54 protein-coding genes (2 of these 54 cut by a window edge) are annotated in these 55,843 nt (G+C 68.7%); 34 read left to right on the forward strand and 20 right to left on the reverse strand.

Annotated features, from left to right (window positions below; genetic code table 11):
* Positions 1–562: the final stretch of a SurA N-terminal domain-containing protein gene (locus tag HZI36_RS17730; protein WP_179403957.1), read on the forward strand. The gene continues 1,373 nt to the left of window position 1, outside the view; 562 of the gene's 1,935 nt are visible here — the last part of the coding sequence; the start codon falls outside the window, past its left edge; its stop codon occupies positions 560–562.
* A gap of 341 nt (positions 563–903) precedes the next feature.
* Here HZI36_RS17730 and HZI36_RS17735 read toward each other — a convergent pair whose 3' ends face one another.
* The 3 genes from HZI36_RS17735 to HZI36_RS17745 form a co-directional block, all read right to left on the reverse strand.
* Complete coding sequence (locus HZI36_RS17735; protein WP_179403958.1) at positions 904–1,488, reverse strand: hypothetical protein; 585 nt, start codon at positions 1,486–1,488, stop codon at positions 904–906.
* 139 nt (positions 1,489–1,627) lie between these two features.
* Positions 1,628–2,353, reverse strand: coding sequence for an RDD family protein (locus tag HZI36_RS17740; protein WP_179403959.1), 726 nt, complete (start codon positions 2,351–2,353; stop codon positions 1,628–1,630).
* A 135-nt stretch (positions 2,354–2,488) separates the two neighbouring features.
* A complete protein-coding gene (locus HZI36_RS17745; protein WP_179403960.1) occupies positions 2,489–3,229 on the reverse strand; it encodes an arylesterase in 741 nt (246 codons plus the stop codon).
* On the opposite strand from HZI36_RS17745, the gene HZI36_RS17750 reads away from it, so the two are divergent.
* Positions 3,228–3,950, forward strand: a complete 723-nt coding sequence (locus HZI36_RS17750; RefSeq protein ID WP_179403961.1) for an ABC transporter ATP-binding protein — start codon at positions 3,228–3,230, stop codon at positions 3,948–3,950. The genes HZI36_RS17745 and HZI36_RS17750 overlap by 2 nt on opposite strands.
* 51 nt (positions 3,951–4,001) lie before the next feature.
* Here HZI36_RS17750 and pgi read toward each other — a convergent pair whose 3' ends face one another.
* From pgi to HZI36_RS17765, 3 genes are all read right to left on the reverse strand, one after another.
* Positions 4,002–5,624, reverse strand: a complete 1,623-nt coding sequence (gene pgi, locus HZI36_RS17755; protein ID WP_179403962.1) for a glucose-6-phosphate isomerase — start codon at positions 5,622–5,624, stop codon at positions 4,002–4,004.
* 189 nt (positions 5,625–5,813) lie between these two features.
* Positions 5,814–7,445: an NAD(P)H-hydrate dehydratase gene (locus tag HZI36_RS17760; protein WP_179403963.1), complete on the reverse strand. Its 1,632-nt coding sequence runs from the start codon at positions 7,443–7,445 to the stop codon at positions 5,814–5,816.
* Positions 7,446–7,491: 46 nt separating this feature from the next.
* Positions 7,492–8,793 carry an FAD-dependent oxidoreductase gene (locus HZI36_RS17765; RefSeq protein ID WP_179403964.1) on the reverse strand — a complete coding sequence of 434 codons (1,302 nt, stop codon included), beginning with the start codon at positions 8,791–8,793 and terminating at the stop codon, positions 7,492–7,494.
* A gap of 230 nt (positions 8,794–9,023) precedes the next feature.
* Here HZI36_RS17765 and purL point away from each other — a divergent pair, with 230 nt between their 5' ends.
* The 5 genes from purL (at position 9,024) to HZI36_RS17790 (ending at position 17,474) form a co-directional block, all read left to right on the forward strand.
* Positions 9,024–13,115, forward strand: a complete 4,092-nt coding sequence (purL, locus tag HZI36_RS17770) for a phosphoribosylformylglycinamidine synthase (protein ID WP_179403965.1) — start codon at positions 9,024–9,026, stop codon at positions 13,113–13,115.
* A 99-nt stretch (positions 13,116–13,214) separates the two neighbouring features.
* Positions 13,215–14,420: an efflux RND transporter periplasmic adaptor subunit gene (locus tag HZI36_RS17775; protein ID WP_179404061.1), complete on the forward strand. Its 1,206-nt coding sequence runs from the start codon at positions 13,215–13,217 to the stop codon at positions 14,418–14,420.
* A 1-nt stretch (position 14,421) separates the two neighbouring features.
* Complete coding sequence (locus HZI36_RS17780) at positions 14,422–15,123, forward strand: ABC transporter ATP-binding protein (protein WP_179403966.1); 702 nt, start codon at positions 14,422–14,424, stop codon at positions 15,121–15,123.
* Between the two features lie 21 nt (positions 15,124–15,144).
* Positions 15,145–16,299: an ABC transporter permease gene (locus tag HZI36_RS17785; protein ID WP_179403967.1), complete on the forward strand. Its 1,155-nt coding sequence runs from the start codon at positions 15,145–15,147 to the stop codon at positions 16,297–16,299.
* Between the two features lie 8 nt (positions 16,300–16,307).
* Positions 16,308–17,474, forward strand: coding sequence for an FtsX-like permease family protein (locus HZI36_RS17790; protein WP_179403968.1), 1,167 nt, complete (start codon positions 16,308–16,310; stop codon positions 17,472–17,474).
* A 35-nt stretch (positions 17,475–17,509) separates the two neighbouring features.
* On the opposite strand, the gene HZI36_RS17795 is transcribed toward HZI36_RS17790, so the two are convergent.
* From HZI36_RS17795 to HZI36_RS17815, 5 genes are all read right to left on the reverse strand, one after another.
* A complete protein-coding gene (locus tag HZI36_RS17795; RefSeq protein WP_179403969.1) occupies positions 17,510–18,292 on the reverse strand; it encodes a peptidylprolyl isomerase in 783 nt (260 codons plus the stop codon).
* Between the two features lie 9 nt (positions 18,293–18,301).
* On the reverse strand, positions 18,302–18,622 hold the full coding sequence (locus tag HZI36_RS17800; protein ID WP_425485251.1) for a BolA family protein: 321 nt from the start codon (positions 18,620–18,622) through the stop codon (positions 18,302–18,304).
* Entirely contained in the window at positions 18,619–19,149 is a 531-nt protein-coding gene (locus HZI36_RS17805; protein ID WP_179403971.1) for a septation protein A, read from the reverse strand. Before HZI36_RS17805 ends, HZI36_RS17800 begins: the two co-directional genes overlap by 4 nt.
* An 88-nt stretch (positions 19,150–19,237) precedes the next feature.
* On the reverse strand, positions 19,238–19,669 hold the full coding sequence (msrB, locus tag HZI36_RS17810; RefSeq protein WP_179403972.1) for a peptide-methionine (R)-S-oxide reductase MsrB: 432 nt from the start codon (positions 19,667–19,669) through the stop codon (positions 19,238–19,240).
* Between the two features lie 34 nt (positions 19,670–19,703).
* Positions 19,704–21,269 (reverse strand): protein adenylyltransferase SelO, encoded by a 1,566-nt coding sequence (locus tag HZI36_RS17815; RefSeq protein WP_179403973.1) that lies wholly within the window; start codon positions 21,267–21,269, stop codon positions 19,704–19,706.
* Positions 21,270–21,413: 144 nt separating this feature from the next.
* Here HZI36_RS17815 and HZI36_RS17820 point away from each other — a divergent pair, with 144 nt between their 5' ends.
* From HZI36_RS17820 to HZI36_RS17860, 9 genes are all read left to right on the forward strand, one after another.
* On the forward strand, positions 21,414–23,051 hold the full coding sequence (locus HZI36_RS17820; protein WP_179403974.1) for a 3-(methylthio)propionyl-CoA ligase: 1,638 nt from the start codon (positions 21,414–21,416) through the stop codon (positions 23,049–23,051).
* 203 nt (positions 23,052–23,254) lie between these two features.
* Positions 23,255–25,339 (forward strand): 3-hydroxyacyl-CoA dehydrogenase NAD-binding domain-containing protein, encoded by a 2,085-nt coding sequence (locus HZI36_RS17825; RefSeq protein ID WP_179404062.1) that lies wholly within the window; start codon positions 23,255–23,257, stop codon positions 25,337–25,339.
* Between the two features lie 65 nt (positions 25,340–25,404).
* Positions 25,405–26,034, forward strand: coding sequence for a bifunctional nicotinamidase/pyrazinamidase (pncA, locus tag HZI36_RS17830; RefSeq protein ID WP_179403975.1), 630 nt, complete (start codon positions 25,405–25,407; stop codon positions 26,032–26,034).
* A 44-nt stretch (positions 26,035–26,078) separates the two neighbouring features.
* Positions 26,079–27,257: an acetyl-CoA C-acyltransferase gene (locus HZI36_RS17835; protein WP_179403976.1), complete on the forward strand. Its 1,179-nt coding sequence runs from the start codon at positions 26,079–26,081 to the stop codon at positions 27,255–27,257.
* Positions 27,258–27,533: 276 nt separating this feature from the next.
* The gene (locus tag HZI36_RS17840) at positions 27,534–28,934 is read left to right on the forward strand and encodes a diguanylate cyclase (RefSeq protein WP_179403977.1); all 1,401 of its coding nucleotides are present in this window, start codon (positions 27,534–27,536) and stop codon (positions 28,932–28,934) included.
* 130 nt (positions 28,935–29,064) lie between these two features.
* Positions 29,065–29,376 (forward strand): Dabb family protein, encoded by a 312-nt coding sequence (locus tag HZI36_RS17845; RefSeq protein ID WP_179403978.1) that lies wholly within the window; start codon positions 29,065–29,067, stop codon positions 29,374–29,376.
* Entirely contained in the window at positions 29,376–29,855 is a 480-nt protein-coding gene (locus HZI36_RS17850) for a PaaI family thioesterase (RefSeq protein ID WP_179403979.1), read from the forward strand. The genes HZI36_RS17845 and HZI36_RS17850 overlap by 1 nt, the downstream gene beginning before the upstream one ends.
* Before the next feature lie 96 nt (positions 29,856–29,951).
* Entirely contained in the window at positions 29,952–30,950 is a 999-nt protein-coding gene (locus tag HZI36_RS17855) for an NADP-dependent oxidoreductase (RefSeq protein ID WP_179403980.1), read from the forward strand.
* A gap of 8 nt (positions 30,951–30,958) precedes the next feature.
* On the forward strand, positions 30,959–31,918 hold the full coding sequence (locus tag HZI36_RS17860; RefSeq protein WP_179403981.1) for an alpha/beta hydrolase: 960 nt from the start codon (positions 30,959–30,961) through the stop codon (positions 31,916–31,918).
* A gap of 45 nt (positions 31,919–31,963) precedes the next feature.
* On the opposite strand, the gene HZI36_RS17865 is transcribed toward HZI36_RS17860, so the two are convergent.
* Positions 31,964–32,809 (reverse strand): NRDE family protein, encoded by an 846-nt coding sequence (locus HZI36_RS17865; protein ID WP_179403982.1) that lies wholly within the window; start codon positions 32,807–32,809, stop codon positions 31,964–31,966.
* Between the two features lie 83 nt (positions 32,810–32,892).
* Positions 32,893–33,930 carry a CAF17-like 4Fe-4S cluster assembly/insertion protein YgfZ gene (gene ygfZ / locus HZI36_RS17870; protein ID WP_179403983.1) on the reverse strand — a complete coding sequence of 346 codons (1,038 nt, stop codon included), beginning with the start codon at positions 33,928–33,930 and terminating at the stop codon, positions 32,893–32,895.
* Positions 33,931–34,008: 78 nt separating this feature from the next.
* Here ygfZ and mltG point away from each other — a divergent pair, with 78 nt between their 5' ends.
* From mltG to HZI36_RS17915, 9 genes are all read left to right on the forward strand, one after another.
* Positions 34,009–35,019, forward strand: a complete 1,011-nt coding sequence (gene mltG / locus HZI36_RS17875) for an endolytic transglycosylase MltG (RefSeq protein WP_179403984.1) — start codon at positions 34,009–34,011, stop codon at positions 35,017–35,019.
* A 1-nt stretch (position 35,020) separates the two neighbouring features.
* Positions 35,021–35,641, forward strand: coding sequence for a dTMP kinase (gene tmk / locus HZI36_RS17880; RefSeq protein ID WP_179403985.1), 621 nt, complete (start codon positions 35,021–35,023; stop codon positions 35,639–35,641).
* 95 nt (positions 35,642–35,736) lie between these two features.
* The gene (locus HZI36_RS17885; RefSeq protein ID WP_179403986.1) at positions 35,737–36,783 is read left to right on the forward strand and encodes a DNA polymerase III subunit delta'; all 1,047 of its coding nucleotides are present in this window, start codon (positions 35,737–35,739) and stop codon (positions 36,781–36,783) included.
* A 31-nt stretch (positions 36,784–36,814) separates the two neighbouring features.
* Complete coding sequence (locus HZI36_RS17890; protein ID WP_179403987.1) at positions 36,815–37,318, forward strand: GNAT family N-acetyltransferase; 504 nt, start codon at positions 36,815–36,817, stop codon at positions 37,316–37,318.
* Positions 37,319–37,383: 65 nt separating this feature from the next.
* Positions 37,384–38,163: a TatD family hydrolase gene (locus HZI36_RS17895; RefSeq protein WP_179403988.1), complete on the forward strand. Its 780-nt coding sequence runs from the start codon at positions 37,384–37,386 to the stop codon at positions 38,161–38,163.
* A gap of 63 nt (positions 38,164–38,226) precedes the next feature.
* Entirely contained in the window at positions 38,227–38,934 is a 708-nt protein-coding gene (locus HZI36_RS17900; RefSeq protein ID WP_179403989.1) for an ankyrin repeat domain-containing protein, read from the forward strand.
* 76 nt (positions 38,935–39,010) lie between these two features.
* Complete coding sequence (locus HZI36_RS17905) at positions 39,011–39,367, forward strand: Rap1a/Tai family immunity protein (RefSeq protein ID WP_179403990.1); 357 nt, start codon at positions 39,011–39,013, stop codon at positions 39,365–39,367.
* Between the two features lie 95 nt (positions 39,368–39,462).
* On the forward strand, positions 39,463–40,647 hold the full coding sequence (locus HZI36_RS17910) for a mechanosensitive ion channel family protein (RefSeq protein WP_179404063.1): 1,185 nt from the start codon (positions 39,463–39,465) through the stop codon (positions 40,645–40,647).
* 233 nt (positions 40,648–40,880) lie between these two features.
* Positions 40,881–41,945 carry a glycosyltransferase family 4 protein gene (locus HZI36_RS17915; protein WP_179403991.1) on the forward strand — a complete coding sequence of 355 codons (1,065 nt, stop codon included), beginning with the start codon at positions 40,881–40,883 and terminating at the stop codon, positions 41,943–41,945.
* 102 nt (positions 41,946–42,047) lie between these two features.
* Here the strand turns inward: HZI36_RS17915 and HZI36_RS17920 are convergent, their stop codons facing one another.
* The 3 genes from HZI36_RS17920 to HZI36_RS17930 form a co-directional block, all read right to left on the reverse strand.
* Positions 42,048–42,638: a BPSL1445 family SYLF domain-containing lipoprotein gene (locus HZI36_RS17920; protein ID WP_179403992.1), complete on the reverse strand. Its 591-nt coding sequence runs from the start codon at positions 42,636–42,638 to the stop codon at positions 42,048–42,050.
* Between the two features lie 137 nt (positions 42,639–42,775).
* Positions 42,776–43,216 carry a hypothetical protein gene (locus HZI36_RS17925; protein WP_179403993.1) on the reverse strand — a complete coding sequence of 147 codons (441 nt, stop codon included), beginning with the start codon at positions 43,214–43,216 and terminating at the stop codon, positions 42,776–42,778.
* A 205-nt stretch (positions 43,217–43,421) separates the two neighbouring features.
* Positions 43,422–43,718: a PsiF family protein gene (locus HZI36_RS17930; RefSeq protein WP_179403994.1), complete on the reverse strand. Its 297-nt coding sequence runs from the start codon at positions 43,716–43,718 to the stop codon at positions 43,422–43,424.
* Between the two features lie 196 nt (positions 43,719–43,914).
* On the opposite strand from HZI36_RS17930, the gene HZI36_RS17935 reads away from it, so the two are divergent.
* A complete protein-coding gene (locus tag HZI36_RS17935; RefSeq protein ID WP_179403995.1) occupies positions 43,915–44,940 on the forward strand; it encodes an asparaginase in 1,026 nt (341 codons plus the stop codon).
* 80 nt (positions 44,941–45,020) lie between these two features.
* On the opposite strand, the gene lysM is transcribed toward HZI36_RS17935, so the two are convergent.
* The 4 genes from lysM to gcl all read right to left on the reverse strand — a co-directional run bounded on the left by lysM (position 45,021) and on the right by gcl (position 49,536).
* Positions 45,021–45,500: a peptidoglycan-binding protein LysM gene (gene lysM, locus HZI36_RS17940; protein WP_179403996.1), complete on the reverse strand. Its 480-nt coding sequence runs from the start codon at positions 45,498–45,500 to the stop codon at positions 45,021–45,023.
* A gap of 450 nt (positions 45,501–45,950) precedes the next feature.
* A complete protein-coding gene (locus tag HZI36_RS17945; protein ID WP_179403997.1) occupies positions 45,951–46,853 on the reverse strand; it encodes a 2-hydroxy-3-oxopropionate reductase in 903 nt (300 codons plus the stop codon).
* Between the two features lie 50 nt (positions 46,854–46,903).
* Positions 46,904–47,713, reverse strand: a complete 810-nt coding sequence (hyi, locus tag HZI36_RS17950) for a hydroxypyruvate isomerase (protein ID WP_179403998.1) — start codon at positions 47,711–47,713, stop codon at positions 46,904–46,906.
* 47 nt (positions 47,714–47,760) lie between these two features.
* Entirely contained in the window at positions 47,761–49,536 is a 1,776-nt protein-coding gene (gcl, locus tag HZI36_RS17955; protein WP_179403999.1) for a glyoxylate carboligase, read from the reverse strand.
* Between the two features lie 144 nt (positions 49,537–49,680).
* Between gcl and HZI36_RS17960 the strand changes: the two genes are divergently transcribed.
* From HZI36_RS17960 to dnaB, 8 genes are all read left to right on the forward strand, one after another.
* On the forward strand, positions 49,681–50,592 hold the full coding sequence (locus tag HZI36_RS17960; protein ID WP_179404000.1) for a LysR family transcriptional regulator: 912 nt from the start codon (positions 49,681–49,683) through the stop codon (positions 50,590–50,592).
* Positions 50,593–50,850: 258 nt separating this feature from the next.
* Positions 50,851–51,492: an RNA polymerase sigma factor gene (locus tag HZI36_RS17965; RefSeq protein WP_425485253.1), complete on the forward strand. Its 642-nt coding sequence runs from the start codon at positions 50,851–50,853 to the stop codon at positions 51,490–51,492.
* Positions 51,482–52,318, forward strand: coding sequence for an anti-sigma factor family protein (locus tag HZI36_RS17970; protein ID WP_179404002.1), 837 nt, complete (start codon positions 51,482–51,484; stop codon positions 52,316–52,318). Before HZI36_RS17965 ends, HZI36_RS17970 begins: the two co-directional genes overlap by 11 nt.
* 198 nt (positions 52,319–52,516) lie before the next feature.
* The gene (gene rpsF, locus HZI36_RS17975) at positions 52,517–52,891 is read left to right on the forward strand and encodes a 30S ribosomal protein S6 (RefSeq protein WP_179404003.1); all 375 of its coding nucleotides are present in this window, start codon (positions 52,517–52,519) and stop codon (positions 52,889–52,891) included.
* A 40-nt stretch (positions 52,892–52,931) separates the two neighbouring features.
* Complete coding sequence (gene priB / locus HZI36_RS17980; RefSeq protein WP_179404004.1) at positions 52,932–53,231, forward strand: primosomal replication protein N; 300 nt, start codon at positions 52,932–52,934, stop codon at positions 53,229–53,231.
* Positions 53,232–53,234: 3 nt separating this feature from the next.
* A complete protein-coding gene (gene rpsR, locus HZI36_RS17985) occupies positions 53,235–53,510 on the forward strand; it encodes a 30S ribosomal protein S18 (RefSeq protein WP_006486248.1) in 276 nt (91 codons plus the stop codon).
* Positions 53,511–53,537: 27 nt separating this feature from the next.
* Positions 53,538–53,990, forward strand: coding sequence for a 50S ribosomal protein L9 (gene rplI / locus HZI36_RS17990; RefSeq protein WP_179404005.1), 453 nt, complete (start codon positions 53,538–53,540; stop codon positions 53,988–53,990).
* 132 nt (positions 53,991–54,122) lie between these two features.
* Positions 54,123–55,843 carry the 5' portion of a replicative DNA helicase gene (dnaB, locus tag HZI36_RS17995; protein ID WP_179404006.1) on the forward strand. 700 nt of this gene lie beyond the right edge of the window, so the window shows 1,721 of its 2,421 coding nt (coding positions 1–1,721); its start codon is at positions 54,123–54,125; its stop codon lies beyond the right edge, outside the window.

The raw sequence follows: 55,843 nt of genomic DNA on the forward strand, positions 1-55,843 counted from the left end.
CGCGGTGTTCGCGGCCGATTCGGTGAAGAACCAGAACAACACGCAGGCGATCGACGTCGGCAACAGCACGCTGATCTCCGCGCACGTGGTCAGCTACAAGCCGGCGGCGGTGCCGCCGCTCGACGCGGTGAAGGACGCGGTGCGGCAGAAGTTCGTCGCCGAGCAGGCGGCGACGCTCGCGAAGCAGGACGGCGCGGCGAAGCTCGCCGAGCTGCAGAAATCGAAAGCGACGACGGGCTTCACGCCGGCCGATACGATCTCGCGCCAACAGTCGCACGGGATTCCGTCCACGGCCGTCAGCGCGATCTACAAGGTCGATCCGAAGACGTTGCCCGCCTACGTCGGCGTCGATCTCGGTGCGGACGGCTACGCGATCTTCCGCGTGAACGCGGTGGTGCCGGGCGCGAGCGTCGATCCGCAGCAGCTCGCCGGCGCGCAGCAGCAGATCGCGCAGGTGGACGCGCAGAGCGAGGGCGAGGCGTATCTCGCCGCGCTGCGCGCGCGCTCGAAGGTCAAGCTCTACGGCTCGACCGCCGACACGCAGCAGGACGGCTCGAACTGAGTCCGCCGCTCGCCTGCGAGGGGAGTTCGCGTCTACCGCTCGGATGCTCTGCCCCGATTCGGCCACTTCGCTGGGGCGATGGCGCGCGCCATACTTCAGGGCGGTCGGCGCAATAAAAGAGCCCGGTCGCGGCAGCGCAAGCGGAGAGCAGACGCAGATGCCGGTTGACTAGGGGGTACCAAGAAGGTACCATTCCCATTGAAAACTACGTACGAGCGGGTGCGAAAAACGTAGCGCCGCCCGGGTAACCGGGTCCCACCTGGAGTGGGAATTCTGCAGAAATGCAGATAGAGAATCCCGCATACGACGGCTGCCTCTGGGCAGCCGTTGGTCTTTATGGCTCAGGGATTGATTGTGCGTCCTGCGTAGGCGGCCTTCAACAACGTGACCAAACGCACTTTCTTGGCGTCTTTCTGTCTGCGTGTCAAGCCTTGGTCCAGTAAATAAGCTGACTGGACGCGCAATATGAGACGCTGTCCTCTGCGCTGGTCCTTTTCCACGTCAAAGAACACCGCATAGATTGATTGTTTCCCGCCCTTTGCTTGCATCTCCCAGGTCAAGAAGTTGCGGCTCTTCACATTCGCCACAATAATGTGCCGCGAAGGCAGCGCAATAACGAGCTCTCGGAGCAACGTCTTCGATAAGTGATAACGGAGCGGGTCAAGGACGCTCTCCTCTCTATCGTCCCGGTAAATTTCAGCCTCCGGGATTTCAGATTGCGGTCTCGTGTCCCAGCGAACGCTGTGAGAGAAGCAATGGCACGAAAAAATGACAACTACCGTGACCTCGAACCCGATGTCGGCTTTGAAGGCGAACGAATCCAGGTGCGTAAGATCCCAATCATCCTCGTTATAACGAATGGGTGCAAACCTATGACGCGAATCTGCGGGTGGGTCAAGCACCTCTAGCTTTAGCGATTCTGCCATGCGATGCGTCAAGAAGGGCTGGAAGTGCAAATCATTGATGTTAGTGGAAAATCCCCGGAATAAGCTAGCTCAGATCGGCGCGCCGGTCCCTAGCAGCTTCAAGGGAGAACTCAGTCATCATGCCGTTGGAGGGGCGCGTCTACGCGTTGCCGATGCGGCTGGCGCCGTCATCGGCGCGGATCGGCAGCAGCGCGCCGTTCGACGACTGTAACGACTTGCCGTGGCCAATGCCGACGGCGTTCCGCTCGAGCGGAACGACGCGGAACGGGTGACGATGCGGGAAGTTCGCCAGCGCGCCGGCGGCGGACAGCACGACGAGGAGCGCCACGGCGATCGCGTAATGGCCGACCGTGCACCGCTCGCGGACGACGCGGAAACCTAGCGCGGCATCCCATGCGGTCGTGCCGCCTCGGCTCAGCGTGAGCGCGCTGATCAGCATCGTCAGTTGCCGGGCGATCGGCACGCCGAACGCGAGACCGCGCGCCCAGAGCGATACGTTTCGTCTCAGGTAGCGCCGGAACGACGGACGCGTGCCGTCCGGCTCGGTCACGCGCACGCCGAGCAACGCCTTGCCGACGCTGTTCCCGCAGGCGGCGCAGACCGCCGCGTCGATGAACAGCACGATCGGCAGCAGGCTGAGCTCGGCGAGTGTCGTCGCGACCAGGCGATTGCCGCCGAAATGGAGCAGGTGAGTGCCGGTCGCGGTATTCAGCACGCCGGCGGCGAGGCCGACGACGAACCCCCACAGCAGCAGGTCGAGCGTGCGCGCGAAGTAGCGCCGCCAGGCCCCCGGCGCGGGAAGCGGCGGGCGGCTGTCGGTCGGGCCGCTGTCCGGCGCGGCATCCGGTGCGTTGTCGTTCCACATGACCGTCGAAAGTGCGGGGGGTGACGACCGATGCTAGCGCAACGGCCGCCCGCGTGCATCCATTGTTGCACCGACCGGTGGGCCGCGCGTCGGCCTGACCCGTGCTTACCCGTGCTTACCCGCGCTTACCCGCGCTTACCCATGTGGCTTGCCGAGCAGCGGCTTCAGCGACGGCCACACGTTGTCGAGCAGCACGCCCTGCGCCTGTTGCGTCGGATGGATCTGGTCGGCTTGGAACATGTCGGGCTTGTCCGCGATGCCGGCGAGCAGGAACGGCACGAGCGGCACGCGCAGATCCTTCGACAGCCGCGTGTAGATCCCGTGGAATTTTTGCGTATAGTCGGGCCCGTAGTTCGGCGGCACGTACATGCCGACGAGCACGACCTGCGCATGCGCGCGGCGCGATGCGTCGACGATGTCGCGCAGGTTGCGCTCGGTCGTCGCGAGCGGCACGCCGCGCAGCGCGTCGTTCGCGCCGAGCTCGACGACGACGATCGCCGGCTTCAGCCGTTGCAGCACCGTCGACAGGCGCGAGCGCCCGCCGCTCGTCGTGTCGCCGCTGACGCTCGCGTTCGCGACGCTATAATCGATCCGCTCCGTCGCGAGCCGTTGCCGCAGCAGCGCGACCCAGCCCGTGTCGCGCGGCAGCCCGTACTCGGCCGACAGGCTGTCGCCGAGCACGACGATGACCGGCTGGCCGGCGGGCATGGGCGCTGCCGCTTGCAGTGCCGCTTGAGCCGATTGCCCCGCGGGCGGCGTCGCGCCGTGCGCGAGCCCGGCCGTCGCGGCCGTCGCGACGGTGAGCGCGCCGCCGAGCAGTGCGGCGAGCAGAGCGGCGGGCGCCGCGCGTCTTTTTCCGTGAAATGTCGTGTCCATGCTGAAAATTACCGATCCGATCATCGAAGTACGAGGCGTGTGCAAGCGTGTCGCGGACGCGGCCGGCGAGCTGACGATCCTCGACGGCATCGACCTGACGGTCCGCGCGGGCAGCAGCCTCGCGATCGTCGGCGCCTCGGGGTCGGGCAAGTCGACGCTGCTCGGGCTGCTTGCCGGGTTGGACAGCGCGACGAGCGGCACGGTTCGTCTGCTCGGCCGCGCGCTCGGCGAGCTCGACGAGGACGAGCGCGCGGCGCTGCGCAACGGCGCGGTCGGCTTCGTGTTCCAGTCGTTCCAGTTGATGCCGCACCTGAGCGCGCTCGAGAACGTGATGCTGCCGCTCGAGCTGCAGGGCGGCGTAAGCACGCGCGACGCGGCCGCGCGCGCCCGCGCGCTGCTCGCGCAGGTCGGGCTCGGCGAGCGGACCGGGCACTATCCGAAGCTGCTGTCCGGCGGCGAGCAGCAGCGCGTCGCGCTCGCGCGCGCGTTCGTCACGCATCCGGCGATCCTGTTCGCCGACGAGCCGACCGGCAGCCTCGACGCGGCGAACGGCCGCGCGGTGATCGACCTGATGTTCGAGCTCAATCGCACGCAGCGCTCGACGCTCGTGCTCGTCACGCACGATCCGGAGCTCGCGCGCCGCTGCGAGACGACGGTCACGCTCGAAGCGGGGCGCCTCGCCGCGTCGCCGCGCATCGCGCGCGGCGGCGGCGGCGCGTAAAGCCAAAGCCCCGATGGGCACCTGCCGGCACCTGCCGGCACCCGCTGGCGCTTATCCCTTGAGCGCGTCGCGCGCGCGCGCGATCAGCGCGGTCGTCGACGAGTCGTGCTTCGCCGGATCGAGCGAGGCGGCGGTGAGATCGGCCTCGACGACCTTGCCGAGAATCTTGCCGAGCTCGACGCCCCACTGATCGAACGGATTGATGTCCCACACCGACGCCTGTACGAGCACCTTGTGCTCGTACAGCGCGATCAGCGCGCCGAGCGTGCGCGGCGTCAGCGCGTCGACGAGCAGCGTCGTCGTCGGCCGGTTGCCCGGGAACGTCAGGTGTGGCGCGAGCGCTTCGTTGTCCGGGCCGGCGATCTTGCGCGCCTCGTCGAGCGTGCGGCCGAGCATCAGCGCCTCGCTCTGCGCGAAGCAGTTCGCGAGCAGCTTCGGATGATGGCTCGCGAGCGGATGCTCGGGCGTCAGCACCGCGATGAAGTCGATCGGCACGATCGTCGGCCCCTGGTGCAGCATCTGGAAGAACGCGTGCTGGCCGTTCGTGCCCGGTTCGCCCCAGGTGACGGCCGACGTCGGATAGTCGACGAACGCGCCGTCGAGCCGCGCGGACTTGCCGTTGCTCTCCATCTCGAGCTGCTGCAGATACGACGGCAGGAAGTGCAGCGCTTCCGAATACGGCGCGACGAGATAGCTCTGCGAGCCGAAGAAATTCCGGTACCAGATGCCGATCAGGCCGAGCAGCACCGGCAGGTTGCGCTCGAGCGGCGCGTCGCGGAAATGGCGGTCCATGTCGTCCGCGCCGGCGAGCAGCGCGTCGAAGTGGTCCGGGCCGACCGCGATCATGATCGACAGGCCGACCGCCGACCACAGCGAGTAGCGGCCGCCGACCCAGTCCCACATCTCGAACACGTTGCTTTCCGCGATGCCGAACTTCACGACCTCGGCCGGGTTCGCGGACACGCCGACGAAATGCTTCGCGAGCGCGTCTTCCGGGCAGCCCTTCGCGACGAACCAGTCGCGCAGCGAGCGCGCGTTCGTCATCGTCTCGAGCGTCGTGAACGTCTTCGACACGATGATCGCGAGCGTCTCCTCCGGATCGACCTGCTCGAGCACGCGCGCGAGATCCGCGCCGTCGACGTTCGACACGAAGTGCGTCGCGACGTCGCGCGTCGCGACGTGGTGCAACGCGTGGACGACCATCTTCGGCCCGAGATCGGAGCCGCCGATCCCGATGTTGATCACATGACGGATCCGCTTGCCGGTGTAGCCGGTCCACACGCCGTCGCGCACCGCGCGCGCGAACGTCGCCATTTTCGCGCGCTCGGCGCGCACCTGCGCGTGGAACGGCGCGTCCGGATCGCTCGCGCGCAGCGCGGTGTGCAGCGCCGGCCGGCGCTCGGTCGGATTCACGATGTCGCCCGCGAACATCGCATCGCGGCGCGTCTCGACGCCGGCCTCGCGCGCGAGCTGCACGAGCAGGCCGAGCGTTTCGTCGGTGACGCGGTTCTTCGAGAAGTCGGCGGCGAGACCGCCGCCCGTGACCGTGAAGCGCTCGGCGCGCGTCGGCGCGGGATCGTTGGCGGGCGCGAACCAGTCGCGCAGATGGGCGTCGCGGATCCGGTCGTAGTGGGATTGCAGGGCGGTCCAGGCGGGAAGCGAATTCAGCGTCATGGCGGTATCGGCAAAGCGTGAATCGGTGAGAAGGCGCGCGCCGCGGCATCGGATAGGACGCGCAGCGGACGAGCGTGCCCGCCGTGCGGCGGGGGAGTCAGTATAGCGGCGTTGGGCGCGCGGATCGCGTGCGATCGGCCGTGCTTTTTCATGCGCGGGCGGGCGATTCGCCGGTGCCGCTCGTGCCTTTCATGCGCCGGCCGGCGGATAGAACAGCCGGTTCAGCAACGCGCGCACCGTCGGCGCGAGTTCGCCGGCCGCGATGCCGGCCGGGCCGATGCCGTCCGCGGTCAGCACGTCGGCCGCGAGTCCGTGCAGATACACGCCCGCGCGCGCGGCGTCGACGGGCGGCACGCGTTGCGCGAGCAGCGCGCCGATCAGGCCGCCGAGCACGTCGCCGGTGCCGCCCGTCGCGAGTGCCGCGTTGCCGGTCGGATTGACGGTGAGGCTGCCGTCGGGCGCGGCGATCACGGTGCCCGCGCCCTTCAGCACGACGACCGCCGAAAAGCGCGCGGCAAGCGCCTGCGCGGCCGCGAGGCGGTCGCGCTGCACGGTCGCGGTGTCGCAGTCGAGCAGCCGGGCCGCTTCGAGCGGATGCGGGGTCAGAACGCACGCGTCGCCGCGCGCGCCGCATGCGGCGACGGCCGTCGCGAGATCCGGATGCGCGGCGACGAGGTTCAGCGCGTCGGCATCGACGAGCTTCGCGGCGTCGCATGCGAGCACGTCGCGTACGGCGTGCACGGCCGGCTCGCGCGTGCCGAGCCCGCAACCGAGCGCGACGGCCGTCATCGCGTCGAGCCGCAGGCCGTCGGCCGGATGCAGCATCAGCTCGGGGAACGGCGGATCGTACGGCGGCGCGCCGGCGCCGACGAAGCCGACGTGGACCTTGCCGGCGCCCGCGAACAGCGCGGCGCGCGCGGCGAGGATCGGCGCGCCGCACATGCCGGTGTCGCCGCCGACGATCGCGATGCTGCCGAACGTGCCCTTGTGCGACGCGTGCCGGCGGGCCGGCAGCGCATGCGCGAACAGCGCCGGCGCGTTGAGGCGCACGCCGGGCGCACCGGACACGGCAGGTGGCGGGACGTCGAGCGTCGCGATGTCGACCGTGCCCGCGAGGTCGCGGCCGTCGCTCATGTACAGGCCGGGCTTCGCGGCGATGAAGGTCAGTGTGTGCGTCGCGGCGGCCGCGGCGCCGTCGCCGACGACCGTGCCGGTGTCGCTGTCGAGGCCGCTCGGCACGTCGAGCGCGAGCACGCGGCCGACGGTGCGCGCACGCGCGGCGATCCGTTCGGCCATCGCCGCGAACGCGCCGTCGAGCGGCCGCGCGAGGCCGATGCCGAACAGGCCGTCGACGACCCACGCGTAGCCGTCGAGCGACGCGGGCGGCTCGGCCGAGATCGGCACGCCGGCCGCCCGCGCGACGCCGAGCGCCCAGCGCGCGTCGCTCGGCTTGACCTCGACCGGCATCCACGCTTCGGTCGCGATGCCGAGCCGCTCGAGTTCGGCGGCCGCGACGAGCGCGTCGCCGCCGTTGTTGCCGGGGCCGACCGCGAACCAGACCGGGCGGCCGCCGTCCGCGAGGCCGCCGGCGAGGCGGTCGTCAGACCCGCCGGCGGGTCCGTCGGCAAGTCCGTCGGTCAGTCCTGCGGTTAGCCCGTCGGCGAGCCTTTCGGCCAACCACCGCGCGGTGGCGGCGCCCGCGCGGCCCATCAGCGTGTGCGGCGGCAGCGCGGCGGCCGCGTCGGCTTCGGCGGCGCGCAGGTCGGCGACGCGCAGCAGCGGATCGGGGCGATGGAGCGGGAGCGGGCGGGGGACGGTCATGGCGGCGGCTCGGCAGGCGCCGCCGCGTGGGGATGCGCGGCGGAGATCAGGACAGGAAGCGCCCGGCGCGCAGCGCGGCGAGCGTGTCGGCGGGCCAGCCCGGCTCGGCGCCGAGGCAGTCCGCCACCACTTTAGCAGAGCCGCACGCGAGCCCCCAGCCGGCCGGCCCGTGCCCGAAGTTCGTGAAAATGCGCGGATGCGGGGTCGGGCCGACGACCGGCAGGCCGTCCGGCGACAGCAGCTTGATGCCTTGCCACGACAGCGCGGCCGAGATTTTCGCGGAGCCGGGAATCCAGTCGTGCGCGGCCTGGCCGAGCAGTGCGAGCGCGGTTTCCGCGAGCGGCTCGGCGAGCGGCCGCGCGGTGTCCTGCGCGCTCTGCAGCACGCCGCCGCCGCCGATCCGCAGGCGCCGGTGCGTGCGCGACATCGCGATCCGCCTGACCGAATCGACGATCGTGAAGCGCGGCGCGTGCTCCTCGTACGCGAGCGGCGCGGTCAGCGTGTGGAACCGCAGCGGATGCAGCGGCAGCGCCCAGCCGAGCCGCTCGAGCAGCGCGACGCTGCCCGCGCCCGCGGCGACGACGATCGCGTCCGCCGCGATCACGTCGACCTCGCGCGATTTCGCCGCGCGCCGGTCGCCGCGCGCCGGCGCGAGCTCGACCGCCGCGCGCCCGCCATCGATGCGCAGCGCGGCGACTTCGGCGCCGAAGCGGAACTGCACGTCGCGCTCGTCGAGCATCTGCTTCAGCAGCTTCGTGAACAGCGGACAGTTGCCCGCGCGCTCGGTCTCGAGCAGCACGCCGCCCGCGAACGGCGGCTCGGCCGGCACCGACGGCTCGAGCGCCGCGCACTCGGCGGCGGTGAGCGTCTGGTGTGGCAGCTCGAGCGTGCGCAGCAACTCGAGCGCGGGCTGCAGCGCGTCCCAGTCGCGTTCGTCGCGAACGACGTGCAGCACGCCGGTCTTCTGCTCGAACTCGAGCCCGAACTCGGCCTCGAGGCTCGCGAGCGTCTCGCGCGACGCGTCGACGAGCGGCTGCAGCCGCGCGTACTGCGCGACGAACGCGTCGGGCGCCTGCAGATCGGCGAGGCGCTTCACGAAGCGCCGCACCTGGCCGTTCAGGCCGGGCTTGTAGACGATCCCGCTGTCGAGCGCCTGGCGCTCGCGCATGAAGGTCGGGCCGAACCACGCGTCGAGCGGGCTCGGCAGCAGCACGCCGCCGTCACCATAGGTCGCGCCTTGCGCGACGGTCGCGTGCCGTTCGACGACGCAGACGCGATGGCCGGCCGCGCTGAGCTGGTAGGCGGTGGCGACGCCGCTGATTCCGCCGCCGATGACGATGACATCCATGAATTGCTTCGCTGGCGGGCGGCACCGGGCCGCCCGCGTTGATTCCCGTGACGGGCGCGCGGCCCGGTGAACCGCGAATGATAGCGCCAAACCGGCGGCGCGCGGCACGCGATTCGCGTGTCCGGCCGACCGAGCGCGGGCCGGCGGCGCTCGACTTCCGGGTATAATTACGGCCTTCCTTTCGCCCCACGTCGCCGTCTCGCGCGACTCATCGACGTCAAGTCCAGCTCATGGCTCACTTCTCGTGTTTTCCCGGTGCTTCGGCCCTCTCCGATTTCCGTCAGGCGCGTCTGCTCGACACCCTCAGGCAGATCGACGGCAACATCGTCGCGGTTCGCGGCCAGTATCTGCACTTCGTCAACGCGCATGAGCCGCTCGCGGCCGACGACAGCGCGCGCATCGACGCGCTGATGCACTACGGCGCGCCGTTCGAGGCGGCGTCCGAAAAGGGCTCCGCCGAGACCTTCGTCGTACTGCCGCGCTTCGGCACGGTCTCGCCGTGGGCGAGCAAGGCGACCGACATCGCGCTGCACTGCGGCCTGTCGCGCGTGCGCCGGATCGAGCGCGGGATCGAGTTCACCGTCACGCTGAAATCGGGGCTGCTCGGCGGCAAGAAGGCGCTCGCCGACGACGCGCGCGCCGCCGTCATGGCCGCGCTGCACGACCGGATGACCGAGAGCGTCGTCGGCTCGCGCGACGACGCGAAGCACCTGTTCGACGAGCTGCCGGCGAAGCCGCTCGAGACCGTCGACGTGCTCGCGGCGGGCCGCGTCGCGCTGGAGCGCGCGAACGTCGAGCTCGGCCTCGCGCTCGCCGACGACGAGATCGACTACCTCGTCGACGCGTTCAGGAAGCTCGAGCGCAATCCGACCGACGTCGAGCTGATGATGTTCGCGCAGGCGAACAGCGAGCACTGCCGGCACAAGATCTTCAACGCGCAGTGGACGATCGACGGCGAGCCGCAGGACATCTCGCTGTTCCAGATGATCCGCAACACCGAGAAGCTGAACCCGCAAGGGACGATCGTCGCGTACTCGGACAACTCGGCGATCATGGAAGGCGCGCAGGCCGAGCGCTGGTTCCCGCGTAACGGGGCCGGCCCGGGCGAGCGCGTTGATGGTGGCGGCGACGGCGAGCCGAACGAAAAGTACGGCCGCCACACCGAGCTCACGCACACGCTGATGAAGGTCGAGACGCACAACCATCCGACCGCGATCTCGCCGTTCCCCGGCGCGGCAACCGGCGCGGGCGGCGAAATCCGCGACGAAGGCGCGACGGGCCGCGGCGCGCGGCCGAAGGCGGGCCTCGCGGGTTTCACGGTGTCGAACCTCGATCTGCCCGGCGCGCGCGAAGCGTGGGAGAACGCGCGCGACGCCGCGCAGCCGGTCGGCGAGCGCAATCCGGACGACGCGCACGGCCCGTACGGCCGCCCGGACCGGATCGCGTCGCCGCTCGCGATCATGATCGACGGCCCGCTCGGCGGCGCCGCGTTCAACAACGAATTCGGCCGCCCGAACCTCGGCGGCTACTTCCGCGTGTACGAGCAGAACGTCGGCGGCGTGGTGCGCGGCTATCACAAGCCGATCATGATCGCCGGCGGCATCGGCAACATCTCCGATGCGCACACGCACAAGCACGACCTGCCGGCCGGCTCGCTGCTGATCCAGATCGGCGGCCCGGGGATGCGGATCGGGATGGGCGGCGGCGCCGCGAGCTCGATGGCGACCGGCGCGAACACCGCCGAGCTCGACTTCGATTCGGTGCAGCGCGGCAACCCGGAAATCGAGCGGCGCGCGCAGGAAGTGATCAACAGCTGCTGGCAGCTCGGCGACGCGAACCCGATCCTCAGCATTCACGACGTCGGCGCGGGCGGTCTGTCGAACGCGTTCCCCGAGCTCGTCGACGGCGCGGACAAGGGCGCGCGCTTCGAGCTGCGCCGCGTGCAGCTCGAGGAGTCGGGGCTGTCGCCGCGCGAGATCTGGTCGAATGAAGCGCAGGAGCGCTACGTGCTCGCGATCTCGCCCGACGAGCTGCCGCGCTTCGAGGCGATCTGCGTGCGCGAGCGCTGCCCGTTCGCGGTGGTCGGTGTCGCGACCGACGCGCGCGAGCTGAAGCTCGTCGACGATCAGGCGAAGGGCGCCGACGAATACCCGGTCGACATGCCGATGGAAGTGCTGCTCGGCAAGGCGCCGCGCATGCATCGCGACGTCGCGCGCGTGACGACCGGGCGCGTGCCGGTCGACGTGACCGGCGTGTCGCTCGCCGACGCGGCCTTGAACGTGCTGAAGCATCCGACCGTCGCGAGCAAGTCGTTTCTGATCACGATCGGCGACCGCTCGGTCGGCGGCACGTCGGTGCGCGACCAGATGGTCGGCCCGTGGCAGGTGCCGGTCGCGGACTGCGCGGTCACCGCGCTCGACTACGCGGGCTTCGGCGGCGAGGCGATGACGATGGCCGAGCGCACGCCGCTCGCGGTGATCGACGCGCCCGCGTCGGGCCGGATGGCCGTCGGCGAGGCGATCACGAACATCGCGTCGGCGCCGATCGCGTCGCTCGACAAGCTGAAGCTGTCCGCGAACTGGATGGCCGCGTGCGGCACGCCGGGCGAGGACGCCGCGCTGTTCGACACCGTGAAGGCGATCGGGATGGAGCTGTGCCCGGCGCTCGGCATCGGCATTCCGGTCGGCAAGGATTCGCTGTCGATGAAGACGAAATGGGATGAGCAGGGCGTCGCGAAGGAAGTCGTCTCGCCGGTGTCGCTGATCATCTCCGCGTTCGCGCCGGTCGACGACGTGCGCGCTCACCTGACGCCGCAACTGCGCCGCATCGCCGAGGTCGGCGACAGCGTGCTGGTCGCGATCGATCTCGGCCGCGGCAAGAACCGGATGGGCGGCAGCATCCTCGCGCAGGTCACGCAGCAGGTAGGCGATACGGTGCCGGACGTCGACGATCCGGAAGACCTGAAGCGCTTCTTCGCGGCGATCCAGGCGCTGAACCGGCAAGGCAAGCTGCTCGCGTACCACGACCGTTCGGACGGCGGCCTGTGGGCGACCGTCTGCGAGATGGCGTTCGCGGGTCACGCGGGCGTGTCGCTGAACGTCGACATGCTGGCGCTCGACGCGAACCACGAATCGGACTACGGCGACGCGAAGGACTGGGCGAAGCAGACGAGCGGCCGCCGCGACGATCGCACGATTCGCGCGCTGTTCTCCGAGGAGCTCGGCGCGGTCGTGCAGGTGCGCGCGAGCGACCGTGACGCGGTGCTCGTCGCGCTGCGCGAGTTCGGGCTGTCCGCGTGCTCGCACGTGATCGGCACGGTCAACGATCGCGACGTGATCGAAGTGTTCCGCGACGCGAAGAAGATCTACGACGTACCGCGCGCCGAGCTGCATCGCGCGTGGAGCGAGGTCAGCTGGCGGATCGCGCGGCTGCGCGACAACCCGGCCTGCGCCGACGCCGAATACGACGCGCTCTCCGACGCGGCCGATCCGGGCCTGTCGCCGGTGCTGACGTTCGATCCGAGCGACGACGTCGCCGCGCCGTTCATCGCGAAGGGCGCCCGTCCGCGCGTCGCGATTCTGCGCGAGCAGGGCGTGAACTCGCATCTGGAAACGGCCTACGCATTCGATCGCGCGGGCTTCGACGCGCACGACGTGCACATGAGCGATCTGCTCGCGGGCCGCGCGACGCTCGCCGATTTCGCGGGCGCGGTCGCATGCGGCGGCTTCTCGTACGGCGACGTGCTCGGCGCGGGCGAGGGCTGGGCGAAGACGATCCGCTTCAACGACCGTCTGTCGGACATGTTCGCCGCGTTCTTCGCGCGGCCGGACACGTTCGCGCTCGGCATCTGCAACGGCTGCCAGATGCTGTCGAGCCTCGCGTCGATGATCCCGGGCGCCGACGCGTGGCCGAAGTTCACGCGCAACAAGTCCGAGCAGTTCGAGGCGCGCTTCTCGCTCGTCGAAGTCGAGCAATCGCCGTCGATTTTCTTCGCGGGGATGGAAGGCTCGCGGATTCCGGTCGCGGTCGCGCACGGCGAAGGCTTCGCGGACTTCTCGCAGCAGGGGGATGCGGCCCGCGTCGCGGTTGCGATGCGTTACGTCGACCACCGGGGCGAAGCGACCGAGCGTTATCCGTTCAACCCGAACGGGTCGCCCGCCGGCATCACGTCGGTGACGACCGCCGACGGCCGCTTCACGGTGCTGATGCCGCACATGGAGCGCGTGCACCGCACGGTCACGATGAGCTGGCATCCGGAAGGCTGGGACGACGCCGGCCCGTGGATGCGCGTGTTCCGCAACGCGCGCCGCTGGATCGGCTGACGCGGCCGGTTCGCGTTTCTCGCTGCCGCCCGGACGACGGGCGGCATGCAGCTGGCCAGCAGCTGGCCGGGGCCAGGCTTCCCGACGAGGCTTCCCAAATTGCCCGATCACGATCTGCACAAGCTGAAAATCGACCGCTCGCCGAGCGCCGCGCCGCGCCGGCGGCGTCCTTGGCGCCGCTATGCGCTCGGCGCTGCGATCGTCGCCGCCGTCGTGGCCGCCGGCATCGCGCTGACCGGCCGGCCGGCGGTCGACACGGCGGCCGTGACGACCGTCTACCCGTTTCAGAACGCGACGCTGCTGAACGCGACCGGCTACGTCGTGCCGCAGCGCAAGGCGGCGGTCGCGTCGAAGGCGCAGGGGCGCGTCGAATGGCTCGGCGTGCTCGAAGGCACGCATGTGAAGAAGGACGAGGTGATCGCGCGTCTCGAAAGCAGCGACGTCGAGGCGGCACTCGAGCAGGCGATCGCGCAGGTGAAAGTCGCGCAGGCGAACCTGGAACTGCAGAAGGCCGAGCTGAGGGACGCCGAGATCAGCCTGCGCCGCAGCGCGGTGCTCGCGCCGAAAGGCGCGCTGCCGGTCGCGCAGTACGATTCCGACGTCGCGCGCGTCAGCAAGGCGCACGCGTCGGTCGACAACGCGGTGGCGTCGATCGCGTCCGCGCAGGCGAACGCGCAGGCCGCGCAGGTCGCGGTGGACCAGACCGCGATCCGCGCACCGTTCGACGGTGTCGTGATCGAGAAGCACGCGAACGTCGGCGACAACATCACGCCATTCTCGTCGGCGAGCGACAGCAAGGGCGCGGTCGTGACGATCGCCGACATGGACACGCTCGAAGTCGAGGCGGACGTCGCCGAATCCAACATCGCGAGCATCCGGGCCGACCAGCCGTGCGAGATCCAGCTCGACGCGCTGCCCGACCAGCGGTTCGCCGGCCGGGTGTCGCGGATCGTGCCGACGGTGGACCGCTCGAAGGCGACCGTGCTGGTCAAGGTGCGCTTCGTCGACCGCGACCCGCGCGTGCTGCCGGACATGAGCGCGAAGATCGCGTTCCTGTCGAGGCCGATCTCCGCCGGCGAGAAGCGGCCCGTGTCGGCCGCGCCGGCCGCCGCGATCGTCGAGCGCGACGGCAAGCAGGTCGTGTTCGTCGTGAAGGACGATGCGGTGCACGAGACCGCGGTGACGACGGGCGAGCGGATCGGCGAGCTCGTCGCGATCCGCGGCGTCGCGCCGGGCGACACGGTCGTGCTCGCGCCGGCCGCGAAGCTCGCCGACGGCGCGAAAGTGACCATCGCGAAGAAATAGCATGAACAGCGTGAGCCCCGCGCCGCTCGTCGAAATCCGTCACGTCGCGAAGTCGTACCGGCGCGGCACGCAGATCGTGCCGGTGCTGACCGACATCTCGCTCGACATCGGCGAAGGCGATTTCGTCGCGCTGATGGGGCCGTCCGGGTCCGGCAAGAGCACGCTGCTCAATCTCGTCGCCGGCATCGACCGGCCCGACCAGGGCGAGCTGCGCGTCGGCGGGCTCGACATTACGCGGCTCGACGAGGCGTCGCTTGCCGACTGGCGCGCGGCGAACGTCGGTTTCATCTTCCAGTTCTACAATCTGATGCCGGTGCTCACCGCGTTCGAGAACGTCGAGTTGCCGCTGATGCTCACGCGCCTGTCCCGCCGCGAGCGCCGCGAGCGCGTCGCGCTCGTGCTGGACATGGTGAATCTCGGCGACCGCACGAGCCATTACCCGTCGGAGCTGTCCGGCGGCCAGCAGCAGCGGGTCGCGATCGCGCGCGCGCTGATCACCGACCCGGCGCTGATCGTCGCGGACGAGCCGACCGGCGACCTCGACCGCGCGTCCGCGACCGACGTGCTCGCGCTGTTGCAGCGGCTGAACGCGGAGCTCGGCAAGACGATCGTGATGGTCACGCACGACGCGCACGCGGCCGGCGCCGCGAAGGCGCTCGTGCATCTGGAAAAGGGGGAGCTGATCGATGGCCACCCGCATTGACCGGCATCGCGGCCGCGCGCCATGTACGCGCTGAAGCTGATCGCGCGCAACGCGCTGCGGCACCGGCTGCGCACGCTGTTGACCATCGCGGGCCTGCTGATCGCGGTGCTCGCGTACGGGCTGCTGCACACGGTCGTCGACGCGTGGTACGCGGGCGCCGCCGCCGCGTCGAACGCGCGGCTCGTCACGCGTAACGCGATCTCGCTCGTGTTTCCGCTGCCGGTCAGCTACGAAAACCGCATCCGCGGCGTCGACGGCGTGACGAGCGTCGCGCGCTCGAACTGGTTCGGCGGCGTGTACCGCGACCCGAAGAACTTCTTCGCGATGTTCGCGGTGTCGGACAACTATCTGGACCTGTACCCCGAGTTCATCCTGCCGCAGCAGCAGCGTGCCGACTATCGGCGCGATCGCCAGGGCTGCCTCGTCGGCCGGCAGCTCGCGGACCAGTTCGGCTTCAAGGTCGGCGACGTGATTCCGATCAAGGGCACGATCTATCCGGGCACGTGGAAGTTCGTCGTGCGCGGGATTCTCGACGGCCGCGACGACACGACGATCACGCGCCAGCTGATCTTCCACTGGGACTACCTGAACGAGACGGTGCGCAAGACGACGCCGCGTCAGGCGGACCAGGTCGGCGTGTACGTGCTCGGCATCGCGAACCCCGACGATGCGGCCGCGATCTCGCGCAACGTCGACAACACGTTCAAAAACTCGCTCGCCGAAACGCTGACCGAGACCGAGCAGGCGTTCCAGCTCGGCTTCGTCGCGATGTCGAACCAGATCATCGCGGCGATCCGCATCGTGTCGTACGTGGTGATCGTGATCATCATGGCCGTGATGGCGAACGCGATGGCGATGAGCGCGCGTGAGCGCACGGTCGAATACGCGACGCTGAAGGCGCTCGGCTTCGGCCCGGCATTCGTCGCGCTGCTCGTGTTCGGCGAGTCGCTCGCGATCGCGGCCGTCGGCGGCGGGCTCGGCATGCTTGCGATGCCGCCGGCCGCGAGCCTGTTCAAGCAGGCGACGGGCGGCGTGTTCCCGGTCTTCAACGTGTCCGCGCAGACGCTCGCGCTGCAGGCCGCGTGCTCGCTCGCGATCGGCCTCGCGGCCGCGATCGTGCCCGCGTGGCAGGCCGCCCACGTGCGCGTGGTCGAAGGCCTGCGGGCGATCGGCTAGGGGCGGCCGTGGCGATCCCGCTCAGCTACGTCGCGCGCAACCTGTGGGCCCGGCGCCTCACGACCGTGCTCACCGCGGCCGGCCTCGCGCTCGTCGTGTTCGTGTTCTCGACCGTGCTGATGCTCGACGCCGGCCTCACGAAGACGCTCGTGTCGACCGGCGAGCCGGAGAACGTCGTCGTGATCCGCAAGGGTGCGGAAACCGAGATCCAGAGCGCGATCGACCACGATCAGGCGAACGTGATCGAGATGCATCCGTCGGTCGCGATGAGCGCCGACGGCCGGCCGCTCGCGTCGAAGGAGGCGGTCGTGCTGATCTCGCTCGTGAAGCACGGCTCGGACAAGCCGTCGAACGTCGTGATCCGCGGCGTGTCGCAGACGGGGCTCGGCCTGCGTCCGCAAGTGCGGCTGACGGCCGGGCGCATGTTCCGCGCCGGTTCGTCCGACATCATCGTCGGCAGCGCGATCGCGAAGGGCTTCGACGGCACGCAGATCGGCGAGCGCCTGCATTTCGCGCAGCGCGACTGGACGGTCGTCGGCCACTTCGACGCCGGCGGCAGCGGCTTCGATTCCGAGATCTGGGGGGACGTCGACCAGCTGATGCAGTCGTTCCGGCGCACCAGCTATTCGTCGATGGTGGTGCGCATTCCCGATGCGGCCGGCTTCGCGCGCTTCAAGGCCGACATCGACGTCGACCCGCGGCTCGCGGACGAGGCGAAGCGCGAGCAGGCGTTCTACGGCGACCAGTCGAAGGCGTTGTCGACGTTCATCAACATCCTCGGCCTCACGCTGTCGACGATCTTCTCGATCGCCGCGATGATCGGCGCGATGATCACGATGTACGCGTCGGTCGCGAATCGCGTCGCCGAGATCGGCACGCTGCGCGCGCTCGGCTTCACGCGCCGCAACGTGCTCGCGGCGTTTCTGCTCGAGGCGCTGCTGCTCGGCCTGGTCGGCGGCGTCGCCGGGCTGGGCTGCGCGACGCTGATGCAGCTCGCGTCGTTCTCGACCACGAACTTCCAGACCTTCTCGGACCTGTCGTTCCGCTTCATCCTGACCCCGGCGATCGTCGCGAAGACGCTCGGGTTCTCGCTCGCGATGGGGCTGATCGGCGGATGGCTGCCGGCGATGCGCGCCGCGCGGATGAGTATCGTCGATGCCCTTAGGGCACGCTAAGGGCACGATAAGGGCGCAACAAGGGCGCGCTGACGTTACTGGATCTTGGCCTTCGCGCGCAGCCCTTCCTCGTACACCTGCAGCTTCTGCTGCAGCATCTGCTGCGCGAGCTGCCCCTTGACCTTGTCGAACGCCGGCGGCGGGACGGCGCGGCTGTCGTCGAAACGGATCACGTGCCAGCCGTATTGGGTCTGCACCGGCGTGTCGGTCATCTGGCCTTTCTGCAGCTTTTCGGCGGCGGCCGCGAACTCCGGCACGAACGACGACGGGTCGGCCCAGCCGAGATCGCCGCCGTTCTGCGCGGAGCCCGAATCCTTCGAATACTGCTTCGCGAGATCCTCGAACTTCGCGCCGGCCTTGATCTTCGCGATCAGGTCCTTCGCCTGCTGCTCGTCCGGGACGAGGATGTGGTGCAGGTGCACCTGGCTGCCCGGCGGCACGCTCTTCACGATCTCGTCGTATTTCGCCTTCACCTCGGCGTCGCTCGGCTGGTTCCGCTTCACGAAATCCTCGACCAGCGCGCGCAGCACGATCGTCTGGTCCGCGATCGCGATCTGCGCCTTCACGTCGGGCCGGTTCGCGATCCCGCGCTGAAGCGCGTCCTGCATCAGAATCTCGCGGCTGATCAGCTCTTCACGCACGCCTTTTTCCAGTGCCGGGCTGTCGGGCTGGCCTTGCTGGACCATCTGCGCGACCATCGCGTCGGCGCGGGATTTCGGGATCGCCGTGCCGTTGACGACGGCGATGTTCTGGGCAAAAGCCGGCGCCGCGACGAACGCGGCCGCCACGGCCCACAGGCGGGGGGATTTCAAAGTCATCGGGAATTCCTAATGAGGCTTGATGGTCGATTCGTTGAATTCTTCGGGCGTGAGTGCGACGATCGCGAGCGCGTGAATGCCGCGCCGCATCGCATCGGCGAGCGCATCATACACCAGCCGGTGCCGTGCGACGCGCGACTTGCCCGCGAACGCGGCCGACACGATCGTGACCGTGTAATGGCCGCCGGCGGCAGCACCCGCATGGCCCGCGTGCTGCGCGCTGTCGTCCTGCACCGCGAGCGACACCGGCGCGAGCGCGGCCGCGAGTTGCGCCTCGATCAGCGCGATCCGTTCGGCGGCCGAGGCCTGCAGAAAATCGGTCATCGTCATTCGTCCTTCAGGTATTTCGCGAGCCACAGGCTCTGCAGGATGATGAACACGATCATCGCGCCGGTCGTGCCGAACATCTTGAAGTTCACCCATTGCGACTCGGTGAAGTTCTGCATCACGTACAGGTTGACCGCGCCGAGCGCCGCGAAGAACAGCGCCCACGCGAGATTCAGCTTGTCCCAGACCGGATCCGGCAGCGTCAGCTGCTTGCCCATCATCTTCTCGATCAGGTTGTTGCGGAACGCGTAGCGCGCGCCGAGCAGGCCGACCGCGAACAGCCAGTAGAGCACGGTCAGCTTCCACTGGATGAACTTCTGGTCATGCAGCACGAGCGTCGCGCCGCCGAACACGACGATCAGCCCGAGGCTGACCCACTGCAGCGTGTCGACTTTCCGGTGACGGAACGCGACCCATGCGACCTGCACGAGCGTCGCGGCGATCGCGACCCCGGTCGCGATGAAGATGTTCGACACCTTGAACGCGACGAAAAACAAAATGATCGGAAACAGATCGAACAGAAATTTCATGGGGAATCGCTGCTGCGTGAAGGGCCGCGCGGGGCCCCTCACTGTTATAGGGTCCCGACGGCGCGCGCGGTTGTCTGCTGATGCCGGCTCATTCGTCGCCGGGCCGGGATTCGAAGTTTAACGCAGCCGAGTTGATGCAGTACCGCAAGCCGGTTTTGTCGCGCGGGCCGTCCTCGAACACGTGGCCGAGGTGCGCGCCGCAGTGGTTGCAGCGGACCTCGACGCGCACCATCCCGTGCGTGCGGTCCATCTTCTCGTCGATCACCTCGCCGTTGATCGGCTTGAAGTAGCTGGGCCAGCCGCAGCCCGAGTGGAATTTCGCGCCGGATTCGAACAGCGCGGTGCCGCAGACCACGCACGTGTAGATGCCGGCGTCTTCCGTATCCGTGTATTCGCCGGTGAACGCGCGCTCGGTCGCCGCGTGCTGGGTCACTTCATACTGCATCGGCGTGAGCCGGCGACGCAGTTCCGCGTCGTCCTTCCGGTACGGATAGGGCTTGTCTTGCTTGTCTGCTGACATGGGGTCATCTCCTGGGGACATCGGCACGTTCGCGTCAGGACGAGCAGCTCACTTCGAGCGAGCCCGCCCAGTCCGGCGGCAGCGCCGCGTACGCGTCGTACTCGGTTTGTTCGTCGAACGGCCGGCGCAGCACCTGCGCGAGCCGCTCGACTTCCGAAAAATCCTTCTCCTTCGCGCGCCGGATCGCCACCTCCGCGAGGTGGTTGCGCAGCACGTACTTCGGATTCACGCGATTCATCGCGGCCGCGCGCGCGGCGTCGTCGCGCGTTTCTTCCGACAGGCGCGCGCGGTACTGGTTCGCCCAGCGGTCGAACGCGTCGCGGTCGATGAACAGGTCGCGCACCGTCGTGTCGCCGCGCGCGTCGTGCTTCGACACGCGCGACAGATGGCGGAACGTCAGCGTGAAGTCCGCATGGCTCGCGTGCATGACCTCGAGCAGCTGGTTCGCGAGCGCCGCGTCGCCGTCGCGCTCCAGCGCGAGGCCGAGCTTCGCGCGCATCGCGCGCTCGAACGCCGGGCCGAAGCGCTCGGGAAACTTCGCGAGCACCGCCTGCACGTCCTCGACCGCGCGCTCGGCGCGCGCATCGTCGTCGGCGATGCCGTGGTTCAGCCCGATCAGCGGCAGCAGCGCCTGCGCGAGGCAGTAGCAGTTCCAGTGCGCGATGCGCGGCTGCATCCGGTAGGCGTAGCGGCCCTGCTGGTCCGAATGGTTGCAGACGTGGCCCGCGTCGAACCCGTCGACGAAGCCGAACGGGCCGTAGTCGATCGTCAGGCCGAGGATCGACATGTTGTCGGTGTTCATCACGCCGTGGCAGAAGCCGACCGCCTGCCATTGCGCGACGAGGTCCGCGGTGCGCAGCGTCGCGGTTTCCAGCAGCGCGAGATACGGATCGCCGGCGTCGCGGCACGCGGGGTAGAAGCGGTCGATCACGTGGTCGGCGAGCGCGCGCAGCAGGTCCGGGCGGTCGCTCGCGAAGAAGTGCTCGAAGTGGCCGAAGCGCACGAAGCTCTCGGCCACGCGCGTGACGACAGCCGACGTCTCGATCTCCTCGCGGATCACCGGCGCGTCGGAGCCGATCACGGTCAGCGCGCGCGTCGTCGGAATGCCGAGATGATGCATCGCCTCCGAGCACAGGAATTCGCGGATCGACGAGCGCAGCACTGCGCGGCCGTCGCCCATCCGCGAGTAGGGCGTGCGGCCGCTGCCCTTGAGCTGCAGCTCGAAGCGGCGGCCGTCGTGCGCGAGCTCGCCGACGTTGAGCGCGCGGCCGTCGCCGAGCTGGCCGGCCCACACGCCGAACTGATGGCCGGAATACACCGACGCGTACGGCATCGCGTGCGACGGCCAGTCGCGCGTGCGGTTGCCGCTGAACAGCTCCGCGAAGCCCGGATCGGCCGCGATCGACGGCGCCAGGCCGAGCATCCGCGCGACTTCGTCGGAGAAACCGACGACGTATGGCGCGGGCAGCGGGGCGGCCGGCAGGCGGGTGAAGAACGCGTCGCCGAGCCGCGCGAACGCGCCGTCGACGGGCGTGCCGAGCGTGGCGGCGAGATCGGGGAGGGAATCGGCCGGAACGGCTTCGCTGCGGGAAAACGACATGTTGAGCGCCTGAAGTTAAGCCGATATTGTAAGGCGGCGCCGCGCGCACCGCAGCAGGTGCGGTCGGGACGGGGCCGTCCGGCCGCCCGGCCTCGCCAGCGGGCGCCCGCCGCTACCGATACGTCCTTCACGGAGAAAGAGACGATGGGCAAGCCGTTGCTGGGCCAGATGATGGAGATGCCGCTTCTGGTGTCGTCGCTGATCGCGCATGCGGCGCGCTTCGCGGGCGACGTCGAGATCGTGTCGAAGCGGCTCGAGGGCGACGTCCATCGCTACACCTATCGCGACTGCGAGCGGCGCGCGAAGCAGCTCGCGCAGGCGCTCGGCCGGCTCGGCGTCGGCGACGGCGAGCGCGTCGGCACGCTCGCGTGGAACGGCTACCGGCATCTCGAGGCGTATTACGGGATCAGCGGGATGGGCGCCGTCTGCCACACGATCAACCCGCGCCTGTTTCCCGAGCAGATCGCGTACATCGTCAATCACGCGGACGACCGCTACGTGCTGTTCGACATCAGCTTCGCGCCGCTCGTCGACGCGGTCGCGCCGCAATGCCCGAACGTGAAGGGCTGGATCGCGATGACGGACGCCGCGCACCTGCCGTCCGGCGCGACGCCGTATCTCTGTTACGAAACGCTCGTCGATGCCGAGGACGGCGCATACGACTGGCCGCTTCTCGACGAACGGCACGCGTGCGCGCTCTGCTACACGTCGGGCACGACCGGTAACCCGAAGGGCGTGCTGTACTCGCATCGCTCGACCGTGTTGCACGCGTACGGCGAGGCGCTGCCGGACGCGATGGACCTGTCGTCGACGGACGCGGTGCTGCCGGTCGTGCCGATGTTCCACGTGAACGCATGGGGGCTGCCGTACGCGGTGCCGCTGACGGGCGGCAAGCTCGTGCTGCCCGGCAAGGATCTCGACGGCAAGTCGCTGTACGAACTGATGGAGGCCGAGCGCGTGACGTTCTCGGCCGGCGTGCCGACGGTCTGGCTCGGGCTGCTCGCGCACGTGCGTGAGGCCGGGCTGCGCTTCTCGACGCTGAAACGCACGGTGATCGGCGGCTCCGCGTGCCCGCCGGCGATGCTGCGCACGTTCGAGGACGAATACGGCGTGCGCGTGATCCACGCGTGGGGGATGACCGAGCTGTCGCCGCTCGGCACGCTCGCGACGCTGAACGAGGCGCAGTCGCGGCGGCCGCTCGACGAGCGGCGGCGCCTGCTCGAGAAGCAGGGGCGCGCGATCTACGGGATCGACATGCGGATCGTCGGCGACGACGGCCGGCCGCTGCCGTGGGACGGCACCGCGTTCGGCGAGCTGCAGGTGCGCGGCCACTGGGTGGTCGAGCGCTACTTCAACGGCGACGCGTCGCCGCTCGCGGATGGCTGGTTCCCGACCGGCGACGTCGCGACGATCGATCCGGACGGCTTCCTGCAGATCACCGACCGCAGCAAGGACGTGATCAAGTCCGGCGGCGAGTGGATCAGCTCGATCGACGTCGAGAACGTCGCGGTCGCGCATCCGGCGGTCGCGGAGGCCGCGTGCATCGCGTGCGCGCATCCGAAGTGGACCGAGCGGCCGCTGCTCGTCGTCGTGAAGCGCGACGGCGCCGCGGTGACCCGCGACGAGCTGCTCGCGTTCTATCAGGGCAAGGTCGCGAAGTGGTGGATTCCGGACGACGTCGTGTTCGTCGAATCGCTGCCGCACACGGCGACCGGCAAACTGCAGAAGCTGAAGCTGCGCGAGACGTTCCGCAACTTCGTGCTGCCGAACGTGGTCGAATAGCCGTCACGCGTTCACCGCGCGATGTCCCCCCGATGCGGCCCCAATGCGGCCCCGAGGGCCGGCGCGCATTTTAAATTGAACGACCGTTCTTTTTTGATGTATGCTGCCTGCTGTTCGTTTGGACACGCGCTCGTATGACCGCGCACAATGACTGGACTGAAGCGCTCGCCGTCGTGGCGGGCGTCACGTATGGAGACAGGCAGATGGCAGTGGATTACTCGACTCGCGACGGCGTCGCCGTCATCACGCTCAACAATCCGCCCGTCAACGGGCTTGGCCTGTCGACGCGGGCCGGCATCATGGACGGGCTCGATCGTGCGGCGCAGGATCCGGCCGTGAAGGCGATCGTGCTGACGGGCGCGGGCCGCGCCTTCTCGGGCGGCGCCGACATCACCGAATTCAACACCCCGAAGGCGCTGCAGGAGCCGTCGCTGCACACCGTGATCCGCGCGGTCGAAGGCAGCGCGAAGCCGGTCGTCGCGGCGATTCACAGCGTCGCGATGGGCGGCGGCCTCGAGCTCGCGCTCGGCGCGCACTACCGCATCGCCGCACCCGGCGCGCAGATCGCGCTGCCGGAAGTGAAGCTCGGCATCCTGCCGGGCGCGGGCGGCACGCAGCGTCTGCCGCGCGCGATCGGCCTCGAGCCCGCGCTGAACATGATCGTGTCGGGCGCGCCGGTGCCGTCCGAGAAGCTCGCGAAGAGCGGCCTGTTCGACGAGATGGCCGACGGCGACCTGCTCGCGGCGGCCGTCGCGTTCGCGCAGAAGGTCGGCGCGCAGGCGGGCCCGCACCCGCGCGTGCGCGACCGCAAGATCGTCCACGAGAACGCGGCCGGCTTCATCCAGTTCGCGCGCAACACGGTGAAGGGCATGGCCGCGAACTACCCGGCGCCGCACAAGTGCATCGACGCGATCGAGTCCGGCGTGCTGAACGGTTTCGACCAGGGCCTCGTCGACGAGCGCGCGGGCTTCCTCGCGCTCGTGCAGACGCCGGAGAGCCGCGCGCTGCGCCACGCGTTCTTCGGCGAGCGCGCGGCGAGCAAGATTCCGGACGTGCCGTCCGACACGCCGCTGCGCGACATCCGCCAGATCGCGGTGATCGGCGCGGGCACGATGGGCGGCGGGATCACGATGAACTTCCTGAACGCGGGTATTCCGGTCACGCTGCTCGAGACGAAGCAGGAAGCGCTCGACCGCGGCATCGCGACGATCCGCAAGAACTACGACGCGCAGGTGAAGAAGGGCAAGCTCACGCAGGAGAAGCTCGACGCGCGGATGGCGCTGATCACGCCGACGCTGTCGTACGACGATCTGAAGAACGCCGACATGATCATCGAGGCGGTGTTCGAGGAACTCGGCGTGAAGGAGCAGGTGTTCAAGCGTCTGGACGAAGTCGCGAAGCCGGGCGCGATCCTCGCGTCGAACACGTCGACGCTCGACGTGAACAAGATCGCCGCGTTCACGAAGCGTCCGCAGGACGTCGTCGGGATGCACTTCTTCAGCCCCGCGAACGTGATGAAGCTGCTCGAGGTGGTGCGCGGCGACGCGACCGCGAAGGACGTGCTCGCGACCGTGATGGCGCTCGCGAAGAAGATCCGCAAGACGGCCGTCGTGTCGGGCGTCTGCGACGGCTTCATCGGCAACCGGATGATCGAGCAGTACATCCGCCAGGCGCTGTTCATGCTCGACGAAGGCGCGCTGCCCGCGCAGGTCGACCGCGCGATCGAGAAGTTCGGTTTCGCGATGGGCCCGTTCCGGATGAGCGACCTCGCCGGCAACGACATCGGCTGGGCGATCCGCAAGCGCCGCGCGCTCGAGTATCCGGACATGAAGTACTCGTTGGTCGCCGACCGGCTGTGCGAGCTCGGCCGCTTCGGCCAGAAGACGGGCGGCGGCTGGTACGACTACGCGCCGGGCGACCGCAAGGCGAAGCCGTCGGCGCTGGTCGACGAGATGATCGTCGCGTACTCGAAGGAGAACGGCATCGAGCGCCGCAAGATCGGCGATGCCGAGATCGTCGAGCGCCTGGTGTTCGCGCTCGCGAACGAAGGCGCGAAGATCCTCGAGGAGAAGATCGCGTCGAAGGCGTCCGACATCGACATGGTCTACCTGACCGGCTACGGCTTCCCGCTGTGGCGCGGCGGCCCGATGCTGTACGCGGACACGGTCGGCCTCTACAACGTCGAGCGTGCGATGCGCCGCTATGCGGCCGCGCCGAACGGCGACGCGTGGGAAATCGCGCCGTCGATCGTCGAGCTGGCGAAGGCCGGCCGCGGGTTCAACGGCTGACGGCATCGGGCCCGGGTCACGTGCTGGCGCGCTGGCGCGCCGACCCGGGCCGGCGAGGAAAGGCGATGAAACGCACCGACGATGTACTGCTCGTGATCGACGTGCAGAACGACTTCATGCCCGGCGGCGCCCTCGCGGTGCCGGACGGCGATGCGGTCGTGCCCGTGATCAACGCGCTTGCCGCGCGGTTCGAGCAGGTCGTGCTCACGCAGGACTGGCATCCGCGCGGCCACGTGTCGTTCGCGGCGAACCATCCGGGCGCGGCGCCGTTCTCGATGGCCACGCTGCCGTACGGCGAGCAGGTGCTGTGGCCCGTCCATTGCGTGCAGCACACCGACGGCGCGGCGCTGCATCGCGACCTTAACGTGCCGCACGCGCGTGCTGTGATCCGCAAGGGCCACGACGCACAGGTGGACAGCTACTCGGCATTCGCCGAGGCCGACGGCACGCCGACCGGGCTCGCCGGTTATCTGCGCGAGCTCGGCGCGAAGCGCGTGTGGTGCTGCGGGCTCGCGACGGATTTCTGCGTCGCGTGGTCCGCGCTCGGTGCGCGCGCGGCGGGTTTCGACGCGGCCGTGATCGAAGACGCGTGCCGCGCGATCGACCTCGACGGGTCGCTCGCGAAAGCATGGGAACAGATGCAGGCGGCGGGCGTGGCGCGTGTCACGTCGGCCGGCGCGCGCCCGACGGCGTAGCGCATTCACTCACTCAATTCTGGAAAAGCAGTCAGGAGACTCAGATGACGGAAGCCGTAATCGTATCGACCGCGCGTACCCCGCTCGCGAAATCGTGGCGTGGCGCGTTCAACATGACGCACGGCGCGACGCTCGGCGGCCACGCGGTGAAGGCCGCGCTCGAGCGCGCGAAGATCGACCCGGCGCGCGTCGAGGACGTGATCATGGGCTGCGCGAACCCCGAAGGCGCGACGGGCGCCAACATCGCGCGCCAGATCGCGCTGCGCGCGGGCCTGCCGGTCGACGTGCCGGGGATGACCGTGAACCGCTTCTGCTCGTCGGGCCTGCAGACGATCGCGCTCGCCGCGCAGCGGATCATCGCCGGTGAAGGCGACGTGTACGTCGCGGGCGGCGTCGAATCGATCTCGTGCGTGCAGAACGAGATGAACCGCCACATGGTTCACGAAAGCTGGCTGCTCGAGCACAAGCCCGAGATCTACTGGAACATGCTGCAGACGGCCGAGAACGTCGCGAAGCGCTACGGCATCGCGAAGGAGCGCCAGGACGAGTACGGCGTGCAGTCTCAGCAGCGCGCGGCGGCCGCGCTGGCCGCGGGCCTGTTCAACGCCGAGATCGCGCCGATCACCGTGCGCGCGGGCGTGGCCGACAAGGCGACCGGCCAGCTCGTCACGAAGGAAGTGACGGTGTCGGCCGACGAAGGGATCCGCGCGGACACGACGCTCGAAGCCGTGTCGAAGATCCGCCCGGCGGTGCCGGGCGGCGTGATCACCGCGGGCAACGCGAGCCAGTTCTCGGACGGCGGCGCCGCGTGCGTGGTGATGAGCGCCGACGTCGCGCAGAAGGAAGGGCTGCAGCCGCTCGGCATTTTCCGCGGCTTCGCGGTCGCCGGCTGCGAGCCGGACGAAATGGGGATCGGCCCGGTGTTCGCGGTGCCGAAGCTGCTCAAGCGCGCGGGGCTGAAGGTCGAGGACATCGGTCTGTGGGAGCTGAACGAAGCGTTCGCGGTGCAGGTGCTGTATTGCCGCGACACGCTCGGGATCCCGGCGGACCGCCTCAACGTGAACGGCGGCGCGATCGCGGTCGGCCATCCGTACGGCGTGTCGGGCGCGCGCCTGACCGGCCACGCGCTGATCGAAGGCAAGCGCCGCGGCGTGAAGTATGCGGTCGTCACGATGTGCATCGGCGGCGGGCAGGGTGCCGCCGGCCTGTTCGAAATCGTCTGATCGATCGGCCGGGCGGCCGCATGCCGGCCGCCCGGCGCGTCTTTCCCCACCATGCACCGCGGCTTGCGGCCAGCGTGACACAATCCAGCGATATTCCTCGTACTGTTTCCCCTGACTTGTCAAACGAGTCGCCCCGCCTATACTTAGCTCTGACAATTGCCTTTCGGTCGCACGCGCCGCGCGCTTCGAGCCGACGGACGCGGCACACCGCGAACACGACCGGGTGTCGGAAGGCGTCTTCGGCATGTCAATCACAGGGGGATCGGGGAGTCCGAAGTGAGCTCGAGCCTTGTCGCTGGAGAGCCGCCGCGCGTGGTTGGCACCGTCGCACGCATTTATGCGAACTGCGTGGTGGCCGGCTTCGCGTTGCTGCCTGCGTATCTGATCGCCTACCTGTGGTTCTTCGGCGATCCCGGCCTGACGTTCGAAAGCCATCTGTTCCACGAAATCGCGATCGCGTTCGCGACGCTCGAAGGCGCGTTCGTCGCGTACGTGACCTGGTGCTGCTACCGGTCGTCCGGCGAGCCGCTGCTGCGCTGGCTCACGCTCGGCTTTGCCGGCTTCGTCGCGATCTACGCGCTGCACGGCGCGTTCACCGGCCTCGCACATCACGCGATGTGGCTGTTCCTGCTGTACGGGCCCGCGTCGCGGTTCGCGATGTCGGCGCTGCTGCTGGTCGGCGCCGCGTCGTATTCGCGGCCGCCCGAGCGCATCGAGAAGCGGATCGACCCGCGCACGTGGCTGCCGTGGCTCGCGGTGTTCGTCGCGATCGACGTCGCGGTCGCGTGCATCGCGTTGTCGCCGATCGCGGGCGCGCTCGGCACGCGGCTGTCGATGGAGGGCGGCGCGCTCGCGCTGTCGACGCTGAACGTCGCGGTGCTGCTCGCTCGGCGCATCCGCTCGCCGCTGATGACGATCTACGGCATGTCGATCACTGCGTTCGCGCTGTCGTCGCTCGCGTTCCTGCTCGGCAAGCCGTGGAATCACATGTGGTGGCTCGCGCACGTGATCTTCGCGGGCGGCTTCTTCCTGCTCGGCTACGGCGTCGTGCAGGCGCTCGAGACGACGCGCTCGTTCGGCGCGATCTACAGCCAGCAGGATCTGATGGGGCGTCTCGCGGAATCGATGGCGCGTACCGAAAGCGCGCTGCAGGAGCTGCGGCGCACGAACCAGAAGCTCGACTATCTCGCCGCGACCGATCCGCTGACCGGTGCATCGAACCGGCGCCGCTTCATCGCGCTGGTCGAGCGCGAGATTCAGCGCTCGGCGGACGACGGCACGCCGTTCAGTCTGCTCGCGTTCGACCTCGACAACTTCAAGACGATCAACGACGCGTACGGCCATCAGATCGGCGACGAGGTGCTGCGCGGCGTCGTCCGGCATTGCATCGGCGCGATCCGGCCGCAGGGCGGGCTCGCGCGTGTCGGCGGCGAGGAGTTCATGGCGCTGCTGCCGGACATGTCGCTCGAAGGCGCGCGCATGACCGCCGAGCGCGTGCGCTCGACGATCGCGAGCGCGCCGTTCGGCCTCGACTTCCGGCGCGTGCAGGTGACGATCAGCGTCGGCGTCGCGCAGTACGGGCTCGATGGCGGCACCGTCGACGCGCTGCTGCGGACCGTCGACGAGCGGCTCTACCGGGCGAAGCGCGAAGGGCGCAATCGCGTCGTGGCCGCGTGAGCGGCGCGGCGATCCGGTCAGGCCGCGCAACAGAGGTCCGCGCAACAGGGGTCCATTCGGGCGGCAAGTTTGATAGGCTTGTCGTTCGGCCCGGCTTGCCGGGCAATTCATGTGAATCGGAGTTATCGGCGTGATCAGACATATCGTGATGTGGAAGCTCAAGGAATCCGCGGAAGGCGCGACGCGCGCGCAGAATGCGCAGACGTTGAAGGAGCGGCTCGAAGCCTGCCGCGACATCGTGCCCGGCATCCTGCATCTCGAAGCGGGCATCGCGGCACCCGGCCTCGACTCGACGTACGACGTCGTGCTCGTGTCCGACTTCGCGGACAAGGCCGCGCTCGACGCGTACCAGGTGCATCCGTTCCACGAGGAGCTGAAGAAATTCGTCGGCGCGGTGCGCGAGAGCCGCGAGGCCGTCGACTACGTCGTCGAGCAGGCGTGATGACCGACGCGACGATGCCGGCCGACCCGCCGGCGATCGAGAGCCCGTTCGTCGATCAGCTCGGCGTGCGGATCGTCGACGCGAAGGACGGCCGCTGCGAAATCCTGCTGCCGCTCGCCGAGCGTCACATGAACACCTGGAGCGTCGCGCATGGCGGCGTGACGATGACGCTCGCCGACACCGCGCTCGCGATGGCCGCGCGCAGTCTCAGCGAAGACGGCGTCGGCGTCGTCACGATCGAGATGAAGGTGAACTTCATGCAGCCCGGGCGCGGCGAGCTGCGCGCGTTCGGCCGCGTGATGCACCGCTCGACGACGATGGCGTACTGCGAAGGCGAGGTGCTCGACAGCGAGGGCCATTTCGTCGCGAAGGCGCTCGGCACGTTCAAGTATCTGAAGCGGCTCGCGGTGGGCCGCGAGATCAGGCGGCAGCGCTCGCGGAGCGCGCCCGACGCGCATCCGGGCCCGAGCGACGCCTAGCCTGACGCATCATCCGTTGACATCGAATGCGTCCCCGCCGGCAACGCGGGGCTTTTTCATATCCGGTGCCGGCAGGCACCTCGAAGGAGACAAGCAATGACCGCAGTGAATCGGCAGATCCTGCTCGTATCGCGCCCGCAAGGCGAGGCGAGCGTCGACAACTTCCGTCTCGTCGAGACGCCGCTCGCGCCGCTCGCAGACGGCGAGGTGCGCGTGCGTAACCATTTCCTGTCGCTCGATCCGTACATGCGCGGCCGCATGAGCGACGCGAAATCGTATGCGGATCCGCAGCCGCTGAACGAGGTGATGATCGGCGCGACCGTCGGCGAGGTGGTCGAGTCGCGCAACCCGAAATTCGCGGCCGGCGACAAGGTGCTCGGCATGTTCGGCTGGCAGGAGTACGGCACGTCGAACGGCAAGGGGCTGCAGAAGGTCGACGCGTCGCGCGTGCCGCTGTCCGCGTATCTCGGCGTCGTCGGAATGCCGGGCGTGACCGCGTGGACGGGCCTGAACCGGATCATCCAGCCGAAGGCCGGGCAGACGATCGTCGTCAGCTCCGCGAGCGGCCCGGTCGGCACGGTCGTCGGCCAGCTCGCGAAGCGCGCCGGCTGCCGCGCGGTCGGCATCGCGGGCGGCCCGGACAAGTGCCGCTACGTCGTCGACACGCTCGGCTTCGACGCATGCGTCGACTACAAGGCCGGCCGGCTCTACGAGGACCTGAAGGCCGCGACGCCGGACGGCGTCGACGGTTGCTTCGAGAACGTCGGCGGCGCGGTGCTCGACGCGACGATGGCGCGGATGAACGCGTTCGGCCGGATCGCGCTGTGCGGGATGATCGCCGCGTACGACGGCGCGCCGACGCCGATGACGCATCCGGCGCTGATCCTGCGCTCGCGGCTGATGATCCAGGGCTTCATCGTGTCCGAGTTTCCGGACGCATGGCCGCCCGCGCTGAAGGAGCTGAGCGAACTCGTCGCGACCCAGCAGCTGCATTACCGCGAGACGGTCGCGAACGGACTCGAGAATGCGCCCGACGCGTTCCTCGGCATGCTGAAGGGCCGCAACTTCGGCAAGCAGATCGTGCAGCTCGTCTGATCGATCCGATGCCGCTGAATCCGAAAGTCGCCCAGGTGCTCGACATGATCGAGCGCGCGAAACGTCCGTCCTATCACGAGCAGACGCCGCAGGCCGCGCGCGCCGCATATGAGAAGAGCGCGCCGATTCTCGACGTCGCCGACGCACCGATGCATACGGTCGAGGATTGCACGGTGCCGACGCGCGATGGCCGCTCGATCGGCGCGCGGCTGTATCAGCCGGTCGAGCCGAGCCTCGCGGAGCCGATGCCGGCGCTCGTCTATTACCACGGCGGCGGTTTCACGGTCGGCAGCGTCGATACGCACGACGCGCTGTGCCGGACGTTCGCGCACGACGCGCGGTGCGCGGTGTTCTCGGTCGACTACCGGCTCGCGCCGGAGCACAAGTTCCCGACCGCGGTCGACGACGCCGACGACGCGCTGCGCTGGCTGCATCGCGAGGCGAGCGCGTTCGGGATCGACGCGAGCCGGCTCGCGGTCGGCGGCGACAGCGCGGGCGGCACGCTCGCGACCGTCTGCGCGGTGCTCGCGCGCGACGCGGGCATCCGGCTCGCGCTGCAGTTGCTGATCTATCCGGGCGTCACCGGCTATCAGCAGACCGGTTCGCACGCGGCGCTCGCGAACGGCTATCTGCTGTCGCACGACACGATCCAGTGGTTCTTCTCGCAGTATCTGCGCGATCCGTCGGACCGCGACGACTGGCGCTTCGCGCCGCTCGACGGCATGCGCGGCGCGCCATCGTTCGCGGGCGTCGCGCCCGCATGGATCGCGACCGCCGAATACGATCCGCTGCGCGACGAAGGGGCCGCGTACGCGGACAAGCTGCGCGCGGACGGCAATGCCGTCACGCTGACATGCTATCCGGGCATGATCCACGAATTCTTCAAGATGGGTGGCTACGTGCCGGAGGTGCGGCACGCGCATGCCGACGCGGTCGCGGCGCTGAAGGCGGCGTTCGACGACGCGTGACGGCCGCGCGCGCCTCGAGCGAGACTCAGCGCGGCTCAGCGCGGCTCAGCGCGCGCGCGCCGCGTCGATGTCGAACGTGAACACGCGCTCGAACGCGCCGGGGCGGACGAGCCGGTGCGAGCCGTCGTCGTCGCAGCGCTCCTTGATGTCGACCGTGGCGCGCACGCCTTCCTTCATCGTGACCCGCAGCGCGGTGGTGCCGCGCGACCCGTACTCGGGCGTTTCGATGAACGCGGCCGACAGCGCGCGTTCGCGCTCGCGTGGAATGCCGGTGTGCGGCAGCGCGTCGTCGGTGGCGACGCGCGGGTCGCGCATGATCTCGATCAGGGCGTCGAGCGGCGGCACCGGGTCGTCGGTCAGCAGCGTGCCGAGCTCCATCCGCTTGTGCACGAGCTTCGGCCACGGCGTGTCGAGCCGCGCGTTCGACAGCCCGTGCACGCCCGCGGGCACGAGCATCGGCGGCTCGACGGCGCTCGCGCCCTCGGCCGGCCGGTTACAGAACCACGCGAGCTCGCGGCGCCTGAAGTCGCCGACGAGCAGGTTGAAGCCGTTGTACATCGCCGCCTGGCCGGACAGCCGCGCGAGATAGTCGAGCGGCGCGACCGGCTGGTCGCTCAGGAAGCCGGACACGAGCTTGCCGCGCGACGGCGCGCCCGCGCGGATGTCGAACGGCGCGCGGTAGTTCGTCAGCGCGGCGAAGCGGCCGTCACGCGACACGCCGAGCCAGGTGCCGCCGGCTTCGAGATCGCGGCCGGCGAGCACGCCGGGCGCATCCTCCCACCACGACAGCGGCGCGCTCGTGCGGCGGAAGAACTCGTCGCGGTTGGCGGTCAGGGTGAAGACGGGGCCGGCGGCCGCATCGGGCTGCCAGTCGAACACGATCAGACACATCGGGCGAGTCCCTCGCTGGGATCTGGGGGCGCCGGCCGCGAAGGCCGGCGCGCGGAAACAGAAAGAGCGGAAAAGGCGGCGCGTCAGGCTTCGGACGGCCACGCGTAAGGTAGCGGCTCGAACGCGAGCGCCGGGCCGTCGGCCGCGCCGAGATGCACGCTGCCGCTGTCGAGCGCCGCGAGCTTGATCTCGGCGAGCACGTCGACGCCGCCCGCGCGCGCGTGCGCCGCGTTGACGATCATCCCGCACGGCTGGCCCGGATCGTCGCTGTGGAACAGCTCGATGCCGGCATGCACGGCGCCGGTGTCGCCGGCGACGTGCGCGAGCGCGGTGCGGCGCTTGATCGTGCCGCGGTACTGGCTGCGCGCGACGACTTCCTGGCCCGGGTAGCAGCCCTTGCGGAAATTGACGGCGCCGACGACGTCGAAGTTCACCATCTGCGGCACGAACTGCTCGACGGCCGGCTGCGTGATTCGCGCTTCGCCGGCGCGGATGTCGAGCCAGTCCCACACCGCCGGCGACACGGCGGTCAAGCGGCCGTCGAGCGCGGCGAGGCGCGCGTCGACGTCCGCGCGCGCGCCGATCCACAGATAGCGCGGCCGGCCGGCCGCGTCGGGCACGCGGATCAGCACGCCGGCGGGGCCGTCGACCTTCACGTGCACGCCATCCGGCAGCGCGTCGAAGATGCCCGACAGCGGGCCGCGCACGTCGCCCGCGAAGCCGACGACCGCGAGCGCGCCGCTCGCGTCCGTGAGCTTCGCCTTCGCGCGCAGCACGAACATCGACAGCCGCTTCTGCGCGGCGGCCTGCACGTCCTTCGACACGAGCAAACGCACGTCGTGGCCGGCGCGCCACGCGAGGAACGACGCGAGCAAGCGGCCTTTCGGCGAGCAGTAGCCGGCGAGCCGCGCGCTCGCGGCGTCCAGATGCTCGATGTCGTTCGTCAGCTGACTGTGCAGAAACGTCGCGGCGTCGTCGCCGGCGACGTCGATCACGCCGAACTGGTCGAGCCGCATGAACGCGCCCGGCGCCGCGAATTCGGCGTCGGATGGACGGGGCAGAACGGGAAGCGGGGCGGCGGCCGCGGCCGGCGAGGCCGTTGAAGCAATCGGTGTGCTCATGGAATAAGGGAGCAGTCAATCCTGACTTTGGCGAAGGCGAACAGCTATTATATGGGCCTTGCCAAGGTTACGTTTCGCATGTCCCTACTGAAGAAATGCGCCGCCGTCGCGGTGCTTGCCATCGCGACGGCGGCCGCCGGCGGGTATTACTGGGCCACCCGGCCGTTGCTGCTCGGCGCCGCGTCGCTCGACGTCACGATCAAGCCGTACAGCAGCGTGCGCAGCGTCGCGCTGCAGTTGAAGCACGGCGGCGTGCCGATCGCGCCCCACGGGTTCGTCGCGATGACGCGGCTGCTCGGCCTGTCGAGCCGGCTGAAGGCCGGCAACTACGAGTTCAAGACCGGCATCACGCCGTACGACGTGCTGCAGAAGATCGCGCGCGGCGACGTGAACGAGGCGGTCGCGACCGTGATCGAGGGCTGGACCTTCAAGCGGATGCGCGCGGAGCTCGACGCGAATCCGGATCTCGTGCACGCGTCGGCCGGGATGAGCGACGCCGATCTGCTGCGCGCGATCGGCGCGCCGGACGGCATGGTCGCGCACGGCAGCGGCGAGGGGCTGTTCTTCCCGGACACCTATCTGTTCGACAAGGGCACGATCGACCTGAGCATCTACCGGCGCGCGTACCGGCTGATGCAGTCGCGGCTCGACGAGGCGTGGGCCGCGCGCGCGCCGGGGCTGCCGTACAAGACGCCTTACGAGGCGCTGACGGTCGCGTCGATCGTCGAGAAGGAGACGGGGCACGCGGCCGACCGCGCGCTCGTCGCGGCGGTGTTCGCGAACCGGCTGCGGGCGGGGATGCCGCTGCAGACGGACCCGGCGGTGATCTACGGGCTCGGCGCCGCGTACGACGGCCACCTGCACAAGCACGATCTGCAGACCGACACGCCTTACAACACTTACACGCGTCACGGACTGCCGCCGACGCCGATCGCGTTGCCCGGCGTGGCGTCGCTGCAGGCGGCGATTCATCCGGCGGCGACGAGCGCGCTCTATTTCGTCGCGAAGGGCGACGGGTCGAGCGTGTTCTCCACGACGCTCGACGATCACAACAAAGCGGTCGACAAATACATACGAGGGCAGCAATAACATGGCGCGCGGCACATTCATCACGTTCGAAGGGATCGACGGCGCGGGCAAGACCACGCATCTGACGTGGTTCTGCGAGCGGCTCGAAGCGAAGCTCGCGCAGGCCGGGCGGCAGATCGTCGTCACGCGCGAGCCGGGCGGCACGCCGCTCGGCGAGACGCTGCGCGAGATCGTGCTGAATCAGCCGATGGATCTCGAGACCGAGGCGCTGCTGATGTTCGCGGGCCGTCGCGAGCATCTCGCGCGGGTGATCGAGCCCGCGCTCGCGCGCGGCGACTGGGTCGTGTCCGACCGCTTCACCGACGCGACGTTCGCGTACCAGGGCGGCGGCCGCGGGCTGCCGCGCGACAAGCTCGAGACGCTCGAACGCTGGGTGCAGGGCGGCTTCCAGCCGGACCTGACCGTGCTGTTCGACGTCGCGCCGGACGTCGCGAGCGGGCGGCGCGGCGCCGCGCGCGCGCCGGACAAGTTCGAGAGCGAGTCGGACGCGTTCTTCTCGCGCGTGCGCGCCGAGTATCTGCGGCGTGCGGAGGAGGCGCCGCACCGCTTCGCGATCGTCGACGCGACGAAGACGATTCCCGCGATCCGCCGTCAGCTCGACGACGTGCTCGCCCAGCTGTAAATGAAACAACCCCCACGCTCACTATGTTCGCTGCCCCCCGAGGGGGCGCTCGGCCGCCTTGGGGCGGCCCGGCGGAGGCCGAGAGGACGCACGAAATGATCTACCCGTGGCAGACCGACGACTGGAACCGCCTGCAGCAGCTGCGCGCGCAATGGCCGCATGCGCTGCTGCTGCATGGCCAGGCCGGGATCGGCAAGCTGCGCTTCGCGCAGCATCTCGCGAAGGGCTTCCTGTGCGAGGCGCCGCAGCCGAACGGCGAGCCGTGCGGCGCGTGCGCCGCGTGCACGTGGTTCGAGCAGGGCAACCATCCGGACTACCGGATCGTGCTGCCCGAGGCGCTCGCGGGCGAGGCGGGCCGAGCGGACGGCGCCGCCGCCGACGAGGCCGCCGCGAAGGCCGCCGACGCCGATGAAGGCGGCAAGAAGAAAAGCGCGCCGAGCAAGGAGATCAAGATCGAGCAGGTGCGCGCGCTGCTCGATTTCTGCGGCGTCGGGTCGCATCGCGGCGGCGCGCGCGTCGTCGTGCTGTATCCGGCCGAGGCGCTGAACGTCGCCGCGTCGAACGCGCTGCTGAAGACGCTCGAGGAGCCGCCCTCGGGCGTCGTGTTCCTGCTCGCGTCGGCGCGCATCGACCGGCTGCTGCCGACGATCATCAGCCGCTGCCGGCAGTGGCCGATGACGGTGCCGGCGCCGGACGTGGCCGCCGCGTGGCTCGCCGCGCAGGGCGTCGACGACGCGCCGGCGCTGCTCGCCGAGGCGGGCGGCGCGCCGCTCGCGGCGCTCGCGCTCGCGAGCGACGAGAACCGGCCGCTGCGCGATTTCACGCTCGGCCAGCTCGCGGCGGGCGCCGGCTGCGATCCGTTCGCGTGCGGCGAGAATCTGCAGAAGCTGCCGGTGCCGCTCGTGCTCGGCTGGCTGCAGCGCTGGCTGTACGATCTGCTCGCGCAGCGGATGGCGGGCGCGCCGCGCTATTTTCCGGGCCAGGCGGCGGCGCTCGCGCGCTGCGCGGCGGCGCTCGACGCGAACGCGTTCGCGCGCTTCATGAAGACCGTCGGGCGGCAGCGCGCGGTCGAGAATCATCCGCTCAATGCGCGGCTCGTGTTCGAGGAGCTGTTCCTCGGCTATCGCGAGCTGTTCGCGTGAGCGCCAGACCGTTCTTCCGGAGTGAAATGCGATGAGCCCGTTCTATCGCGACGCAACCGAGGCCGACCTGCCCGCGATCGTCGCCATCTACAATTCGACGGTCGCGTCGCGCCAGGTCACGGCCGATCTCGAGCCGGTCAGCGTCGACAGCCGGCGCGCGTGGTTCGCCGCGCACGGTCCGCGCACGCGCCCGCTGTGGGTCGTCGAGGAAGGGGGGCGCGTGATCGCGTGGCTCAGCTTCTCCGATTTCTACGGCCGGCCCGCGTATCGGCACACGGCCGAGATCAGCATCTATCTCGACGACGCCGCGCGCGGCAAGGGGCTCGGCACGCGGTTGCTCGACGCGGCGCTGTCGCGCGCGAGAGAGTTCGACATCGATACCGCGCTCGGCTTCATCTTCGGCCACAACGCGCCGAGCCTGAAACTCTTCGCGCGCTTCGGCTTCGAACGCTGGGGGCATCTGCCGCGCGTCGCGGTGCTCGACGGCGTCGAGCGCGATCTCGTGATCGTCGGCAAGCGGCTCGACGCCGCTTAACGTAGACGGAACGTAGAGGGAACGTAGACGAAACGTACACGACGCAAGCGTCACCAGGGAACATCATGTTTGTCGATTCACACTGCCACATCAACTTCAAGGGCCTCGCCGACCGGCTGCCCGCCGTGCTCGAGAACATGCGCGAGCACGCGGTCACGCATGCGCTGTGCGTGTCCGTCGACCTCGAAACGCTGCCCGACGTGCTCGCGATCGCCGAAGCGCACGACAACGTGTTCGCGTCGGTCGGCGTGCACCCGGATCACGAGGATGCGCAGGAGCCGACGCTCGCGGAGCTCGTCGAGCTCGCCGCGCATCCGAAGGTCGTCGCGATCGGCGAGACCGGGCTCGACTACTACCGGCTCGAAGGCCGCTCGATCGCCGACATGGAATGGCAGCGCGAGCGTTTCCGCACGCACATCCGCGCCGCGCACGCGACGGGCAAGCCGCTGATCGTCCACACGCGCGCGTCGTCGGAAGACACGCTGCGGCTCATGGCCGAGGAGCGCGCGGGCGTGCCGGGCGGCGTGATGCACTGCTTCACCGAGCCGTGGGCGGTCGCCGAGCAGGCGCTCGCGCAGAATTTTTACATTTCGCTGTCGGGCATCGTCACGTTCAAGAGCGCGACCGACGTGCAGGACGTCGCGCGCCGCGTGCCGCTCGATCGGCTGCTGATCGAAACCGATTCGCCGTACCTCGCGCCGGTCCCGTATCGCGGCAAGCCGAATGAACCTGCGTACGTCAGCCATGTCGGACGCTTTATCGCCGCGCAGCGCGCGATGTCCGACGACGCGCTCGCCGATGCGACCACGCAGAACTTTTTCCGGCTGTTCAAGATTGCCCGCTGAGCGGCGCAGAGCAGGAAAAACCGCGGAAACACCGATAATCCAGGGGAAGGAGAGCCCATCATCATGACGAAGCCGATCAACCATCCGACGCTGCGCGCGCTCGCCGCCGCGGCGCTCGTCGCCGGCAGCCTGTTCGCGACCGCCGGCGCGCACGCGGAATCGCTCGATGCGATCGTGAAGGCGGTCAAATTCGACGACATCGCCGACATCGGCAAGCAGCTGAAGAATGGCCTCGATCCGAACACGGTCGCGTCGAACGGCGATCCGCTGATCGTGGTCGCCGCGCGCGAGAAGTCCGACAAGGTCGCGGCCGCGCTCGCCGCCGCGCCGAACGTCGATCTCGAGAAAGAGGACAAGGCCGGCGAGAACGCGCTGATGCTCGCGTCGCTGAACGGCGACACCGGCCTCGTGACGCTGCTGATCGACAAGGGCGCCGAAGTCAACAAGAAGGGCTGGGCGCCGCTGCATTACGCGGCGACGAACGGCCACGACGATGTCGTGAAGATCCTGCTCGACCATTCCGCGTACATCGACACCGCGTCGCCGAACGGCACGACGCCGCTGATGATGGCCGCGCGCGGCGATCACGGCTCGACGGTCACGCTGCTGCTCGACCAGGGCGCCGATCCGGCCGTGAAGAATCAGCTCGGCATCACCGCGCTCGAATTCGCGAAGCACTACAAGGCACCCGACGCGGTCGAGATTCTGTCGAAGCGCACCGTGCGAATCGGCGCATCGGCGCCGGCCGGTGCGCAAAAGGGTGCACAATGACGGTTTGCCGGCGTGACGGGGGTCGCGCCGGGATCGGGCAGGCGGCCCCAGGGCCGCATATGAGATAAGGAACATCATGTTGCGGGCCATGTTTTGTGCCGCGGCGCTCGCCGTCCCGTTGACGGCGGCTGCCTTCACGGGCGCCGACCTCGACCGACTCTGCGCGAAGACGGACGTCAAGTCGCGGGCGTCGTGCGCAGCCTACATCGCCGGCGCCGCGGACGGCGTCTACAACACGATCGACGCGATCGGCGGCACGACCGGGCCGCGCGTCGGCCAGTATTTCTGCCTGCCGCCCGACATCCGGACGCAGCAGATGACGGATGCGGTGCGCAAGTTCGTCGCCGAAAATCCGAAGCTCGCCGACTACAACGCGAGCACCGCCGTGGCGCTCGGCCTCGGCAAGGCGTTCCCGTGCAAGGGCGACCGCTGATCTGACCTGCCCGACCGGGCGCGCGTCGCCCGGCGGCGCCCACGGCGCCACGGGCGCGCGCTCGCGCGCCAAGCAACGAAGCTGTTTTGCCATTGATGATTTCGATCGAGGACCTGCGGCACATTTCCGATTCGCCGCTTCATGCGTGGCTCGGCGCGCTCGCCGTGTCGCTGATTGTCATGTTCGTGCTCGCGGGTGTGCACCGGATTGGTGCGCGAATCGTGAAACGGATCGCGAGCCCGTACCCCACCACCAGCATCGTGCTGCGCTACGTCGACAAGCCGTCGCTCGTCGCGCTCGCGCTGCTCGGGCTCGAATTCGTGTGGCTGCAGGCCGACGACGGCGTGCCGTTCGTGCGCGGCATGCGCACCGCGTCGGCCGTCGGCTCGATCGCGTCGCTGACCTGGCTGCTCGTGCGGCTCGTCGCCGGGATCGGCGACGCGGTGATCGCCGCGCATCCGATCGATACCGCCGACAACCTGCACGCGCGCGGGGTCCATACGCAGGCGCGCGTGCTCGCGCGCACCGTGATGGCCGTGATCGTGATCGTCGGCACCGGCGCCGCGCTGATGACGTTTCCGAACGTGCGCCAGATCGGCGCGAGCCTGCTCGCGTCGGCGGGCGTCGCGGGCCTCGTCGCCGGCATCGCCGCGCGGCCGGTGCTCGGCAACCTGATCGCGGGCCTGCAGATCGCGCTCACGCAGCCGATCCGTCTCGACGACGTCGTCGTGATCCAGGGCGAGTGGGGGCGGATCGAGGAAATCACCGGCACGTACGTGTCGGTGCGCCTGTGGGACCAGCGCCGGTTGATCGTGCCGCTGCAGTGGTTCATCGAGAATCCGTTCGCGAACTGGACGCGCAACAGTTCGCAGATCATCGGCACCGTGTTCCTGTTCGTCGACTACCGGATGCCGCTCGCGCCGCTGCGCGACGAACTCGCGCGGATCGTCGGCGGCGCGCCCGAATGGGACGGCCGCGTGCAGGTGCTGCAGGTGACCGACACGACCGAGCGCACGATGCAATTGCGCGTGCTCGTCAGCGCGGCCGATTCGTCGCAGTGCTGGGATCTGCGCTGCCGGGTGCGCGAAGGGCTGATCACCTATATTCAGACGAATCATCCGCAGTGCCTGCCGCGCAGCCGCACCGAGCTGTTCCCGCACGAATCGGAAGCCGGCGCGCCGTCGTTCGAGCGTTCGCCGATGCCGATGCCCGCCGCCAGCAGTGCGGCGAACACCGCGGCGAACACCGCGGCCGATCCGAAGGCCGCGGACGGGCGCTGACGCGCGTCCGGGAGCGGTCGGATCGCATCCGGATTACAGCCGGACCGCAGCCGGAGCGCCGCCGCGAATGTATCCGCGCTGTAACAACGCCGATAAAGTGAAAGCCGGCCGTCAGCCCGGGCGCGGCCCGGTAAAATGGCGGGTACGCGGGCCGGCGGGGAGCCGGCCGCTTTGCATGGAACCGGCGTAAGCGCGCGAAGCGCGCACGCTTGCCGGCATCTTGGAGACGAAGGATGAGAATTGCCCAGATCGCGCCGTTGACCGAATCCGTGCCGCCGAAGCTCTACGGCGGCACCGAGCGCGTGGTGCACTACATCACCGAGGCGCTCGTCGACCTCGGCCACGACGTGACGCTGTTCGCGAGCGGCGATTCGCAAACGTCCGCGACGCTCGAGCCGGTGTGGCCGCGCGCGCTGCGGCTCGATACGTCGATCCGCGACCGGATCGCGCCGCACATGCTGCTGATGGAGACCGTCGCGCGCCGCGCGAAGGATTTCGACGTGCTCCATTTCCACATGGACTACTACTCGTTCTCGATCTTCAACCGGCAGGAGACGCCGTACGTGACGACGCTGCACGGCCGCCTCGATCTGCCCGAGCAGCAGCCGGTGTTCGACACGTTCAACACCGCGCCGGTGATCTCGATCTCGAATGCGCAGCGCGGGCCGCTGCCGCAGGCGAAATGGCTGACGACCGTCTACCACGGGCTGCCCGAGACGCTGTACACGCCGCAGCCGGTCGAGCCGCGCTATCTGGCGTTCCTTGGCCGGATCTCGCCGGAAAAGCGCGTCGACACCGCGATCCGGATCGCGCAGCAGTGCGGGATGCCGATCAAGGTCGCCGCGAAGATCGACGCGGCCGACCAGGAATACTTCGAGCGCGAGATCAAGCCGCTGTTCGCGCTGCCGCACGTCGAGTTCGTCGGCGAGATCGCCGATCACCAGAAGTCCGAATTCCTGTCCGGCGCGCATGCGCTGCTGTTCCCGATCGACTGGCCGGAGCCGTTCGGCCTCGTGATGATCGAGGCGATGGCATGCGGCACGCCGGTGATCGCGTTCAACCGTGGGTCCGTGCCCGAGGTGCTCGACGAGGGCGTGTCGGGCTTCATCGTCGAGGACGAGATCAGCGCGGTCGCGGCGGTCAACCGGCTGCACCTGCTGCCGCGCGCGCGCGTGCGGCAGCGCTTCGAGGAGCGCTTCACATCGCGCCGGATGGCGCAGCAGTACGTCGACGTCTATCAGTCGGTGATCCGCGCGCAGAAGCGCTCGCGCTTCAAGGTGATCGATTCGACGAGCTGAGCCGCGCATCGGCGCGGCGTACGTGAAATGAACCGCGCCGGCTCACATAAAAAAACGGCGATGCCCGCGAGGGCATCGCCGTTTGCGCATGCACGTGGCGCGTCAGATGTTCAGGCGCGTGACCTTCGTACCGCTGACCGACACGTCGCCCATCAGGCCCGCGTTGGTCAGCACGAACACTTCGACCGGCGACGTGGCCGTGTTCGTGTCGACCGCGCCGTTCGCGCCCATCTTGACGACCGCGACCGATGCGTCGGCGCCAGCGGCCCAGCCGTCGGTGCTGCGGAATTTGTCGAGCGCGTCCTGCGTCATGAACAGGAAGATGATCGCCTTTGACTGCGCGCCGGCCTGCAGGCCGACCGACACCGACGACGTGTTGTAGTAGCCGACCGTGCTGCCGCCGACGCGCAGCGCACCGTTGCCGGTCTGCCCGCCGACGATGAAGCCCGCCTGGATCACGCTCGGGAACACGAGCACGCCGCGCGATTTCGCGACGAGTTCGCGCGAGCCCGGCACGGTCGAGTAGAGGCGCGACATCGTCGCGTTCACGTCCGCGTCGATCGACTGGCGCTTCGACGCGTTCGTCGAAGCGTTGTCGGGCGTGCCCGGGGTCGTCGTACAGCCGGTGAGCGCCAGGCTGCCGAGCACGATTGCGGTGGCGGCGGCTTTCAACATGAGATTCCGTTTCTGCATCGTCGTTCTCCATCGGGTATCAGTCGAAGTGCGCGCCGCGCAGCGGCGGCACACGTCGGCAGTTATAGCACAGAGGATTACAGAAGTTTTTCATCGGGATGCAAAAAAGCGTCAAATCGGCATGCCCGGGAAAGCCTTCAATGCGGGACGGGCGGCTTGATCGGCGGCCGCCGCAGCGCGCGGCGGATCAGCGCGATCACGATGCCGCAGCCGAACAGGAACGCCGCCGGCACGACCCAGTAGCCGACGAACGCGTGCCACAGATAACTCGCCAGCGTGCTGCGTCGCACCATGTACTCGTCGCGCGCCGCCTGCTGACGCGGCGCATTCGCAATGAATACCGCTTCTGGGCAGCCGGCCGCGCGCGCTTCGCTGGCGTCGCCGTGGCATTTCGCGGCATCGCCGGCCGCCTGCTGCGCGTCGGTGAGATCCCAGGTGGTCAGCGCGAGCTGCAGGTCCGCGCGGTTGTACGCCATCTCCTCGCGGATCTCGCGCACCGCGATGATCGCGACGGGCACCGCCCAGAACACGACGACGTATAGCCAGCGACGCAACCACCGGTGTTGTCTCCCTGCCATCCGTGCCTCCATTTGACGCGCGTGCGCGTCGGTTGGGACGGCGGCCCGATGGCGCTTCTTGGTCTGATAGGGGGCCGCGTTGCAGCCATCATAGAAGAAAACGTGACGAATTGCCGCGCCGTGCACGGTTTGCGCAGGCGACGCAAACAAAAATGCCGCGCACTGTCGAAACAGTGCGCGGCATTATCAGCGGGGAGTGGCCGAATCAGGCGGCCGGCTGGTTGCTCAGGCAACTCTTCATGAACGCCTTGCGATCGTCGCCCTTCTTGCCGGTGGCCTGCGTGTTGCAGGCCTTCATCTTGTCCTGCTGCGACATCTTCTTGTCAGCCGCCGGCTTCGCCGACAGGCAGTCCTTCATGAAGGCCTTGCGATCGTCGCCCTTCTTGCCGGCCGCCTGGGCGTTACAAGCTTTCATCTTGTCCTGCTGGCTGCTCTGCGCGAAAGCGGGGGAAGCCAGCATGCCGCCGACGAGCAGCGCGGCCACGAGCGATTGGATCTTCATTTCGACACTCCCTTTGGGTGAGTTTGCGTGATCGCAAATCAACATGAAAACAACAAAACGGCACTTCCTATAACGCGGGCGACGACATGCGCGTTGACGCTCGCGCAGTCCGAAGCATCCCGAAACGATGCTCGCAAACCCGGACACCGGCGTCGCCACTACCGGTCGCGGGCCGCGAGCCATTACAATCGCGCGCATGAATTCACCGAACACTTCCTCTGATGCGTCGCCGGCGCTGCCGCGCATCGCCGTTCTCGCCACCGGCGGCACGATCGCGGGCGCGGCGCCCGACGCGACGAGCACGGCCGGCTATCAGGCCGGCGCGCTCGGCGTGAACTTCCTCGTCGACGCGGTGCCGGCGCTCGCGTCGATCGCACGCGTCGACGCCGAGCAGCTCGCGAGCATCGACAGCAAGGATCTCGCGCTGCCGCTGTGGAACGCGCTCGTCGCGCGCATCGACGCGCTCGCGGCCGACGACGCGATCGACGGCATCGTGATCACGCACGGCACCGACACGCTCGAAGAAACCGCGTACGCGCTGCATCTGACCGTGAAGCACGACAAGCCGGTCGTGCTGACCGCCGCGATGCGCCCGGCGACCGCGCTGTCGTCCGACGGCCCGCTGAACCTGCTGAACGCGGTGACGGTCGCCGCGCATCCGGGCTCGCGCGGGCAGGGCGTGCTCGTCGCGTTCAACAACAAGATCCACTGCGCGCGCGACGTCGTGAAGACGAGCACCTACGCGGTCGACGCATTCCATTCGCCGGAGCTCGGCGTGCTCGGCTGGGTGCAGGATGGCCGCGTCGAGTTCGCGCGCCGCGCAACGCGACCGCACACGCGCGATTCTCAACTGGCGATCGGCAATGCGTGGCCCGCGGTCGAAATCGTCACCAGTTACGCGGGTGTATCGCGCACGGCGGTCGACGCGTTCGTCGCGGCCGGCGTGCGCGGGCTCGTCGTCGCGGGCACCGGCAACGGCTCGATCCACGCGACGCTGCAGGCCGCGCTCGCCGAAGCGGCGAAGCGGGGCGTGGCGGTCGTGCGCGCGTCGCGAGTCGGCTCCGGGCACGTGATGAAGAACGGCGCCGCGAACGACGACGCGCTCGGCTTCGTCAGCGCGGGCTCGCTGAACCCGTTCAAGGCGCGCGTGCTGCTGATGCTCGCGCTCGCGAACGGCGTGACTAGCCGCGACGCGTTGCAGGCGATCTTCGACACGTACTGACGCACGCGCCACGCGCGGAAAAAGGAAAAGGCAGCCAGACCGGCTGCCTTCTCTTCATGCTCGACGGACGTTGAGACCGGTCACGACGCCTGCGGCGGAATCACGAGCTTCTGGCCCGGATAGATGCGATCCGGGCTCGACAGCATCGGCTTGTTCGCTTCGAAGATCGCGTTGTACTGATTCGCGTCGCCGTACTGCGCGCTCGCGATCGCGGACAGCGTGTCGCCGCTCTTTACTTCGTAGAACGTCGCTTCAGCCGATGGGCTGTCGACGGTGAGCGCGTCGTCGTTGACGGCCGTGACGCCCTGCACGTTGCCGGACGCGACCTTGACCTTTTCCTTCGTCGCCTGGTCGGCAACGTTGCCCGACAGCGTGACGGTGCGCGAAGCACCGTCGAACGCGACCGTCAGATTCGACGTGTCGAGGCCTTGCGTGGCGACGTAGTTCTTGATCGCATCGGCCGCGGTCTGATTCGCGCTGGCCGGATCGGTTTCGGCCTGCTTGTCGCTCTCGCCCAGCAGCTTTTCACCTGCTTCCTTCAAAAAGGAAAGAAGACCCATCGCTACACTCCTTCAAATGATTGAAATTCAGAGGTGCCGTGAAGTGGCGTGGAAAACGCCGCGTGAACCCGGCGCTGCCCCGGAAGGTGTGGCGAGAGTGTAGGCGTGCCGCGCGTCATTTGCATGAAAAATCGCGCGCGCGAACGTCAAGAAATGTAATACGGGAAGCGGGCTGATGAACGAATCCGACAGACGGACACCCGACGACGACGTCTGACCGACCAAGGCTTCCCCGGCGCCGCCGGGTGCCGCTGCGGACCCCACCCGCCGCTCCCAGCCCGGAGCGGCGTTTTTCGTCTCGTCGCGCTGCGGGCGCGGCGGGACGTCCCACCGATGTGCGCGGCATGTGCCGCGCGAAGCGATCCGGCATCGCGCGCGGATCGCGGAAAGCTGGCGCGCGCCGCCTGTTGCAGTGCGTTGCTGCGTGCGCCGTGTACTGCTACTTGCGCGTCAGGCGTTCTTCTTGCCGGCGTCCTGGCCGATCTCGAAGTTCGACATGATCTCGAGCGCGCGCACGAGGCCCGAGTGGTCCCATGCCTTGCCGCCGTGCGATGCGCAGACACTGAACAGCTGCTGTGCGCTCGCGGTGTGCGGCAGCGCGAGGCCGAGCTTGCGCGCGCCGTCGAGCGCGAGGTTCAGGTCCTTCTGGTGCAGCTCGATGCGGAAGCCCGGATCGAACGTGCGCTTCGTCATCCGCTCGCCGTGCACTTCGAGAATGCGCGACGCGGCGAAACCGCCCATCAGCGCGCGGCGCACGCGTTCCGGATCGGCGCCCGAGCGCGCGGCGAACAGCAGCGCTTCGCCGACCGCTTCGATGTTCAGCGCGACGATGATCTGGTTCGCGACCTTGCAGGTCTGGCCCGCGCCGTTGTTGCCGACGAGCGTGATGTTCTTGCCCATCAGCTCGAACAGCGACTTCGCGCTGTCGAACGCCTTCTCCGGGCCGCCGACCATGATCGTCAGCGTCGCTTCGCGCGCGCCGACTTCGCCGCCCGAGACCGGCGCGTCGAGGTAGTCGCAGCCGAGCGCGTTGATCTGCTTCGCGAATTCCTGCGTGTCGAGCGGCGAGATCGAGCTCATGTCGACCACGAGCTTGCCGGCCGTGAGGCCCTTCGCGACGCCGTCGTCGGCGAACAGCACGTTGCGGACGTCGGGCGTGTCAGGAACCATCAAGACGATGACGTCGGCGTTCTGCGCGACTTCGGTCGAGTTCGCGACGACCTTGGCTTTCGCGCGCAGATCGTCCGGCACCGGGAACGCGCCGTTCACGACGAGCTGGTGGTCGCCCTTGAGCAGGTTGCGCGCCATGTGCGAGCCCATGATGCCGAGGCCGATGAAACCGATGGTTGCCATGTTCTAAGTCTCCAGAATGGGTGGAATGCGATGTCGGAACGGTGAGGCGCTTACGCCGCCGCGCGTGCGGAGCCGGGTGCGCAGCCGGCGACCGTCTGCAGCCAGCCGAGCCCTTCCGTCGTGGTGGTGCGCGGCTTGTACTCGCAGCCGACGTGGCCAGCGTAGCCGATCCGGTCGAGCAGCGCGAACAGGAACGGGTAGTTGATCTCGCCCGTGCCCGGCTCGTTGCGGCCCGGATTGTCGGCGAGCTGGATGTGCCCGATCGACGCGAGGTTGCGCTGGATCGTCGCCGCGAGCTCGCCTTCCATCCGTTGCATGTGATAGATGTCGTACTGCAGGAACAGGTTGTCCGAGCCGACCGCGCGGATCACGTCGAGCCCTTCGGACGACTTGTTCAGCGCGAAGCCGGGGATGTCGTACGAATTGCACGGCTCGACGAGCAGGCGGATGCCTTCCTGCTTCAGCGCGTTCGCCGCGAAGCGCAGGTTGTCGACGATCGTGACGAACGTCGTGTCGCGCGCGACGCTGGTGGACGGAATACCGACGAGACAGTTGACCTGCGGTGCCTTCAGCGCCTTCGCATAGTCGATCGCGCGGCCGACGCCTTCCTGGAACTCGCCGACGCGGTCGGGCAGGCACGCGATGCCGCGCTCACCCTGTTCCCAGTTGCCGGCGGGCAGGTTGTGCAGCACCAGCTTGAGACGATGCGTGTCGAGCTGCTCGACGAGTTCCTCTTTCGTGTACGGATAGGGGAACATGAATTCGACGGCGTCGAAGCCCGCGTCGGCGGCCGCCTTGAAGCGGTCGAGGAACGGCACTTCGTTGAACAGCATGGTCAGGTTGGCTGCGAATTTCGGCATGAGTCTGTCTCGTCGGTCGGTCAGTCGGTTGGTCAAAAAAGGAAGCGTCAGTCGAGCATCGAGATCGCGGTCGGCGCGTCGATACCCTTCTCGGCGAGCTCCTCGAACTCGTTGATCGCGTCGATCTCGGTGCCCATCGAGATGTTCGTCACACGCTCGAGAATCACTTCGACGACCACCGGCACGCTGAAGTCGGCGGCGAGCTGCTTCGCCTGCTCGAGCGCCGGCGCGATGTCTTCCGGCTTCGTCACGCGCAGCGCCTTGCAGCCGAGGCCTTCAGCCACCGCCACGTGATCGACGCCGTAGCCTTCCAGTTCCGGCGCGTTCACGTTGTCGAACGCGAGCTGCACGCAGTAGTCCATGTCGAACGCGCGCTGTGCCTGACGGATCAGGCCCAGATACGAGTTGTTCACGACGACGTGCACGTACGGCAGTTTGAACTGCGCGCCCGCAGCCAGTTCCTCGATCATGAACTGGAAGTCGTAGTCGCCGGACAGCGCGACGATCGGACGCTTCGGATCCGCGGCGCGCACGCCGAGCGCAGCCGGAATCGTCCAGCCGAGCGGGCCGGCCTGGCCGCAGTTGATCCAGTGGCGCGCCTTGAACACGTGCAGGAACTGCGCGGCGGCGATCTGCGACAGGCCGATCGTGCTCACGTAGCAGGTGTCCTTGCCGAACACCTTGTTCATTTCCTCGTACACGCGCTGCGGCTTGACCGGCACGTTGTCGAAGTGCGTCTTGCGCTGCATCGTGCGCTTGCGCTCCTGGCACTCCGCAACCCACGCGCCGCGATCCTTCAGCTTGCCGGCGGCCTTCCATTCCTTCGCGACTTCGACGAACAGCTCGAGCGCGGCCTTCGCGTCCGACACGATGCCGAGATCCGGGCCGAACACGCGGCCGATCTGGGTCGGTTCGATGTCGACGTGCACGAACTTGCGGCCCTTCGTATAGACTTCGACGCTGCCGGTGTGGCGGTTCGCCCAGCGGTTGCCGATGCCGAGCACGAAGTCGGACGCGAGCATGGTCGCGTTGCCGTAGCGGTGCGACGTCTGCAGGCCGACCATGCCGGCCATCAGCGGATGGTCGTCCGGAATCGCGCCCCACGACATCAGCGTCGGGATCACCGGCACGCCGATCGTTTCGGCGAACGTGACGAGCAGGTCTTCAGCGGCTGCATTCAGCACGCCGCCGCCGGACACGAGCAGCGGCCGCTCGGCTGCGTTCAGCATCTCGAGCGCCTTCTCGATCTGCGCGCGGGTCGCCGCGGGCTTGTACGCGGGCAGCGGCTCGTACGTGTCGATGTCGAACTCGATCTCGGCGAGCTGCACGTCGATCGGCAGATCGACCAGCACCGGGCCCGGACGGCCCGAGCGCATCAGGTGGAACGCCTGCTGGAACACGCGCGGCACGAGCGCCGGCTCGCGCACGGTGACGGCCCACTTCGTGACCGGCTTCGCGATCGACTCGATGTCGACTGCCTGGAAGTCTTCCTTGTACAGACGAGCGCGCGGCGCCTGGCCCGTGATCGCGAGGATCGGAATCGAGTCGGCGGACGCCGAGTAGAGGCCAGTGATCATGTCGGTGCCGGCGGGGCCCGACGTGCCGATGCACACGCCGATGTTGCCCGGATTCGCGCGGGTGTAGCCTTCGGCCATGTGCGATGCGCCCTCGACGTGGCGCGCGAGCACGTGGCTGATGCCGCCCGTCTTGCGCATCGCGGAATAGAACGGGTTGATCGCTGCACCCGGCACGCCGAACGCGGTGTTGATGCCTTCCTTCTCAAGCACGAGCACGGCTGCGTCGACTGCTCTCATCTTGGCCATGAAATGTCTCCTTGAATGGTGGGATTCGTACGGTTGAAGACACTTTAGGGACGCCAGAAAGGTTTGATAAGATCAGCCCCAGTCGCTTATTTCGAAACTAAAAGTATGGAATGACGGCCTGACAGGCGTTTGGAGGAAAGGGGGATGGATCGCTTCAAGCAGATCGAGACGTTCGTGCGCGTCGCGGACGCGGGCAGCCTCGCGGCCGCTGCGCTCGGCGAGGGCGTGTCGCCGGTCGTGCTCGGGCGGCGTATCGACGCGCTCGAGAAGCGGCTGGGCGTGAAGCTGATATACCGGTCGACGCGCCGGCTCGTCGTCAGCGAGGAGGGCGCGGCGTTCCTCGAGCGCTGCCGCGGGCTGCTCGCCGAATGGGACCAGGCCGAGAACGAGCTCGCGGCCGGGCGGCGCGCGGTCAGCGGCCATCTGATCGTGTCGGCGCCGGCCGCGTTCGGCCGCAAGCACGTCGCGCCGCACGCGCCCGTGTTCCTCGCGGGCAAGCCGGAGCTGCAATTGTCGTTCAATCTGACCGACCGCGTCGTCGATCTGGTCCGCGAAGGGTATGACCTGTCGATCCGGATCGGCGGCGCGGTCGATCCGAACTTCGTCGCGGTGAAGCTCGCGTCGAACCGGCGCGTCGTGTGCGGGACGCCCGACTACTTCCGCAGGCACGGCCGCCCGGAGACGCTCGACGACCTGCAGAAGCACAACTGCCTCGCGTTCAACCTGCAGGGTGGCCAGAACCGGGGCTGGTATTTCCAGCGCGACGGCAAGATCGTCACGATCCGCGTGAGCGGCAATCTGGACTGCAACGACGGCGAGCTGCTGCACCGCTGGGCGGCGGAAGGGCTCGGGCTCGGCTGGCGCTCGACGTGGGAGATCGCGCGCCAGCTCGAGACGGGCGAGCTCGAGACGGTGCTCGACGAATACGCGCTGCCCGACTACGACATCCTCGCGGTCTATCCGCAGCAGCGCTACGTGCCCGCGCGCGTGCGTTATTTCATCGACTATCTGCGCGACGCGTACGCGCGGCCGGGGTACTGGAGCAGCGAGCCGTAAGGGTTCGGCTGGTTCGGCTCGCCGTTCGGCCTGCCGCGATCGCCGCTTGGCCGACGACGCACGCCGCTCATCTGCCCGTGCCCCAAGCCGCGGAAGCATACCGGCTCACGCGCACGGTCATTCCGGGAATATTTTTCGTCGAGGCGGGAATAAACTCGGGCCGTGGCCGGTATGGTTCGTGACGGGCGCGCACGCATCGGGCGGCGCGCGATCATCGGACGACGCGGCTCGCGGCGGCGCGCGGGCACGGGAGGGGATGTGGGGCAAATCGGCCGAATGGTCGACGAACGCGGGACGGCGCGCGACGACGCGCGCAGCCGGCGCTTCCAGGCGCTCGCGCTGCCGCATCTGGACGCCGCGTACAACCTCGCGCGCTGGCTGTCGGGCAGCGCGAGCGACGCGGACGATATCGTGCAGGAGGCGTTCATGCGCGCGTTGCGCTTTCTCGACACGTTTCGCGGCGACGACGCGCGGCCCTGGCTGCTGACGATCGTGCGCCATACCTGGTACACCGAATGGCGACGCCGGGTGGCCGCGCACGAGGTGGCCGAGGCCGAAGTCGGCGACGCGGCGCTCGACGACTGGCGCGACGCGGCGGACGATCCGCAGACGCTGCTGATTCGCGGCGAGGATGCGCGCCGCGTGCACGACGCGCTCGCGCGGCTGCCGGCCGAGTACCGCGAGGTGCTGGTGCTGCGCGAGATGGAGGATCTGAGCTATCGCGAGATCGCGGCGATCGCGGACGTGCCGCTCGGCACGGTGATGTCGCGGCTTGCCCGCGCGCGGCGGCGGCTCGCCGTGCTGCTCGCGGGGGCGTCGTCGGGCACGTCGTCCGGCACGACGTCTGGCGCGCCGACCGCGAACGACGGAGCGGCATCGGAGGCTGTCGATGGACTGTAACGAAGCACGTCCGCTGCTCGATGCGGATTTCGACCGCGAGTTGTCCGCGCCCGACGCGCTGCGCGTGCAGCGCCACGTCGACGCGTGCGACGCGTGCCGGCGCGAGCGCGACGCGCTGGCGGCACTGCGGCATGTGGTGAAAGGCGCGGACTATTACCGCGCACCGGACGCGCTGCGCGCGCGGATCGTCGCGGGGCTGGCGGCCGAACGTGCGGGCGAACGCGATCCGGTTTCGACCCGGCCCGCACCGGCGGACGCCGGCCGTCGCGCACCGGCGCGCAGGCCGATGATCCCGGCGATCCCGGCGATCCCGGCGATCCCGGCCGGCTGGGTGGCGCTCGCCGCGCTCGTGCTGGGCGCGGCGGGCGGCGCGGCGCTGACCGCGCAGCGGCTGACGGCGGACCGCTTCGCCGACGAACTGGTCGAGAGCCACGTGCGCGCCGGGCTGTCGGCGCGCGACATCGACGTGGTGTCGAGCGATCGCCACACGGTGAAGCCGTGGTTCAACGGCCGCCTCGACTATGCGCCGCCGGTCGCGGATCTCGCGGCGAGCGGCTTCCCGCTCGCGGGCGGGCGGCTCGACTACGTCGGGCAGCGCCGCGTCGCGGTGCTCGTCTACCGCTACCGGCAGCACGTGATCGACGTCTACGTGATTCCGGGGTCGGATGACTTGTCGATGCGCACGGCGACGCGGCAGGGCTACGCGCTCGCGCGCTGGCGGGCGGCCGGCATGACCTGGTGGGCGGTGACCGACGCGGAGCCGGCCGCGCTCGATGCGTTCCGGGCCGCGCTGGACGCCCGGCTCGGCGCGCCGCGCACCGAGTGAGCGCGCGGCCGGGCCGCTGCGCCGAAGCCGCGGTGCCCAAATACCAAGTCGTTGAAAACACGTCCGAAATGAGCGGAAAGGTGAGCGGCGCAACGTCCGAAATAGTTGCATGCGCCCCGCATTCGGGTTACACTCTTCGGCTTCTCACTTGCCACACCGGTTCGACGCTCGGGTGGCTTTAATCCACAAGGAGTGTGTATGCGTCATTACGAAATCGTCTTCATCGTGCATCCCGATCAGAGCGAGCAAGTGCCCGCGATGATCGAGCGCTACAAGTCCACGATCACGTCGCACGGCGGCCAGATCCACCGTGTCGAAGACTGGGGCCGTCGCCAGCTGGCCTACATGATCGAGAAACTCGCGAAGGCTCACTACGTCTGCATGAACATCGAGTGCGACCAGACGACGCTCGACGAACTCGAACACGCGTTCAAGTTCAACGACGCCGTGCTGCGTCACCTCATCGTCAAGATGAAGAAGGCCGAGACCGGCCCGTCGCCGATGATGAAGGAAGTTCAGCGCGAAGAAGCCAAGAAGGCGGCTGCAGCGCAGTCGGCCGAAGCGCAGGCTTAAGACTTTTAGCCATTAAGCCACCAGGGAGCGCGCCACTCACGTGAACAGGCTGCAGTTGACCGCGAGCGTCGTCGAGCGCGCACCGGTGCGGTACACCCCCGCCGGCGTTCCGATCGCAAGCGCGACACTGCATCACCGCACGGAAGTCGTCGAGGCAGGCATTGCCCGTCAGGTCGAAATGACGATCGAGGCGGTGGCGGCCGGCGCGGCGAGCGGCAGGCTGGAGAGCTGCGAAATGGGCGTCGAGACGCTGTTTTCGGGCTTTCTGGCGAAAAAGAGCCGCAACGCGAGAACCCTGGTGTTTCACATCACAGAATTGCAGGACATTGGAAAGGACTGAATCATGCCCCGCCCGACTGGTAAGAAATTCGACAAGCGTCGTCAGCAGCAAAACCCGCTCTTCAAGCGCAAGAAGTTCTGCCGCTTCACGGCAGCCGGCGTCGAGCAGATCGACTACAAGGATACGGAAACGCTGAAGGACTTCATCGGCGAAAACGGCAAGATCACGCCGGCTCGCCTGACGGGTACGAAGGCGCACTATCAGCGTCAGCTCGACACGGCAATCAAGCGCGCGCGTTTCCTCGCGCTGCTGCCGTACACCGATCAGCACAAGGCGTAATTCGGCGACGCCATAAGGAGAATTCGAATGCAAATCATTCTGTTGGAAAAAGTCGCCAATCTGGGCAACCTCGGCGACATCGTCAAGGTCAAGGACGGTTACGCTCGCAACTTCCTGATCCCGAACCGCAAGGCTCGCCGTGCAACGAAGGACGCGATCGCCGAATTCGAAGTGCGCCGCGCGGAACTCGAGAAGGTCGCCGCTGAAAAGCTGGCCGCTTCGCAAGTCGTCGGCGAGAAGCTGAACGGCCAGACGTTCGAGATCACGCAGAAGTCGGGCGTCGACGGCCGTCTGTTCGGCTCGGTCACGAACGGCGACATCGCGGAACTGCTGAAGAAGGCAGGCTACGACGTCGAGAAGGCCCAGGTCCGCATGCCGGAAGGCCCGCTGAAGATGATCGGCGAGCACGGCGTTCAGGTCGCGCTGCACACGGACGTCGTCGTCGACGTCACGGTCAACGTGATCGGCGACCACGCGTAAGCACATGCAGTCTCGCCGGGCGGCGCGCCGCCCGGGCGACGCAGGGCAGGAGCCCGGGCAACCGGCTCCTGCCTTTTTGTTTTCCGGCGCCCAACTGGCGAAGCCGCGCTCAATTCGCGATAATCCCAACCCATGAACGCGCCGCAAGATCCTCAAATCGAATCGCTGAAAGTCCCGCCGCACTCGGTCGAGGCCGAGCAATCGGTGCTGGGCGGCCTGCTGCTCGACAACGCAGCATGGGACCGGATCGCCGACTTCCTGTCGCAGGGCGATTTCTATCGCTACGACCACCGGCTGATCTACGAGCACATCGGCCGGCTGATCGCGTCGACGCGCCCGGCCGACGTCGTGACCGTCTACGAGGCGCTGACGACGTCCGGCAAGGCCGACGACGTCGGCGGGCTCGCGTACCTGAACGCGCTCGCGCAGAACACGCCGAGCGCCGCGAACATCCGCCGCTATGCGGAGATCGTCCGCGATCGCGCGGTGCTGCGCCGGCTCGTGTCGGTCGCCGACGAGATTTCCGCCGACGCATTCAATCCGCAGGGCAAGGAAGTCCGCCAGTTGCTCGACGAGGCCGAGTCGAAGGTGTTCTCGATCGCCGAGGAAGGCGCGCGCGGCAACCAGGGCTTCCTCGAGATCGGGCCGCTGCTCACGCAGGTCGTCGAGCGAATCGATACGCTGTACCACACCGCGAATCCGAGCGACGTGACCGGCACGCCGACCGGCTTCGTCGATCTCGACCGGATGACGTCGGGGATGCATGGCGGCGAGCTGATCATCGTGGCCGGACGGCCGTCGATGGGCAAGGCGCAGCCGCTCGATGCCCGGATCAGGACGCTCGACGGCTGGAAGCGCATGGGCGACGTCGCGGTCGGCGACGCGCTGGCGTCGATCGACGGTGCGCCGTCGATCGTGACCGGCGTCTATCCGCAAGGCGAGCGGCAGGTGTTTCGCATTCGTTTTTCCGACGGGCGTTCGGCCGAGTGCTGCGACGAGCATCTGTGGCGCGTGCATTATCGCGAATGGCCGGCGCCCCGCGTGCTGAGCACGGCGGAGATCCGCACGCTGCTGACCCGCGAGCGCTACCGGAACCGCCTGTGGATCGATATGCCGACCGGCGATTTCGGGCATCGCGACGCGCTGCCGGTCGATGCATGGGTGCTCGGCGCGCTGCTGGGCGACGGCGCGCTGGGCGGCACCGCGGTGCGCTTCAGCGTGAAGACCGAAGACACGCTGAACCGGATGCGCGAGCGGGTCGGGGCCGAGCTCGAACTCGAGTATGCCGGCCAGTACGACTGGCGCATCAAGCGTCGTTCGGGCGAGGGGATCGTCCGGCCGCGCGTCAATTCACTGAAGGCCGCGCTCGAGCAGTTCGGGCTGTGGGGGCGGACCAGCTACGACAAGTTCATTCCGCGATGCTATCTCGATGCGCAGCGTGATGTCCGGCTCGATCTGCTGCGCGGATTGCTCGACACCGACGGCTGGGTCGAATCGTGGGGGAGCGTGCGTTATTCCACCGCGAGCGTGCAACTCGCGCGCGACGTCTGCGAACTCGCGCGTTCGCTCGGCGCCTGGTGCTCGATTTCCGAGAAGCAAACCAGCTTTACCCGCGATGGTCAGCGGCAGGCGGGCGCAACGGCCTACCAGTGCACGATCAGCCATCCGGATCCGCAAAGTCTGTTCCTGTTCCAGGGCAAGCGCGAGCGTTTGACCGAAGGGCGCTCGCGCCGCAAGCTGCCGGTCATTGCGTCGATCGAACCGAGCCGGCGCGCGCCCGCGCAGTGCATCTCCGTGTCGCATCCGTCGCGCCTCTACCTGACCGACGACTACGTGGTGACGCACAATACCGC

It is taken from the genome of Burkholderia guangdongensis (genome assembly GCF_013403875.1).
Classification (GTDB): Bacteria; Pseudomonadota; Gammaproteobacteria; order Burkholderiales; family Burkholderiaceae; genus Burkholderia; species Burkholderia guangdongensis.

What these genes read in the sequence shown, in the direction of transcription:
- HZI36_RS17970 (WP_179404002.1), top strand. Translation starts at nt 51,482, where the DNA reads ATGGACTGTAACGAAGCACGTCCGCTGCTCGATGCGGATTTCGACCGC.
- HZI36_RS17820 (WP_179403974.1), top strand. Translation starts at nt 21,414, where the DNA reads ATGGGCAAGCCGTTGCTGGGCCAGATGATGGAGATGCCGCTTCTGGTG.
- rplI (WP_179404005.1), top strand. Translation starts at nt 53,538, where the DNA reads ATGCAAATCATTCTGTTGGAAAAAGTCGCCAATCTGGGCAACCTCGGC.
- HZI36_RS17800 (WP_425485251.1), bottom strand. Translation starts at nt 18,622, where the DNA reads ATGACGATGACCGATTTTCTGCAGGCCTCGGCCGCCGAACGGATCGCG.
- HZI36_RS17785 (WP_179403967.1), top strand. Translation starts at nt 15,145, where the DNA reads ATGTACGCGCTGAAGCTGATCGCGCGCAACGCGCTGCGGCACCGGCTG.
- HZI36_RS17915 (WP_179403991.1), top strand. Translation starts at nt 40,881, where the DNA reads ATGAGAATTGCCCAGATCGCGCCGTTGACCGAATCCGTGCCGCCGAAG.
- HZI36_RS17825 (WP_179404062.1), top strand. Translation starts at nt 23,255, where the DNA reads ATGGCAGTGGATTACTCGACTCGCGACGGCGTCGCCGTCATCACGCTC.
- HZI36_RS17855 (WP_179403980.1), top strand. Translation starts at nt 29,952, where the DNA reads ATGACCGCAGTGAATCGGCAGATCCTGCTCGTATCGCGCCCGCAAGGC.
- HZI36_RS17865 (WP_179403982.1), bottom strand. Translation starts at nt 32,809, where the DNA reads ATGTGTCTGATCGTGTTCGACTGGCAGCCCGATGCGGCCGCCGGCCCC.
- pncA (WP_179403975.1), top strand. Translation starts at nt 25,405, where the DNA reads ATGAAACGCACCGACGATGTACTGCTCGTGATCGACGTGCAGAACGAC.
- hyi (WP_179403998.1), bottom strand. Translation starts at nt 47,713, where the DNA reads ATGCCGAAATTCGCAGCCAACCTGACCATGCTGTTCAACGAAGTGCCG.
- HZI36_RS17805 (WP_179403971.1), bottom strand. Translation starts at nt 19,149, where the DNA reads ATGAAATTTCTGTTCGATCTGTTTCCGATCATTTTGTTTTTCGTCGCG.
- HZI36_RS17945 (WP_179403997.1), bottom strand. Translation starts at nt 46,853, where the DNA reads ATGGCAACCATCGGTTTCATCGGCCTCGGCATCATGGGCTCGCACATG.
- pgi (WP_179403962.1), bottom strand. Translation starts at nt 5,624, where the DNA reads ATGACGCTGAATTCGCTTCCCGCCTGGACCGCCCTGCAATCCCACTAC.
- tmk (WP_179403985.1), top strand. Translation starts at nt 35,021, where the DNA reads ATGGCGCGCGGCACATTCATCACGTTCGAAGGGATCGACGGCGCGGGC.
- HZI36_RS17780 (WP_179403966.1), top strand. Translation starts at nt 14,422, where the DNA reads ATGAACAGCGTGAGCCCCGCGCCGCTCGTCGAAATCCGTCACGTCGCG.
- HZI36_RS17900 (WP_179403989.1), top strand. Translation starts at nt 38,227, where the DNA reads ATGACGAAGCCGATCAACCATCCGACGCTGCGCGCGCTCGCCGCCGCG.
- HZI36_RS17850 (WP_179403979.1), top strand. Translation starts at nt 29,376, where the DNA reads ATGACCGACGCGACGATGCCGGCCGACCCGCCGGCGATCGAGAGCCCG.
- rpsF (WP_179404003.1), top strand. Translation starts at nt 52,517, where the DNA reads ATGCGTCATTACGAAATCGTCTTCATCGTGCATCCCGATCAGAGCGAG.
- ygfZ (WP_179403983.1), bottom strand. Translation starts at nt 33,930, where the DNA reads ATGAGCACACCGATTGCTTCAACGGCCTCGCCGGCCGCGGCCGCCGCC.
- HZI36_RS17910 (WP_179404063.1), top strand. Translation starts at nt 39,463, where the DNA reads ATGATTTCGATCGAGGACCTGCGGCACATTTCCGATTCGCCGCTTCAT.
- HZI36_RS17795 (WP_179403969.1), bottom strand. Translation starts at nt 18,292, where the DNA reads ATGACTTTGAAATCCCCCCGCCTGTGGGCCGTGGCGGCCGCGTTCGTC.
- HZI36_RS17930 (WP_179403994.1), bottom strand. Translation starts at nt 43,718, where the DNA reads ATGAAGATCCAATCGCTCGTGGCCGCGCTGCTCGTCGGCGGCATGCTG.
- mltG (WP_179403984.1), top strand. Translation starts at nt 34,009, where the DNA reads ATGTCCCTACTGAAGAAATGCGCCGCCGTCGCGGTGCTTGCCATCGCG.
- HZI36_RS17895 (WP_179403988.1), top strand. Translation starts at nt 37,384, where the DNA reads ATGTTTGTCGATTCACACTGCCACATCAACTTCAAGGGCCTCGCCGAC.
- HZI36_RS17750 (WP_179403961.1), top strand. Translation starts at nt 3,228, where the DNA reads ATGCTGAAAATTACCGATCCGATCATCGAAGTACGAGGCGTGTGCAAG.
- HZI36_RS17745 (WP_179403960.1), bottom strand. Translation starts at nt 3,229, where the DNA reads ATGGACACGACATTTCACGGAAAAAGACGCGCGGCGCCCGCCGCTCTG.
- HZI36_RS17920 (WP_179403992.1), bottom strand. Translation starts at nt 42,638, where the DNA reads ATGCAGAAACGGAATCTCATGTTGAAAGCCGCCGCCACCGCAATCGTG.
- HZI36_RS17925 (WP_179403993.1), bottom strand. Translation starts at nt 43,216, where the DNA reads ATGGCAGGGAGACAACACCGGTGGTTGCGTCGCTGGCTATACGTCGTC.
- HZI36_RS17835 (WP_179403976.1), top strand. Translation starts at nt 26,079, where the DNA reads ATGACGGAAGCCGTAATCGTATCGACCGCGCGTACCCCGCTCGCGAAA.
- HZI36_RS17740 (WP_179403959.1), bottom strand. Translation starts at nt 2,353, where the DNA reads ATGTGGAACGACAACGCACCGGATGCCGCGCCGGACAGCGGCCCGACC.
- HZI36_RS17860 (WP_179403981.1), top strand. Translation starts at nt 30,959, where the DNA reads ATGCCGCTGAATCCGAAAGTCGCCCAGGTGCTCGACATGATCGAGCGC.
- HZI36_RS17765 (WP_179403964.1), bottom strand. Translation starts at nt 8,793, where the DNA reads ATGGATGTCATCGTCATCGGCGGCGGAATCAGCGGCGTCGCCACCGCC.
- msrB (WP_179403972.1), bottom strand. Translation starts at nt 19,669, where the DNA reads ATGTCAGCAGACAAGCAAGACAAGCCCTATCCGTACCGGAAGGACGAC.
- HZI36_RS17760 (WP_179403963.1), bottom strand. Translation starts at nt 7,445, where the DNA reads ATGACCGTCCCCCGCCCGCTCCCGCTCCATCGCCCCGATCCGCTGCTG.
- HZI36_RS17815 (WP_179403973.1), bottom strand. Translation starts at nt 21,269, where the DNA reads ATGTCGTTTTCCCGCAGCGAAGCCGTTCCGGCCGATTCCCTCCCCGAT.
- rpsR (WP_006486248.1), top strand. Translation starts at nt 53,235, where the DNA reads ATGCCCCGCCCGACTGGTAAGAAATTCGACAAGCGTCGTCAGCAGCAA.
- purL (WP_179403965.1), top strand. Translation starts at nt 9,024, where the DNA reads ATGGCTCACTTCTCGTGTTTTCCCGGTGCTTCGGCCCTCTCCGATTTC.
- HZI36_RS17960 (WP_179404000.1), top strand. Translation starts at nt 49,681, where the DNA reads ATGGATCGCTTCAAGCAGATCGAGACGTTCGTGCGCGTCGCGGACGCG.
- HZI36_RS17885 (WP_179403986.1), top strand. Translation starts at nt 35,737, where the DNA reads ATGATCTACCCGTGGCAGACCGACGACTGGAACCGCCTGCAGCAGCTG.
- HZI36_RS17735 (WP_179403958.1), bottom strand. Translation starts at nt 1,488, where the DNA reads ATGGCAGAATCGCTAAAGCTAGAGGTGCTTGACCCACCCGCAGATTCG.
- HZI36_RS17890 (WP_179403987.1), top strand. Translation starts at nt 36,815, where the DNA reads ATGAGCCCGTTCTATCGCGACGCAACCGAGGCCGACCTGCCCGCGATC.
- HZI36_RS17935 (WP_179403995.1), top strand. Translation starts at nt 43,915, where the DNA reads ATGAATTCACCGAACACTTCCTCTGATGCGTCGCCGGCGCTGCCGCGC.
- lysM (WP_179403996.1), bottom strand. Translation starts at nt 45,500, where the DNA reads ATGGGTCTTCTTTCCTTTTTGAAGGAAGCAGGTGAAAAGCTGCTGGGC.
- HZI36_RS17905 (WP_179403990.1), top strand. Translation starts at nt 39,011, where the DNA reads ATGTTGCGGGCCATGTTTTGTGCCGCGGCGCTCGCCGTCCCGTTGACG.
- gcl (WP_179403999.1), bottom strand. Translation starts at nt 49,536, where the DNA reads ATGGCCAAGATGAGAGCAGTCGACGCAGCCGTGCTCGTGCTTGAGAAG.